Source organism: Dyella sp. C9 (assembly GCF_003332825.1).
In the GTDB taxonomy this organism is placed as follows: Bacteria; Pseudomonadota; Gammaproteobacteria; order Xanthomonadales; family Rhodanobacteraceae; genus Dyella.
On record NZ_QIRF01000018.1, the window covers coordinates 1 to 56805 of the forward strand.

At 66.5% G+C, this 56805-nt stretch carries 49 protein-coding genes (1 of these 49 only partly in view); 19 read left to right on the forward strand and 30 right to left on the reverse strand.

All coding sequences use genetic code 11. The annotated features are described in order from the left end of the window. Positions 1-175 precede the first annotated feature (175 nt). Entirely contained in the window at positions 176-1972 is a 1797-nt protein-coding gene (locus DVU99_RS16730) for a sodium:proton antiporter (RefSeq protein WP_114241372.1), read from the forward strand. A gap of 96 nt (positions 1973-2068) precedes the next feature. On the opposite strand, the gene aceA is transcribed toward DVU99_RS16730, so the two are convergent. After that, entirely contained in the window at positions 2069-3373 is a 1305-nt protein-coding gene (gene aceA, locus DVU99_RS16735) for an isocitrate lyase (protein ID WP_114241373.1), read from the reverse strand. Between the two features lie 127 nt (positions 3374-3500). Beyond that, positions 3501-5099 (reverse strand): malate synthase A, encoded by a 1599-nt coding sequence (aceB, locus tag DVU99_RS16740; protein ID WP_114241374.1) that lies wholly within the window; start codon positions 5097-5099, stop codon positions 3501-3503. 124 nt (positions 5100-5223) lie between these two features. Between aceB and DVU99_RS16745 the strand changes: the two genes are divergently transcribed. After that, positions 5224-6264 (forward strand): LysR family transcriptional regulator, encoded by a 1041-nt coding sequence (locus tag DVU99_RS16745; protein ID WP_114241375.1) that lies wholly within the window; start codon positions 5224-5226, stop codon positions 6262-6264. A 137-nt stretch (positions 6265-6401) separates the two neighbouring features. On the opposite strand, the gene DVU99_RS16750 is transcribed toward DVU99_RS16745, so the two are convergent. From DVU99_RS16750 to DVU99_RS16785, 8 genes are all read right to left on the reverse strand, one after another. After that, the gene (locus DVU99_RS16750) at positions 6402-7037 is read right to left on the reverse strand and encodes a LysE family translocator (RefSeq protein WP_198670364.1); all 636 of its coding nucleotides are present in this window, start codon (positions 7035-7037) and stop codon (positions 6402-6404) included. A gap of 91 nt (positions 7038-7128) precedes the next feature. Next, positions 7129-7719: a 1-acyl-sn-glycerol-3-phosphate acyltransferase gene (locus DVU99_RS16755; RefSeq protein WP_114241376.1), complete on the reverse strand. Its 591-nt coding sequence runs from the start codon at positions 7717-7719 to the stop codon at positions 7129-7131. Next, a complete protein-coding gene (gene arfB, locus DVU99_RS16760) occupies positions 7716-8138 on the reverse strand; it encodes an alternative ribosome rescue aminoacyl-tRNA hydrolase ArfB (RefSeq protein ID WP_114241377.1) in 423 nt (140 codons plus the stop codon). The genes DVU99_RS16755 and arfB overlap by 4 nt, the downstream gene beginning before the upstream one ends. A 49-nt stretch (positions 8139-8187) precedes the next feature. Further along, on the reverse strand, positions 8188-8889 hold the full coding sequence (locus tag DVU99_RS16765; RefSeq protein ID WP_114241378.1) for a pseudouridine synthase: 702 nt from the start codon (positions 8887-8889) through the stop codon (positions 8188-8190). A 146-nt stretch (positions 8890-9035) separates the two neighbouring features. Beyond that, the gene (ubiB, locus tag DVU99_RS16770) at positions 9036-10655 is read right to left on the reverse strand and encodes a ubiquinone biosynthesis regulatory protein kinase UbiB (protein ID WP_114241441.1); all 1620 of its coding nucleotides are present in this window, start codon (positions 10653-10655) and stop codon (positions 9036-9038) included. Between the two features lie 29 nt (positions 10656-10684). Further along, positions 10685-11335 (reverse strand): SCP2 domain-containing protein, encoded by a 651-nt coding sequence (locus DVU99_RS16775; RefSeq protein WP_114241379.1) that lies wholly within the window; start codon positions 11333-11335, stop codon positions 10685-10687. A gap of 70 nt (positions 11336-11405) precedes the next feature. Further along, on the reverse strand, positions 11406-11873 hold the full coding sequence (gene trmL, locus DVU99_RS16780; protein ID WP_114241380.1) for a tRNA (uridine(34)/cytosine(34)/5-carboxymethylaminomethyluridine(34)-2'-O)-methyltransferase TrmL: 468 nt from the start codon (positions 11871-11873) through the stop codon (positions 11406-11408). Between the two features lie 52 nt (positions 11874-11925). Beyond that, complete coding sequence (locus tag DVU99_RS16785; protein ID WP_114241442.1) at positions 11926-12126, reverse strand: hypothetical protein; 201 nt, start codon at positions 12124-12126, stop codon at positions 11926-11928. Positions 12127-12402: 276 nt separating this feature from the next. Between DVU99_RS16785 and DVU99_RS16790 the strand changes: the two genes are divergently transcribed. From DVU99_RS16790 to pssA, 7 genes are all read left to right on the forward strand, one after another. After that, complete coding sequence (locus tag DVU99_RS16790) at positions 12403-15273, forward strand: pitrilysin family protein (RefSeq protein WP_114241381.1); 2871 nt, start codon at positions 12403-12405, stop codon at positions 15271-15273. Between the two features lie 94 nt (positions 15274-15367). Then, positions 15368-15793, forward strand: coding sequence for a DUF4156 domain-containing protein (locus DVU99_RS16795; RefSeq protein WP_114241382.1), 426 nt, complete (start codon positions 15368-15370; stop codon positions 15791-15793). A 165-nt stretch (positions 15794-15958) separates the two neighbouring features. Next, positions 15959-16453, forward strand: coding sequence for a MarR family transcriptional regulator (locus tag DVU99_RS16800; protein ID WP_114241383.1), 495 nt, complete (start codon positions 15959-15961; stop codon positions 16451-16453). A gap of 3 nt (positions 16454-16456) precedes the next feature. Next, entirely contained in the window at positions 16457-18598 is a 2142-nt protein-coding gene (locus tag DVU99_RS16805; protein WP_114241384.1) for an FUSC family protein, read from the forward strand. After that, positions 18588-18788: a DUF1656 domain-containing protein gene (locus tag DVU99_RS16810; protein WP_114241385.1), complete on the forward strand. Its 201-nt coding sequence runs from the start codon at positions 18588-18590 to the stop codon at positions 18786-18788. The genes DVU99_RS16805 and DVU99_RS16810 overlap by 11 nt, the downstream gene beginning before the upstream one ends. Positions 18789-18794: 6 nt before the next feature. Continuing rightward, a complete protein-coding gene (locus DVU99_RS16815; RefSeq protein ID WP_114241386.1) occupies positions 18795-19832 on the forward strand; it encodes an HlyD family secretion protein in 1038 nt (345 codons plus the stop codon). A 117-nt stretch (positions 19833-19949) separates the two neighbouring features. Beyond that, on the forward strand, positions 19950-21344 hold the full coding sequence (gene pssA, locus DVU99_RS16820) for a CDP-diacylglycerol--serine O-phosphatidyltransferase (protein WP_114241387.1): 1395 nt from the start codon (positions 19950-19952) through the stop codon (positions 21342-21344). A 75-nt stretch (positions 21345-21419) separates the two neighbouring features. Here the strand turns inward: pssA and DVU99_RS16825 are convergent, their stop codons facing one another. Then, complete coding sequence (locus tag DVU99_RS16825) at positions 21420-22016, reverse strand: GNAT family N-acetyltransferase (RefSeq protein WP_114241388.1); 597 nt, start codon at positions 22014-22016, stop codon at positions 21420-21422. A 300-nt stretch (positions 22017-22316) separates the two neighbouring features. Next, positions 22317-22523 (reverse strand): YdcH family protein, encoded by a 207-nt coding sequence (locus tag DVU99_RS16830; protein ID WP_114241389.1) that lies wholly within the window; start codon positions 22521-22523, stop codon positions 22317-22319. Positions 22524-22635: 112 nt separating this feature from the next. Between DVU99_RS16830 and ttcA the strand changes: the two genes are divergently transcribed. From ttcA to DVU99_RS16850, 4 genes are all read left to right on the forward strand, one after another. Then, positions 22636-23511, forward strand: coding sequence for a tRNA 2-thiocytidine(32) synthetase TtcA (gene ttcA / locus DVU99_RS16835; protein ID WP_114241390.1), 876 nt, complete (start codon positions 22636-22638; stop codon positions 23509-23511). 15 nt (positions 23512-23526) lie between these two features. Next, the gene (locus DVU99_RS16840; protein ID WP_114241391.1) at positions 23527-24726 is read left to right on the forward strand and encodes an amino acid aminotransferase; all 1200 of its coding nucleotides are present in this window, start codon (positions 23527-23529) and stop codon (positions 24724-24726) included. 126 nt (positions 24727-24852) lie between these two features. Beyond that, entirely contained in the window at positions 24853-25770 is a 918-nt protein-coding gene (locus DVU99_RS16845) for a recombination-associated protein RdgC (RefSeq protein ID WP_114241392.1), read from the forward strand. A 157-nt stretch (positions 25771-25927) separates the two neighbouring features. Next, positions 25928-26698 (forward strand): M48 family metallopeptidase, encoded by a 771-nt coding sequence (locus tag DVU99_RS16850; protein WP_114241393.1) that lies wholly within the window; start codon positions 25928-25930, stop codon positions 26696-26698. 101 nt (positions 26699-26799) lie between these two features. Here the strand turns inward: DVU99_RS16850 and DVU99_RS16855 are convergent, their stop codons facing one another. The 6 genes from DVU99_RS16855 to DVU99_RS16880 form a co-directional block, all read right to left on the reverse strand. After that, positions 26800-27804 carry an alpha/beta fold hydrolase gene (locus DVU99_RS16855; RefSeq protein WP_114241443.1) on the reverse strand — a complete coding sequence of 335 codons (1005 nt, stop codon included), beginning with the start codon at positions 27802-27804 and terminating at the stop codon, positions 26800-26802. Positions 27805-27879: 75 nt separating this feature from the next. After that, positions 27880-29733, reverse strand: coding sequence for a M1 family metallopeptidase (locus DVU99_RS16860; RefSeq protein WP_114241444.1), 1854 nt, complete (start codon positions 29731-29733; stop codon positions 27880-27882). A gap of 127 nt (positions 29734-29860) precedes the next feature. Further along, positions 29861-30172, reverse strand: a complete 312-nt coding sequence (locus DVU99_RS16865) for an EF-hand domain-containing protein (protein WP_114241394.1) — start codon at positions 30170-30172, stop codon at positions 29861-29863. A 107-nt stretch (positions 30173-30279) separates the two neighbouring features. Beyond that, on the reverse strand, positions 30280-31986 hold the full coding sequence (acpA, locus tag DVU99_RS16870) for an acid phosphatase (RefSeq protein ID WP_114241395.1): 1707 nt from the start codon (positions 31984-31986) through the stop codon (positions 30280-30282). After that, positions 31983-33551: a S10 family peptidase gene (locus tag DVU99_RS16875; RefSeq protein WP_114241396.1), complete on the reverse strand. Its 1569-nt coding sequence runs from the start codon at positions 33549-33551 to the stop codon at positions 31983-31985. The genes acpA and DVU99_RS16875 overlap by 4 nt, the downstream gene beginning before the upstream one ends. A 20-nt stretch (positions 33552-33571) precedes the next feature. Next, positions 33572-35113 carry a S10 family peptidase gene (locus DVU99_RS16880; RefSeq protein ID WP_114241397.1) on the reverse strand — a complete coding sequence of 514 codons (1542 nt, stop codon included), beginning with the start codon at positions 35111-35113 and terminating at the stop codon, positions 33572-33574. A 227-nt stretch (positions 35114-35340) separates the two neighbouring features. Between DVU99_RS16880 and DVU99_RS16885 the strand changes: the two genes are divergently transcribed. Then, on the forward strand, positions 35341-35823 hold the full coding sequence (locus tag DVU99_RS16885; protein WP_232823637.1) for a hypothetical protein: 483 nt from the start codon (positions 35341-35343) through the stop codon (positions 35821-35823). Positions 35824-35850: 27 nt separating this feature from the next. Here DVU99_RS16885 and DVU99_RS16890 read toward each other — a convergent pair whose 3' ends face one another. Together DVU99_RS16890 and DVU99_RS16895 are read right to left on the reverse strand one after the other, a co-directional pair. Continuing rightward, a complete protein-coding gene (locus DVU99_RS16890) occupies positions 35851-37458 on the reverse strand; it encodes an MASE1 domain-containing protein (RefSeq protein ID WP_114241398.1) in 1608 nt (535 codons plus the stop codon). A 312-nt stretch (positions 37459-37770) separates the two neighbouring features. After that, positions 37771-38280, reverse strand: coding sequence for an Lrp/AsnC family transcriptional regulator (locus tag DVU99_RS16895; RefSeq protein WP_114241399.1), 510 nt, complete (start codon positions 38278-38280; stop codon positions 37771-37773). 107 nt (positions 38281-38387) lie between these two features. On the opposite strand from DVU99_RS16895, the gene DVU99_RS16900 reads away from it, so the two are divergent. The 3 genes from DVU99_RS16900 to DVU99_RS16910 are packed head-to-tail and all read left to right on the forward strand — an operon-like array spanning position 38388 to position 40319. Then, the gene (locus tag DVU99_RS16900; protein WP_114241400.1) at positions 38388-39311 is read left to right on the forward strand and encodes a DMT family transporter; all 924 of its coding nucleotides are present in this window, start codon (positions 38388-38390) and stop codon (positions 39309-39311) included. A 4-nt stretch (positions 39312-39315) separates the two neighbouring features. Then, positions 39316-39612 carry a cupin domain-containing protein gene (locus DVU99_RS16905; RefSeq protein ID WP_114241401.1) on the forward strand — a complete coding sequence of 99 codons (297 nt, stop codon included), beginning with the start codon at positions 39316-39318 and terminating at the stop codon, positions 39610-39612. A gap of 23 nt (positions 39613-39635) precedes the next feature. Beyond that, entirely contained in the window at positions 39636-40319 is a 684-nt protein-coding gene (locus DVU99_RS16910) for a glutathione S-transferase family protein (protein WP_114241402.1), read from the forward strand. Positions 40320-40324: 5 nt separating this feature from the next. Here DVU99_RS16910 and DVU99_RS16915 read toward each other — a convergent pair whose 3' ends face one another. From DVU99_RS16915 to DVU99_RS16955, 9 genes are all read right to left on the reverse strand, one after another. Further along, on the reverse strand, positions 40325-41026 hold the full coding sequence (locus DVU99_RS16915) for a Pr6Pr family membrane protein (protein ID WP_232823638.1): 702 nt from the start codon (positions 41024-41026) through the stop codon (positions 40325-40327). Positions 41027-41057: 31 nt separating this feature from the next. Further along, positions 41058-41534: a DUF2269 domain-containing protein gene (locus tag DVU99_RS16920; protein WP_114241404.1), complete on the reverse strand. Its 477-nt coding sequence runs from the start codon at positions 41532-41534 to the stop codon at positions 41058-41060. Beyond that, positions 41531-42826: an NAD-dependent epimerase/dehydratase family protein gene (locus DVU99_RS16925; RefSeq protein ID WP_114241405.1), complete on the reverse strand. Its 1296-nt coding sequence runs from the start codon at positions 42824-42826 to the stop codon at positions 41531-41533. The genes DVU99_RS16920 and DVU99_RS16925 overlap by 4 nt, the downstream gene beginning before the upstream one ends. Before the next feature lie 129 nt (positions 42827-42955). Next, complete coding sequence (locus DVU99_RS16930; protein ID WP_114241406.1) at positions 42956-43591, reverse strand: TMEM175 family protein; 636 nt, start codon at positions 43589-43591, stop codon at positions 42956-42958. Positions 43592-43676: 85 nt separating this feature from the next. Beyond that, a complete protein-coding gene (gene ubiE / locus DVU99_RS16935; RefSeq protein ID WP_114241407.1) occupies positions 43677-44435 on the reverse strand; it encodes a bifunctional demethylmenaquinone methyltransferase/2-methoxy-6-polyprenyl-1,4-benzoquinol methylase UbiE in 759 nt (252 codons plus the stop codon). Positions 44436-44696: 261 nt separating this feature from the next. Beyond that, a complete protein-coding gene (locus DVU99_RS16940; protein WP_114241408.1) occupies positions 44697-46052 on the reverse strand; it encodes an amidohydrolase family protein in 1356 nt (451 codons plus the stop codon). An 85-nt stretch (positions 46053-46137) separates the two neighbouring features. Further along, a complete protein-coding gene (gene plsB, locus DVU99_RS16945; RefSeq protein ID WP_114241409.1) occupies positions 46138-48771 on the reverse strand; it encodes a glycerol-3-phosphate 1-O-acyltransferase PlsB in 2634 nt (877 codons plus the stop codon). A gap of 162 nt (positions 48772-48933) precedes the next feature. Continuing rightward, complete coding sequence (locus DVU99_RS16950; protein ID WP_114241410.1) at positions 48934-49968, reverse strand: hypothetical protein; 1035 nt, start codon at positions 49966-49968, stop codon at positions 48934-48936. Between the two features lie 321 nt (positions 49969-50289). Further along, a complete protein-coding gene (locus DVU99_RS16955) occupies positions 50290-51201 on the reverse strand; it encodes a 5'-nucleotidase, lipoprotein e(P4) family (RefSeq protein WP_114241411.1) in 912 nt (303 codons plus the stop codon). A gap of 189 nt (positions 51202-51390) precedes the next feature. Here DVU99_RS16955 and DVU99_RS16960 point away from each other — a divergent pair, with 189 nt between their 5' ends. After that, entirely contained in the window at positions 51391-52419 is a 1029-nt protein-coding gene (locus DVU99_RS16960; RefSeq protein WP_114241412.1) for an AI-2E family transporter, read from the forward strand. Positions 52420-52917: 498 nt separating this feature from the next. Next, positions 52918-55776 carry a TonB-dependent receptor gene (locus DVU99_RS16965; protein ID WP_114241413.1) on the forward strand — a complete coding sequence of 953 codons (2859 nt, stop codon included), beginning with the start codon at positions 52918-52920 and terminating at the stop codon, positions 55774-55776. Positions 55777-55865: 89 nt separating this feature from the next. Here the strand turns inward: DVU99_RS16965 and DVU99_RS16970 are convergent, their stop codons facing one another. After that, positions 55866-56805, reverse strand: the final stretch of a protein-coding gene (locus DVU99_RS16970; RefSeq protein ID WP_114241414.1) for a UvrD-helicase domain-containing protein. 1043 nt of this gene lie beyond the right edge of the window; the window shows 940 of its 1983 coding nt (coding positions 1044-1983); its start codon lies off the right edge, out of view; its stop codon occupies positions 55866-55868.

The following is a 56805-nucleotide window of genomic DNA, read 5'->3' on the forward strand; positions in this document are numbered from 1 at the left end:
CCCCCCCCCCCCCCCCCCCACCCCCCCCCCCACCCCCCCCCCTTTTTTTTATAATGATAGGGCGCCCCCCGATAACTCGCCGCGTAAGGTCGTCGGCAGCGTCTGTTTTGTATAAGAGAGAGCTCTGTGCGTGCATGCTCCGATAGCGTCACCAAGGACGCTCGAAGGATCGTGCATGGCTGACCTGGGAATGCTGCTGGCATGCATGCTGGGCATCGGCTTTCTGGCGCAGTGGATGGCCTGGCGGGTGCGCCTGCCGGCGATCCTGTTCCTGTTGCTGGCGGGCATCCTGTTGGGCCCCATTGGCGGTGTGCTCGATCCCGATCGCCTGCTGGGGCCGTTGCTGTTCCCGGTGGTGTCGCTGGCGGTGGCGCTGATCCTGTTCGAGGGCAGCCTGACCCTGCGTTTCCACGAGCTGCCGGACATCGGGCGCGCGGTGCGTGGCCTGGTGACCTATGGCGCGGTGATCGCCGTGCTGCTGCTCGGCGTGGCGGCGCATTACCTGGCGGGCCTGAGCTGGGAGGTGTCGCTGCTGTTCGGCGCGCTGACCTGCGTGACCGGGCCGACGGTGATTGCGCCGATGCTGCGCACGGTGCGTCCCAATGCGCGCGTGGCCAATACGCTGCGCTGGGAAGGCATCGTGATCGATCCGCTCGGCGCCTTGTTCGCCGTGCTGGTGTACGAGGCCATCGTTTCGCACCAGCAAGGTCACGCCGTCAGCGTGTTCCTCGCCGTGGTGGTCTGCGGCACGCTGATCGGCCTGTTCACCGCCTGGCTGCTCGCGTTCTTCCTGCGTCGGCAGATGATTCCGGAATACCTGCAGAACTACGCCACGCTGGTGGCCGTGCTGTTGGCGTTCTCGCTGTCCAATGCGGCCACCCATGAATCGGGCCTGCTGGCGGTAACGGTGATGGGCATCGCGCTGGGCAACATGCGCGGCGTGCACATCGACGACATCCTTGATTTCAAGGAAAACCTCACCACCCTGCTGGTTTCCAGCCTTTTCATCCTGCTGGCGGCGCGGCTCAGCTGGCCGCTGCCCGATGGCGTGCTGTGGTCGGGCCTGGCCATCTTCGTCGTGGCGCAACTGGTGGTGCGTCCGCTCACCGCGGCGATCGCCACGCTGGGCAGCGCACTCAGCTGGCGCGAGCGCACGCTGATCGCCTGGGTGGCGCCACGCGGCATCGTGGCGGCGGCGGTGTCGGCACTGTTCGCGCTCAAGCTGGAGACGCTGGGTTTGCCGGGTGCGCATCACCTGGTGCCGCTGGTGTTCATCCTGATCATCGGCACGGTGGTATTGCAAAGCGCCACGGCGCGGCCGCTGGCGCGCTGGCTGAAGGTAGCCGAGCCCGATCCCACCGGCGTGCTCGTGTATGGCGCGGACAACGCGGCACGACAGGTGGCGCGCGCGCTGATCGATGCCGGCTTCCGGGTGGTGCTTGCCGACGAGCAGTGGCAGGACATCGGCGTCGCGCGCATGGAAGGACTGCCCACGTTCTACGGTCACCCCGCCACCGCCTATGCGGAGCGTCACCTGGACCTCACCGGTATGGGTCGTCTGCTGGCGATGTCGGCCAACCGCGAGCGCAATGCGCTGGCCTGCGTGTACTACCGCCAGGAATTCGGGCGCGGACGCGTGTATCGCCTGCTCAATGAGGATACCCATGACGCGCATGCGCGCACCCAGTGGGGTGGCCATCTGCTGGCGCCGGCGCTGTTTGCCGAGGACATGACCCATGAGCGTTTGTCCGAGCGCCTGGCGGACGGCTGGACGATCAAGTCCACCCGACTGACCGCGACCTTCGACTGGCCGCACTTCATCGAGCAGTACGGCTCGACCACCGTGCTGCTGTTCGGCGTGGAGGAGAAAGGCAGCCTGCGCGTGGCGTCGGAAAAGCGCGAGCTGGAACCGCGGCCGGGTTGGCTGGTGATCGCGCTGGTGCCGCCGGAACAGCTGCGTCCCCCGGCCTAGCTCTCCCTGCGTAGCGCGCGTGGGGAGCGCTGGACAGGGCCGCGCTCCCCACGCACGCGCCGGCGTCCCTGCCGGCTCACGCTACGGGATTCACTGTCAGGCCGCGCTGGCCTGGCGCGAGGCGTGGAACTGCGCCTCTTCGGTGGAACCCTTGAGCGCGGTGGTGGACGACTGCCCCTGCTGGATCGCCTGGGTCACGGCATCGAAGTAACCCGTGCCCACTTCGCGCTGGTGCTTCACCGCGGTGAAGCCACGCTCGGCGGCGGCGAATTCCTTCTCCTGCAGCTCCACGAATGCGCTCATCTGTCGACGGGCATAACCATAAGCCAGATCGAACATGCCGTAGTTAAGGCTGTGGAAGCCGGCCAGCGTGATGAACTGGAACTTGTAGCCCATGGCGCCCAGCTCCTTCTGGAACTTGGCGATGGTGGCGTCGTCGAGGTTCTTCTTCCAGTTGAAGCTGGGCGAGCAGTTGTAGGCCAGCAGCTTGCCCGGGTACCTGGCGTGGATCGCCTCGGCGAACTTGCGCGCTTCCTCGAGGTTGGGCTTGCTGGTCTCGCACCACACCAGATCGGCGTATGGCGCGTAGGCAAGGCCGCGACTGATCGCCTGGTCCAGGCCGGGACGCACGCGGAAGAAGCCTTCGACGGTGCGCTCGCCGGTGACGAACGGCTTGTCGTTGTCGTCGATGTCGGAGGTGAGCAGGTCGGCGGCGTCGGCATCGGTGCGCGCCACGATCAGCGTGGGCACGCCGAGCACGTCGGCGGCCAGGCGCGCGGCGTTGAGCTTGTCCACCGCTTCGCGCGTCGGCACCAGCACCTTGCCGCCCATGTGGCCGCACTTCTTCACCGAGGCCAGCTGGTCCTCGAAGTGCACGCCGGCGGCGCCCGCCTCGATCATTGCCTTCATCAGCTCGAACGCGTTGAGCACGCCGCCGAATCCGGCTTCGGCATCAGCCACGATCGGCACCATCCAGTCGAGCTGGTCGTCGCCCTCGGCGTGGTGCAGCTGGTCGGCGCGCAGCAGCGTGTTGTTGATGCGCTTGACCACCTGCGGCACCGAATTGGCCGGATACAGCGACTGGTCCGGATACATCTCGCCGGCCAGGTTCGCGTCGGCGGCCACCTGCCAGCCACTGAGATAGATCGCCTGCAGACCGGCCTTCACCTGCTGCATGGCCTGGTTGCCGGTGAGCGCGCCCAGCGCATTGACAAAATCTTCCTGGTGCAGCGACTTCCACAGGCGCTCGGCACCGCGACGGGCCAGCGAATGCTCGACCGGCACCGTGCCGCGCAGGCGCGCGACGTCCTCGGCGCTGTAGTTGCGCTGGATACCGTTCCAGCGGGGGTTGTTCTTCCAGTCGAGCGCAATCTGTTCGGCAGTGGGCAGCGTGTTCTTCATGACAGGACTCCGTGACGAGCGTGCTTTGGTGTAGGAGCGCACCCGGTGCGCGACCGGCGCATCGGGGCGGTGCCATTCCTTCCGTGGGTCGCGCACCGGGTGCGCTCCTACAGGGAAACGGTGCTTTTCAGTCGATCTGGCTATACGCCGCCAGGGTGAGGAAATCGCCGAGTTCATCGGCGTGCGTGAGTTGCTTGAGCAGCGCGGCGGCCTGCGCCGCGCGATGCGCGTAAGGCCCCTTGCCTTCGATCAGCCGGTGCGTGTGCTTGCTCAGGGCGTGGTCGAACAGGGCGAAGTCGATCGGCGCGTGGTCGGTGAATTCCAGCGGGCCCAGGTGCAGCCACTGCCAGATCTGCGAGCGCGCGATTTCCGCGGTGGCGGCGTCTTCCATCAGGTGATGGATCGGCACGCAGCCCTGGCCGTCCAGCCACGAGGCGGTGTAGCGCAGCGCCACTTCCACGTTGTTGTCGAAGCCGGCGCGGGTGATGGTGCCGCTGCACGGGGTGATCAGCTGGTCGCGGCTGACCTGCACATCGGCGCGCACCACGCTGAGCTGGTTGGGCGAAGGCATGTACTTGTCGAACACTTCCTGCGCCACCGGCACCAGCGCCGGGTGCGCCACCCAGGTACCGTCGTGGCCGGCCTGCACTTCGCGCAGCTTGTCGGCGCGCACCTTGGCCAGCGCGGCCTCGTTGGCGGCCTCGTCGCCCTTGATCGGGATCTGCGCGGCCATGCCGCCCATGGCGAAGGCGCCGCGGCGATGGCAGGTCTGGATCAGCAGTTCCGAGTAGGCCTTCAGGAACGGCACGGTCATCTGCACCTGGCCGCGATCGGGCAGCAGGCGGTCGCGATGGGCGCGGAAGGTCTTCAGGTAGGAAAAGATGTAATCCCAGCGGCCGCAGTTGAGGCCGACCACGCGGCCACGCAGTGCATGCAGGATTTCGTGCATCTGGAACACCGCCGGCAGCGTCTCGATCAGCACGGTGGCCTTCATGCAGTCCGGCGGCAGGACGAGCGCGGCCTCGGCGGCGGCCATCACCTCGTCCCACAGCGCCGCCTCTTCCATCGACTGCAGCTTGGGCAGGTAGAAGTACGGGCCGCGGTCACGCGCCTGCAGCTTGCGCGCGTTGTGGAAGGCGAACAGGCCGAAATCCACCAGCGCGCCGGCCATGGGCTCGTCGTCGACCGTGATGTGGCGTTCGGGCAGGTGCCAGCCACGCGGACGCACGATCAGCACGGCCGGGTTGTCGTTGACGCGGTAGTGCTTGCCCTCGGGCGAGGTGTACGCGATCGAGCCGTTCACCGCGTCGCGCAGGTTGATCTGGCCGTCGACCTGGTTGGCGAAGGTGGGCGCCGAGGAGTCCTCGAAGTCGGCCATGAACACTTTCGCGCCGGAATTGAGCGCGTTGATGATCATCTTGCGCTCGACCGGCCCGGTGATCTCCACGCGGCGGTCGCGCAGGGCGGCCGGGATCGGCGCCACGGTCCAGCTCCCTTCGCGGATCGCGGCGGTGTCAGCGCGGAAGTCCGGCAGCTCGCCGGCGTCGTAACCGGCCTGGCGGGTCTCCCGGGCGGCCAGCAGCGCGAGGCGGCGGCCGTCGAACTGGCGATGCAGGCCGGCCAGGAACACCAGCGCGTCGGGGGTGAGGATGGCGTCGTGCTCGGGCCGGGTGCCGACGAGCACCTGGGCCGCGGTGGGAGCGACGCGTTCCTTGGGAACAGCCATGACCGATCTCCGTGATGACGATGGGATGACACTAGGTCACGGAGAAATGCTTTGACAAAGCAAATGTTTCAATTTTTCATATTAGCAATCTCAATGAATTAGATAACTCACTGAGTCTATTGCCATGGCTGAGCCCAAAAAAATGCTGCGGGCGCGGAAAAAATCGCGCACAGGCACCCAGAAACGGCGCAAGGGCGGTGATGGCGACAGCGCCGATGCCGGCCGCTTCTACTACAAGGGCAACCGCCAGAAGCAGATGCGGGCGTTCGTCTACACGGTGAAGCTGGGCACGCTGACCCGTGCCGCCGAGGCCTTGTTCCTGTCTCAGCCCACTGTGAGTCTCCAGCTGCAGGCACTGGAGCGGGAGCTGGGAGTGAACCTGCTGGAACGCCGGCGCCGCCGCATCAATCTGACCGACGCCGGCGAGGCCCTGTACGAGCTGGCCCGTCCGCTGGTGGAGGGTTGGGAGAACCTCGACCGGGAATTCCAGGCCAAGGTGAAGGGGCTGCAGGGCGGCCGCCTGACCATCGCGGCGGGCAGCTCCACCATCCAGTACCTGCTGCCGGACCTGGTACGCCGCTATCGCGAGCGTTTCCCCGAGGTGCAGCTGCAGCTGGCCAATGTCACCGGCAAGGACGGGCTGGCGCTGTTGCGCGCCGACGAGGCGGACTTCGCGGTGGGTTCGATGCTCGACGTGCCCAATGACATCGCCTGGGCGCCGGTCTACCACTACGATCCGATGCTGATCATGCCGCTGGACCACCCGCTGGCGAATAACCCCACGGTGACCCTGCAGGACCTCTCGCCCTATGGCCTGATCCTGCCGCCACAGCGCTTGTCCACCTATCGACTCGTGGACCTGGTGTTCCAGCAGCGCCAGGTGCCGTACCGGGTGGCGATCGAAGTCGGCGGTTGGGAAGTGATCAAGGAATACGTGGCGATGGGGTTGGGCATTTCCATCGTCACCGGCATCTGCATCACCGAGGCGGACCGTTCGCGTTTGGCCGTCCGAAACATGAAGCAGTATTTCCCGCAGCGCAGCTATGGCGTGGTGATCCGCAAGGGCAAGTTCCTCAGCGCGGAAGCGAGGGCCTTCGTGGACCTGGTGCGGCCGGGGCTGCTGACCCATCGCGATTACGACGAGTCGGGCCACTCCGAACGCTAGCGTGCCCCGTCCCCTGTAGGAGCGCACCCTATGCGCGACCGCAGCGTTGCGGGATCAGCGAGGTGCAGGGTTGTCGAGGTGCGGAGCCCTCGTGCGCTGGTCGCGCACAGGGTGCGCTCCTACAAGGGGAGTTGCCCTCAGCCCTGTCGCTGCAGCGCCAGTTTCACGCCGAAGCCGAGCAGCACCGTGCCGCACACGCGATCCATCCACTGCCCGAAGCGGGGCCGGGTGGTGAGCAGGTGGTGGATATGTCCGCCCAGCAGGGCCAGCACCATCGACCAGGTGGTGCCGGTGCCGATGAAGCTCAGGCCCAGCACCAGCAGGCCCAGCTGCGGATGCGCCGCCTGCATCGAGACGAACTGCGGCAGGAAGGCCAGGAAGAACAGCGCCACCTTCGGGTTCAAGACATTCGTCAGCATGCCCTGGCGAAACGCCGCCGCCAGCCCCTTGCCGCGCGTCACCGTGGGCTGGCGCGCACCGCCGCGGGCCAGCAGCATGCGCAGGCCGATCCACACCAGGTACGCCGCGCCCAGGTACTTCAACACGCTGAAGGCGACCGCCGAGGTCGTCAGGATCGCCGAGATGCCGAGCACGGCGGCGAGCGTGTGCACGATGCAGCCGGCGTTGATGCCCAGCGCCGCCGCCACGCCGACGGCGCGTCCTTCGCGGCCGCTGCGGGTGAGGATGTAGAACGTGTCCAGGCCGGGCGTCAGGTTCAACGCGATACAGGCGAGCAGGAACGCTTCGAAATGCTGGATGCCGAGCGAAGTCACCGGGATTACCTGATGAGTGACTGCACTCCTTGAGAAGTGCAGCCATGGATGGCTGCTTCTTGATCTTCGCGGTCATGGATGACCGCACAAATCAAGCGTTGCGGTGCTTGCCGCGGTAGGGCGTGAACAGCGCGCGGATCTTCACCATGTCGGCGTCGGGGTCATCGCTGGCGTGCACCACCGGCCCGAACGAGAAGGTCTTGGACGGATAATCCAGGAACAGCGTCTGGATCGGCACCTTGGCATCGTGGGCGATGCGCAGGAAGCCGGACTTCCACGCCTTGACCTTCTTGCGCGTGCCTTCGGGCGTGATGCCGAGCCACATGCGGTCCTTTTCCTCGAAGCGCTTGACCATCTGGTCCACCACGTTGAGCGCGGCGCTGCGATTGATGGGGATCATGCCGATCGGGCGCAGGATGAGGCCGAGCGGCCCGTCCAGCACTTCGCGCTTGATCATGATGTTGATGTCCACGCCCAGGCCGATCTTCATCAGCAGGCCGTAGTAGCCATCCCAGTACGACGAATGCGGCGCGCCGATGATGATCAGCTTGGGCGCGTTCGGCAGCTGGCCGATGAGCTTCCAGCCGGACAGGCGCAGCAGGCAGCGTGCGAGCCAGGGCCAGAAACGGCTGTTGAGCTTGGGCGCCTCGGGCGGGGCAGGGGGGAGCATCGGGGTGCTCATTCACGACTCCAGTCACGCGAACGCGTCTGCTTGATCTTGCCGCGTTGCTGTTTGCCGGCGAGCCGGCGCTCCTGCGAGCCGCGGGTGGGTTTGGTGGCGATGCGCGCCTTGGGAACGACCAGCGCGCTGCGGATGATTTCGACCAGCCGCTCGCGCGCGTCCTCGCGGTTGCGGCCCTGGTCGCGGAAGCGGCGCGCCTGGATCACCAGCACGCCGTCATCGGTGAGGCGACGGTCGCGCCGCGCCAGCAGCCGGGCACGCAAGGGTTCGGGCAGGGAAGGCGACCGCGCCACGTCGAAGCGCAGTTCCACCGCGCTTTCGGTGCGATTGACGTGCTGGCCACCGGGACCGTCGGCACGCAGGAAGCGCTCGGTCAGCTCGGTCTCGGGCAGGACGATGGATCGGCTGATCGTGAGCATGAAGCCAAGTTTAACGGGGCCGCATGACGGCCCGCCATGCGGCACCGCATCAGGACGCGGGCAGCGACCAGCCGAAGCGCGCCAGCAGGGCCTGGTAGGCCGCGTCGAGCGGCGCCTCGATGCGCATCGGCGCGCCGCTGAGCGGATGGGCAAAACGGAGGCGCCACGCGTGCAACAGCATGCGGTGGCACGAGAAGTACTGCTTGTACAGGCGGTTGTGGTCGCCGCGGCCGTGCTGGCAGTCGCCGATGATCGGATGGTGGATGTGCGCCATGTGCTTGCGGATCTGGCGGAAGCGGCCGGTATGCGGCTCGGCCAGGACCAGGGCGTAGCGTTGCTGCGGATAACGGCCGAGCGCGATCGGTACCTCGACCGTGGCCAGCCGCTGGTAGCTGGTGCTGGCCTCGCGGCGCGGACCGGTCTCGCGCGAGCCGGGCAGGGGATAGTCGACCATGCCTTCGTCGGGCTCGGGCCAGCCGCGCACCACCGCGAGGTACTGCTTGTGCACGTCGCGTCCCATGAACTGCTCACCCAGCGCCGCAGCGATCTCGCTGGAGCGCGCCACCAGCAGCACGCCACTGGTGGCGCGGTCGAGGCGATGGGCCAGGTAGGTGGTGCCACCCACCTGCTCGCGCAGCAGGTCGATCAGGAACTCCTCCGCGTTGCCCACCATCTTGGAGCGGTGCACGGCGAGGCCCGCGGGTTTGTTCACCGCGATGAGGGCGTCGTCTTGGTAGAGGATGTCGAGCATGTCGGGCCAACGGCAAAGTGCGAGTGCTTCGCACGTTTCAGGAGCACCGTCATTCCGGCGAAGGCCGGAATCCAGCGTCTTTCAATCCTGGCGAATCGTGGAAAAGTCACTGGATCCCGGCCTTCGCCGGGATGACGGTGAGGTGATCAGGGGCGGCGCGGCCAGCCTGCTGCGAAGACCAGCAGGCCAAGGCTTGCGGCAATGGCGGCCGGCCATACGCCGTGCTCGGCAGACTGTGTCCAGAGCGCGGCGCTGCTCAACAATAAACTGCCGCCCAGCAGTCCAAACGCCAGCGTGCGCCGGCTGCGCTGCGCTTCGTCGCGCTGCTGTGCCAGCTCGCGCGGATCGGCGCTGAGCTGCCGTTCGCCCTTGGCCACCTGCCGCAGCGCGTCGCGCACCAGCTCGGGGAACTGCGGGGCGGCATGGAACCACTCGGGCAGTCGCTTGCGCACCTCGCGCAGCGTGCGGCGCGGGCTGTAGCGTTCGCGCAGGATGCGCTTGAGCACCGGATGCGCCACCGCCCAGATGTCGATCTGCGGATCGAGCATGCGGCCCACACCCTCGATGTTGAGCAGGGTCTTCTGCAGCAGGATCAGCTGCGGCTGCAGGGTCAGCTCGTAACGGCGCGCGGTCTGGAACAGCTTGACCACCAGCTCGGCCAGCGAGATCTGCGACAGCGGGCGGGTGAAGTAGGGCTCGCACACGGTGCGTACCGCGGCGGTGAGCTCGTCGATGCGCACGGTGGATGGCATCCAGCCGGCGTCGACGTGCAGCTGCGCGATGCGCTCGTAGTCGCGCTCGAACAGCGCGATGAAGTTCTGCGCCAGCCAGTACTGGTCCTGTTCCGGCAGCGATCCCATGATGCCGAAGTCCAGCGCGATGAAGCGCGGCTCGCCCGGGCGCGCGGTGTCCACCCAGATGTTGCCGGGGTGGGCGTCGGCGTGGAAGAAGTTGTCGCGGAACACCTGTTCGTAGAACAGCCGCACGCCCTTCACCGCGAGCGCCTTGCGGTCCACGCCGGCCGCGTCGAGCGCGGCGATATCGTCGCAGCTTACGCCGTACACGCGCTCGAGCGTCAGCACGCGCTCGGCGGTGTGGTCCCAGTACACCGCGGGCACGTACATGTCCACGCCGCTTTCGAAGTTGCGGCGCAGCAGGCTGGCGCTGGCGCCTTCGCGCTGCAGGTCCAGCTCGTTCTCCAGCATCTTCTCGACTTCCGCCACCACGTCGAGCGGGCGGATCTTGTCGGCGTTGGGATGCCAGCGCTGGGCCAGCTCGCCCAGCGAGTGCAGCAGCTTGATGTCGCGCGCGATGCGCTGCTCGATGCCAGGGCGCAGCACCTTCACCACCACCGCACTGCCGTCGTGCAGCGTGGCCGCGTGCACCTGGGCAATGGATGCCGATGCCAGCGACGTCTCGTCGAAGCTGGCGTAGAGCGTGCCGATCGGTGCCTTGAGCTGTTGCTCGACGATGGCGCGGGCCTCCGCACCGGGGAATGGCGGCACCTGGTCCTGCAGCTGGGCCAGTTCGTCCGCGATGTCGGCCGGCACCAGGTCGCGGCGGGTCGACAGCACCTGGCCTGCCTTCACGAAGATCGGGCCAAGGTCGGTGAGCGCCAGGCGCAGGCGCGCCCCGCGCGAAAGGCTGGCCACGTCAACGCGCGGCTTGGCCACGAACGGGCGCACCAGCTTGAGCGGGCGGAACAGGTGGGCGGCGTCGACCAGCTCGTCCAGTCGGTAGGCGAGCAGTACGGAGGCGACGCGCATCACGCGCGGTACGACCTTCAGCGGTGTCCTCACGCGGTGGGTCCCTTCTTCAGGCGCTGCTCCAGGCGCGCAAGGCGCGCTTCCAGCCGTTCGCTGCGTTCGCGCAATTCATCCACGCCATCGAGAAAGCCCTCGACTTCGCCCGGGGCGGCGGCCACGCGCGCTTCGTCGCGCAGCCAGTCGGCCGTATCGGTGGTGAGGTGGCTGGCGGTCTCCTTGGCGTGCGCCAGGCCCGCGCGCACGGCCTTGGCCAGAGGCACGCCGAGCACGTCGCCGAAGGTGCGCGCGAAGGCTTCCTCGAAGTCGGGTGCGAACTTGCTGGCGAGCTTTTCCAGGCGGCGCGCCAGGTCGGCGTCGCCGGCGATCTCGACCTTGCCCGGGGACACGCCTTCATCGTCGCGCTTCACCAGCATGGCCAGCAGGCTGCCTGGCGTGGCGGCCACGCGTAGGTGGTTGTCGTCCTGCGCCGGGCCGACCTTCAGGCGGTCGCCCTGCACCGTCACCGAAAGCGCCAGTTCGGGGCCACGCAGATGCAGCTGCACGCTGCGGCCGTCCAGCGCGGACAGGCGCGCGACTGTTTCCGGATCCAGCGACAGCGTGTGGTTGAGGGCGGTTTCCAGCGCGCGGCCGGCGAGGGCACGCAGCGGGCGGGGCAGCAGGGAGCGGGGTGAGGCAGTCATGCCGCGATTGTAGCGGGTGAGACTGGGCGTGCCTTTCCTTTGCGGGACCGGTCGCGCACAGGGTGCGCTCCTACAGGGCCGCGCCGTCGAAATCGAACTGCCGCCATGCTTCGTACACCGCGATGGCCACGGTGTTGGACAGGTTGAGGCTGCGGCTGTTGGGCCGCATCGGCAGGCGCAGGCGTTGCGCCTCGGGGATGGCGTCGAGCACCTCACCGGGCAGCCCGGCGGTCTCGCAGCCGAACAGCAGGGCGTCGCCGTGGGCGAAGCGGGCATCCACATGGGCCACGCGGCCCCGGGTGGAGAACGCAAACACGCGTGGCTGGCCGATGCCCTGCAGGCAGCTGGCGAGGTCATCGTGCACGGCCAGCTGCGCATATTCGTGGTAGTCCAGACCTGCACGGCGCAGGCGGGCATCGTCCAGCTCGAACCCCAGGGGACGGATCAGGTGCAACGTGGCGCCGGTGTTGGCGCACAACCTGATCACGTTGCCGGTGTTCGGCGGTATCTCGGGGCGGTAAAGGATGACATGCAGCATCCGTGCATTATCGGGCCTATCCCTCGACCCGCAACACGGTGAGCGTCCTTGCTCAACCGTTGGTGCGCGGGCAGACCACGCCGTCAGGCGGGAGGGCGCACGCGACCGGGGTGGCGATCAGCTGGCCGGCGCTACCGGCGGCAGCGAGGCGAATGGCATCCGGCTTGGCGTTCACCATGGCACCCAGCACGAGTCCGCAGACCAGCAGGCAGGCGACGAACAGGCCGCGCAGCATCAAGGCTTCGAATTTCATGATCATGTCTCCGATGAGTTTGGGTTAGGTCCTGCACCCTAGGTATGGCAAGCCCCGTGCCAAGTCCTTGATCACATCCAAGTGACTGTCATTGTTGGAAATTTGGATTTGCGTTCAGCGGCGGCAGGTTGTCCGCGGACAGCGACCGGCCGCAGCCGGACAGCCGGACGGACACTCGTCCGGGCACCAATTGCTGTGCCATTGGTCATTTGCCAAGGTAGGGAGGCGTCGATAGCCTCCGATCGTTCACCCGTTGAAACAAACAGGAGTGTCGTGATGGCAAGAAAGCCCCTCGCCCTGCTCGTCGCAGGCCTGCTCAGCATGTCGGCAGGCTTGCCGGCAGTTGCCGCCCCCAGTGCGGCGATGGAATCGACCGCCGCCACGGCGGTGCCGGATATCGCCTTTACCCGCTTCACCCTGCCCAACGGCCTGACCGTGGTGGTGCATGAAGACCACAAGGCGCCGGTGGTGGCGGTGAGCATCTGGTATCACGTGGGTTCGGCCGACGAACCCAAGGGCAAGACGGGCTTCGCGCACCTGTTCGAGCACCTGATGTTCTCGGGTTCGGAGAACCACAAGGGCACCTACTTCCAGCCGTTCGAGCTGGCTGGTGCCACCGACATGAACGGCACCACCTGGTTCGACCGCACCAACTATTTCGAGACGGTGCCGACCACTGCGCTGGACATGGCGCTGTGGATGGAGTCGGACCGCATGGGCCACCTGCTGGGCGCGATCGGCCAGAAGGAGCTCGATACCCAGCGTGGCGTCGTGCAGAACGAGAAGCGCCAGGGTGAGAACCGCCCCTACGGCCGCGTGGACCAGAACATCCTGTCCAACACCTACCCGGGCAACCATCCGTACCAGCACGACACCATCGGCTCGATGGCCGACCTCAACGCGGCCTCGCTGGCCGACGTGAAGCAGTGGTTCCACGACTACTACGGCGCGGCCAACACCACCCTGGTGCTGGCCGGCGACATTACCGTGGCCGAGGCCAAGGCCAAGGCCGAGAAGTACTTCGGCGACATTCCGGCGGGTCCGCCGGTGCCGCGCCAGCAGGCGTGGATCACGCCGCTGACCAAGTCCACCCGTGGCGTGCAGCATGACCACGTGGCACAGCCGCGCATCTACCGCACCTGGGTGGTGCCGCAGCTGGGCACCGACGATGCGATCCAGCTCGACCTCGCCTCCACCGTGCTCGGCGGCGGCAAGACCTCGCGCCTGTACCAGCGTCTGGTCTACCAGGACAAGCTGGTGGACGACGTCTCGGCCAGCATTTCCCCGTTCGCGCTGGCCAGCCAGTTCCAGATCCAGGCCGACGTGAAGGATGGCGTGGATCCGGCCAAGGTGGAGGCGGTGATCCAGGAGGAACTGAAGAAATTCCTCGCCGAAGGCCCCACGGCCGACGAACTCGACCGCGCCAAGATCGGCAACCGCGCCGGTTTCGTGCGTGGCCTGGAGAAGGTGGGCGGCTTTGGCGGCAAGGCGGTGATCCTCGCCGAGGGCCAGGTCTACCGGAACGATCCGGGCGCTTACAAGAAGGACCTGCAGCGCGCCGACGCGGCCACCTCGGCCAGCGTCAAGGCGGCGGCGGACAAGTGGCTGAGCAAGGGTGACTACCTGCTCACCGTGCTGCCCGCCGGCAACGACTTCAACCCGGACACCGAGGACGCCAAGGTGGCTGCGCTGCCGCCGGCGGCCGACCGCCCGCAGGCCAAGCTGCCGCCCAAGGCGGACTACAGCGTGGGCCCCAAGCAGGTGGACCGCAGCAAGGGCGTGCCCGACGTGGCGCAGTTCCCCGACCTGAGCTTCCCGACGCTGGAGCGCGGCAAGCTCAAGAACGGCATCGAGGTGATTCTCGCCCAGCGCCACACCGTTCCGGTGACGCATGTGCAGCTGATGTTCGATGCCGGCTATGCCGCCGACCAGGGCCGCAAGCTGGGTACCGCCAGCTTCACCACCACGCTGATGAACGAGAGCACCAAGGATCTCGATTCGCTGGAGGTGGCCAAGCGCAAGCAGCGCCTGGGTGCTATCACCCGCATCGGCTGCGGGCTGGATTCGTGCTCGGCCGCGCTCAACGCGCTCAACGACCAGCTGCAGCCCTCGCTGGCGCTGTTCGCCGACATCGTGCGCAACCCGGCCTTCAAGGCGGACGACATCGAGCGCATCCGCGGCCAGTGGCTGGCCGGCATCGCCCAGGAAAAGACCCAGCCCACCGCGCTGGCGCTGCGTACGCTGCCGCCGCTGCTGTACGGCGCCAAGCATGCCTACGGCATCCCGTTCACCGGCTCGGGCACGGAGTCGGAGATCAAGGCCATGCAGGCCAGCGATCTCACCGCCTTCCAGCGTGACTGGCTGCGCCCGGACAACGTGAAGATCCTGGTCGCGGGCGACACCACGCTGCAGCAGATCATCCCGCAGCTCGATGCCGCGTTCGGCGACTGGAAGGCACCGTCCTCGCCGGTGCCGAAGAAGAACATCGCCACGGTGGCGCCGCAGTCCAAGCCGCGCGTGTTCCTCATCGACAAGCCGGATGCGCCGCAGTCGCTGATCCTCGCCGGCCTGCTGGCGCCCTCCAGCAAGGCGCCGAACGAGCTGGCCATCGACGTGGCCAACGGCGCGTTTGGCGGCACCTTCACCTCGCGCCTCAACATGAACCTGCGTGAGGACAAGCGCTGGGCCTATGGCGCCTTCAGTTTCATGCGCGATGCGATCGGCCAGCGCCCGTTCCTGATGTACGCGCCGGTGCAGACCGACAAGACCGCCGAGTCGGCGCATGAGGTGTTGAAGGAGGCCACCGAGGTGATCGGTGCGCGTCCGCTCACCACGCAGGAGGTCAACAAGATCAAGGACTCCAACGTGCGCGCATTGCCCGGCAGCTTCGAGACCAGTGCCGAAGTGCTGGGCGCGATGAGCGAGATCGTGCAGTACGACCGACCGGACAACTACGTGCAGACCTTGAAGGCACGCACCGAGGCCGTCGGCCAGCCCGATGCCGAGGGCGCCCTGAAGGAGATCATCAAGCCTGCGGCGCTGACCTGGGTGATCGTGGGTGATCTCAAGAAGATCGAGCAGCCGGTCAAGGCGCTCAACCTGGGCGAAGTGCAGGTCATCGACGGTGACGGCAAGCCGGCCAAGTGACGCGGCGGTGGGGACTGTTCACGTCCCCGGGTTAGGATGGAGGCCGGGCGGGGGATCGCCCGGCCTTTTCATTGTCCATGTCCCGGAGCTACCCATGCGCAAGACCCTGTTGCTCGTTCCCATTGTGTTGCTCAGCGCCTGCACCTACGGCATCACGCTGGACGATGCCGGCAAGAACGTCCGCACGGCCTGGAGTGGGGACATGTCGTCCTGCCGCGAGCTGGGCAAGGTGACCGTATCGGTGATGGACCACGTGGGCCCCGTCAACCGCAACGACATCAAGGTGCGTGACGAACTGGAAGTGATGGCGCGCAACGAGGCGGCCAAGATGCACGCCGACACCGTCAAGCCGCTCGCGGACCCCACCGATGGTTCGCAGCCCTGGGGCGCCTACCAGTGTGGCAACGCCCAGCTGGCGCCGGCCGGACGCCCGGGCAACCCGGCGGCGCCGACCACCGCGCCGAACGCGCCGCCGGCGGCCCCGGGTGCGTTCGAGACCTATCCGGTCAAGGGCAATTGAGCGGAGGCCGGCCCAGGCCGGGCCGGCCGCCAGGCAAGGCATCTCCCAAGGCGCCCCCGTGGCGCCTTTTTCACGTGTGCAGGGCGACGCTCTTGCGAACATCGCTCGGCAGGCATAAAATTCACATGTATATATTTCATATATGTACTATCTAAGCCGGCCGCGATGAGCAGCTTCCTCCCTACCGAACAGCGACTGGCGGTCACGCGCCAACGTTATCCCGCGTTTCCGCGGGACGCGGCCGTGCTGATCCGGCTGATCAAGCACATCTACAAGCGGGTGCAGGACGACGCCAATGCCATGCTGCGGCCCTACGGCATCAATCATCCCGAGTACAACCTGCTGATGATGCTGTACGGCACCGAGGGCTATACCCTGCATCCGACCGAGCTGGCGGATGCAGCGGGCGAGAAGTCGGCCAACATCACCCGACTCACCAATGAGCTGGCGGACAAGGGCCTGATCGCGCGCAACGCCAGCGACGAGGACCGCCGCAAGGTGACCTTGACCCTCACCGACCAGGGCGTGGCGCTGATCGAGAGCTTCCTGCCGGACGTGTGCGCCCTGCTGGAGCACCAGGTAGGCGACCTGCAGTCGCGGGACGTGGTGCAGCTGGAGCGCCTGCTGAAGAAATTCCTGGACCAGCTGGAGCGGGAGTAAGCCATGTCCGCCATACCCAGCGAGCTGCCCGCCAACCGCCGACATCCCTGGCTGGCCGAATTCCTGTTTGGCGAGCGCCAGGCATGGATCTTCGTGGTCAAGTGCCTGCTGGCGTTCTACATCGCCGCATGGCTGTCGATGCTGTTCCAGCTCGAGCAGCCCTCGACCACCATGATCACCGTATCGATCGTGATGCATCCGCACAGCGGCATGGTGCTGGCCAAGAGCTTCTATCGCGCCATCGGCACCTGCGCGGGCAGCCTGTGCGGCGTATTGCTGATGGCGGCGTTCCCGCAGCAACGCGAGCTGTTCCTGCTGAGCCTGTCGCTGTGGGTCGGACTTTGCGCCGGCGGCGCCGTGCTGTACCGCAACTTCATGTCCTACGGCTTCGTGCTGGCCGGCTACACCGCCGCCATCGTGGCGCTGCCGGCGATCAACAACCCGTACAACGTGTTCGACTCGGCGATGATGCGCGTGAGCGAGGTGTTGCTCGGCATCGTCGTGGCGGGCCTGATCAGCGACGTGGTGCTGCCCGAGCGCCTGCGCCAGGTGCTGCGACGCAGTGCGCGCGAGCATTACGGGCACTTCATCGAATTCGCGCGTGGCAGCCTGGGCGGCGCCATCCCGCGTGCGCAGATGGAACAGGCGCACCTGAGCTTCGTGCGCGCGGCGGTGCAACTGGAAGACCTGCGCGCCTCGGTGATCTTCGAGGATCCGGAAGCCCGTGCCCGCAGCAGCCGCATGCAGTTGCTCAACGTGCGCTACATGGCGGCGGCCACCACCTTCCAGTCGCTGCACCACCTGATCAACCGCCTGCAGCGCAACAACCATCCGCGCACCGCGGGCGCGCTGATCCGCCTGTATGCACCGGTGGGCGAGGCGTTGTCGCCAGCGCCCAGCGAGAAGCCGGTACCGCGACTGCTGGCCACGCGGCTGGAAGCCTGCCAGGCGAAGCTGCCAGCGCTGGCCGCGCAGCTGCGCGAGGAGCTGCGGCAGGATCCGGAGCTGCTGTTGGAATTCGACAGCGGCGCCGCGCTGCTCAATCGCTTCGTCAGCGAATTGCGCGACTTCACCGCGCTGGAAGCAACCCTGCGCGAAACCCAGGGCACCCTGGGCGGCACGGTGGAGCGCGTGGACTTCAAGCGCGCCAACGACTACGCGGCACCGGTGATCGCGGTGATCCGCACTTTCCTGACCATGCTTACCCTGAGCGTGTTCTGGATCGAGACCGGTTGGTCGTTCGGGCCCAATGCCATGCTGCTGGCCACTATCTTCAGCGGCCTGCTGGCGACCTCGCCGACGCCGTTGTCGGCCACCGCCAATACCTGGATCGGCTATGCGGTGGGCATGACGGCCGCGTACCTTGTGGTGTTCTGGCTGATGCCAGGCAGCGATGGCTTCGTCATGCTGTTCCTGGTCACCGCGCCGCTGCTGGCGATCGGTCCCTACCTCACCACGCGCAACGCCACCTTGCCGGGCATCGGCGCCGGCTACACGCTGGGCTTCGTGTACATCCTCGCGTTGAAGAACCCGATGGTGTACAGCCCCGAGCACTTCCTCAACGACGCCATCGCCTCGCTGTTCGGCCTGATGATGAGCGGCGCCGCCTTCATGGTCATTCCCACCGTGATCGGCACCGAGTGGCTGCGCCGACGCCAGCTGGTGCAGCTGCGCCGGCAGGTGACGCTGGCCACCACGGCGCCGCTGCAGGGGCTGGTGTACCGTTTCGAAAGCGTCAACCGTGACCTGTTCCACCAGGTCGTGCAGTTCACCCAGGCGGGCAGCGCCGAATCCAAGTCGCTGTTGTCGTGGGCGCTGGCGGTGCACGACAGCGGTCGCGCGGTGATCGAGCTGCGCCACGACATGCAGCATACTGACCTGCCGCCGCCGCTGGTGGAGTCCATGCAGCGTGCCGTGCATGCGTTGGCCGAGCTCTATGACGAACCCTCCAAGGCACGCTGGCAGGAGGCCGATCGTTCCGTTGACCATGCCATCACACTGACCATGCAGACACTTCCGCAGGCCCGTGCCAGCTGCCAGCCGGCACTCGCTCATCTGCTGCAGTTGCGCACCGCGCTGCGCGATGACGAGTCAGCGCTCGCCCCGTACATCGTGAAGGCACCGGAGACCACCCATGCCCCGTGAAATCGCCCTTGCCGATGCGCTGGTTCCCAGCATCCTGCTGGTCTACCTTGGTTGCCTGCTGGTGCTGTGGGTCATCGACACCATCGTGGGCCGCTTTGGCCTTTACCGTTATGTCTGGCATCCGTCCCTGTTCCGCGTTGCCGTGTTTTTCGTGCTGTTCGGCGCGGTCGGCCTGCTGTTGTATCCCTGAGCCCCTATGAAGATCGAACCTCAAGCCCTGTTGCGTTTTGCCATTACCGCGGTGGTCGTCATCGTGGCGCTCGTGCTTTGCCGCGCGCTGTGGGACCACTACATGTACTCGCCCTGGACGCGCGACGGCCGCGTACGCGCCGAGGTGGTGCGCATCGCCCCCGACGTCGCCGGCCTGGTGACGCGCGTGCCGGTGGTGGACAACCAGGAAGTGAAGAAGGGCGACGTGCTGTTCGAGATCGACCCCGAGCGCTATCACATCGCCCTGGCGCAGGCCGAGGCCAACCTCTCCGCCGCCAAGGCAAGCGCCCGTGCCGCCGGCGCCAACATCGACGCCGTGCTGGCCAGCGCCGCCGCGCGCAAGGCCGAGTACGACATGCGCCAGGAGCAGGCCAAGCGCCGCCAGGACCTCGCCGACGTGGTGCCGAAGGAAGAACGCACCGACGCCAAGTCGGCGGCCGACACCGCGCTGGCGGTCTGGCAGCAGGCACAGGCCAGCGGCCACCAGGCCAACGCCGCGCAGGAGCAGGCCGAGGCCGCTGTGGTGCAGGCACAGGTTGCAGTGGACCGCGCCAAGCTGGACGTGGAGCGCACCGAAGTGCGCGCGCCGGTCGACGGCTATGTGACCAACCTCGACGTGCGCGTGGGCGACTACGCCTCCACCGGCAGTCCGCGCCTGGCGCTGATCGATCGCCACAGCTATTACATCTACGGCTACTTCGAGGAAACCAAGCTGCCGCACCTGCGCGTGGGCGATCCGGTGGATATCCGCCTGATGAGCGGCGGCGTGCACCTGAAGGGCCACATCACCGGCCTGGCACGCGGCATCACCGATCGCGACAACCCGACCGGCCGCGACCTGCTGGCCGACGTCAATCCCACCTTCAACTGGGTGCGCCTGGCCCAGCGCGTGCCGGTGCGCATCGCCATCGACGAGGCCAGCGTGCCCAAGGACGTGGTGCTGGCGGCGGGCATGACGGCGAGCATCGACGTGCAGCCGCGCCGCGTGCTGGACAAGGCTGACGGGCAACAACCCTCGCCCTGAAGCCTCCCGTAGGAGCGCACCCCATGCGCGAAAAGCCAACGAGGCGATGACACCGGGGAGCCATGGTGCACGGGCTGCGCTCCACCAAAGGGGCGCGCTTGTTTACCATGTCGCCCCATGAACCGACCGTTGCCCTCGCCGCGTAGCCTGGCTCGCCGACTGCTGTCCCTGCGCCGTCGGCGCAAGCTGGACCTGTCCGGGTTTCCCCATGTCGCGGTGCCGGCCACGGCCATCACCACGCTGGCCGGCCCGCAGGCATTCCGCGAGACCCTGTTGTCGCTGATCGCCGGCGCGCAACATCGCATCGTGCTGGTGGCCCTGTACCTGCAGGATGACGACGCCGGCCGCGAGGTGCTCGATGCCCTGTATGCGGCGCGTGCCGCACGTCCTGGCCTGAGCGTGGAGGTGTACGTCGACTGGCATCGCGCGCGGCGCGGGCTGATCGGCAAGGCGCACAGCGAGGGCAACGCGGCGATGTATCGCGCGTATGCCGAGCGCCTGGGCGAGGGCGTGGCGATCCGCGGCGTGCCGGTACAGAACCGCGAACTGTTCGGCGTGCTGCACCTGAAGGGCTTCGTCATCGACGATGCCGTGCTGTACAGCGGCGCCAGCCTCAACGATGTGTACCTGAACCGGCACGGCCGCTATCGGCTCGACCGCTATCACCTGATCCGCGATCGCGCGTTGGCCGACAGCATGGCCGACTTCGTGGCACGCGAATTCCGCGACAACAGCGCGGTGCCACGCCTCGACCAGCAGCCACTGCCGCGCACCCGCGAGCTGCAGGAACCGATCCGCCAGCTGCGCCATTCGTTGCAGCAGGCACGTTACCAGGGGCCCAGCGATACGCCGGGCGAGGGCGAGGTCACGGTGATTCCGCTGGTCGGCTTCGGCCGCAGCGACAACGCACTCAACGAAACCCTGCTCGGCCTGCTGCGCGAGGCGCGCCAGCGGGTGATCCTGCTGACGCCGTACTTCAACCTGCCGCGCCCGGTGCGCGCGGTGATCGGCCAGCTGCTGCGCCGCGGCTGCCAGCTGGACATCATGGTCGGCGACAAGGTCGCCAACGATTTCTACATTCCGCCGGACCAGCCGTTCAGCCGCATCGGCCTGCTGCCCTACCTGTACGAGGCCAACCTGCGCCGTTTTGCGCGCCTGCACCAGGGCGCCATCGACAGCGGCCAGCTCAACCTGTGGCTATGGCGCGACGGCGACAACAGTTACCACCTCAAGGGACTGTTCGTGGACCAGGATGTGGCGGTGATCACCGGCAACAACCTGAACCCCCGCGCCTGGGCGCTGGACCTGGAGAATGGCCTGCTGCTGCGTGATCCGTCCGGTTTGCTGGTGGCGCAGCATGCGGCGGAGTGGGCGTCGCTGCGCAAGCACGCCACGCGACTGGGCCATTACCGGGAGCTGCAGGGCACGCGCAGCTATCCGCCGGAAGTGCGGCGCCTGTTCAAGCGCTTGCGGCGCGTACGGCTCGATCGCCTGATCGGCCAGTTGCTGTAACCATCCACCACACTTCTGTAGGAGCGCATCCTGAATCGAGTTCAGGGGTGCGCTCCTACAGGGGGCGCCTGGTGTTTATGCGGCCAGCCGGGCGAGGCGCAGCGCCAGCCAGCGCGAGACGTCGGGCCATTCGCTGTCGATCACGCTGTAGCACACGGTGTGGCGCAGGCTGCCGTCGGGTCGTCGCTTGTGGTTGCGCAGCACGCCTTCGCGCTGCGCGCCGAGGCGTTCGATGGCGCGCTGCGAGTCGAGGTTGCGGTGGTCGGTGTGCAGTTCCACCGCCACGCAGCCCAGCACCTCGAAGGCGTGCTGGAACAACAGGCGCTTGCAGGCGGTGTTGAGATGACTCTTCTGCCAGCGCCTGGCGTACCAGGTGTAGCCGATGGCCACGCGTCGCGGATCGTCCACGAAATCGTAGAAGCGCGTGGTGCCGGCGATTTCGCCGGTGCGCTTCTCGCGCACGGCGAAGGGCAACATCAGGCCCGCCTGCTGTCCTGCCAGGGCCTTGGCGATGTAGGCCGCCATCTCGCCCGGGGCGGGCGCGCTGGTGAACCACAGCTTCCACAGTTCGCCGTCGGCAGCGGCGGCCTCCAGTGACGGTGCGTGCTCGGGGGGGAGCGGTTCCAGGCAGACGTGGTCGTCTTCCAGGCGAACGGGATAGAGCGGGGACATGGTGTCGCGGCATCCGTCAGTGGGTGGAGAGCTGGCATTTAAGCAGTCCCCCGACGCAGCGCCAATGGCTGCGAGAGGCATCGCCTGGGCGAAATCGGGCGGGCATGCAGGCAAATACCTACTTTCAGAATCGTCTGGTAGGAGAAGCCCGGGCGCTTTCCTAAGCTTTCCTGGTGTCGCGGCTACGGAAGGATCCGCCGGGCAGCCTGCATGGAGGGCAACGACCCCAGGCATCGGCAAGCCGCGCCATCTCCACCCCTGGCACGGGCGCGCAAGTGTGCGTCCGTGCACGGCGTGTGTCTAGGCGTCCAGGTCGGGAATCAGCTTGCTCTCGAGGCGCGCGATATGGTCCTTGAGCAGCAGCTTGCGCTTCTTGAGCCGGGTGAGCTGCAGCTCGTCGCGGCCCACCGAATCGGCCAGGTGCTCGATCGCCACGTCGAGATCGCGATGTTCCACCCGCAGTTCGGCGAGCAGATGGGCGATTTCGGCTTGATCCTGGACCTGCATGGCGGCGGGCGGCGGCTGAAAGGAATACCCGAAGTGTACCGCCGCCGGAGCCGGGGCGTACCCCCGCCGGTCAGATCGTTACAATGGGGGGCCGTTCCGTCCGATCCCGCCGATGTCCGCCCAGCCCGAGACCACCCGCAAGCACCAGTACGAGGCCGCCAAGCTGGCCAAGCGCCTGCGTCACCAGGTGGGCCAGGCGATTGCCGACTTCAACATGATCGAGGACGGCGACAAGGTGATGGTGTGCCTGTCCGGCGGTAAGGATTCCTACACGCTGCTGGACATCCTGCTGTCGCTGCAGGCCAAGGCGCCGGTGAGCTTCGAGCTGATCGCGGTGAACCTGGACCAGAAACAGCCGGGTTTTCCCGAGCACGTGCTGCCGGAGTACCTCGCCGCGCGCGGTGTGCCGTTCCACATCATCGAGCAGGACACCTATAGCACGGTGACCCGGGTCATTCCCGAGGGCAAGACCATGTGCAGCCTGTGTTCGCGCCTGCGGCGCGGTGCGCTGTACCACTGGGCGGCCGCCAATGGCATCACCAAGATCGCACTGGGCCACCATCGCGACGATATCCTGGGCACCTTCTTCCTCAACCTGTTCTACCAGGCACAGCTCAAGGCGATGCCGCCCAAGCTGCGTTCGGACGACGGCCGCCACGTGGTGATCCGCCCATTGGCCTACTGCAAGGAGGGCGATATCGCTGCCTACGCGGAGGAGCGCCAGTTCCCGATCATCCCGTGCAACCTGTGCGGCTCGCAGGAAAACCTGCAGCGCAAGGCGGTAAAGCGCATGATGGAGGATTGGGAAAAGACCCAGCCTGGCCGCGCCGAGAACATCTTCCGCGCACTGGGCCACGTGTCGCCGTCCCAGCTGGCCGATCGCAACCTGTTCGACTTCGCCGCGCTGGGTGCGCGCGAAGGTGTCGTACGCGCCGATGCGCATCAGTGGCTCACCGGCTTGCCGGAAGAGCGTGAATCCACCCCCTGACAGTCGAGTAACGCCGTGTCTCTCTTTTCATCCGTTGAAATGGTCCCGGGCGATCCGATCCTGGGTCTCTCCGAGGCCTACGTGGCCGACAGCCGGCCGGGCAAGGTCAACCTGGGCGTGGGCATCTACTACGACGAACAGGGCCGCATCCCGCTGCTGCGTGCCGTGCGCGAAGTGGAGCAGGCGCTGGCGCTGGAAGCGAAGCCGCGCGGTTATCTGCCGATCGACGGCTTGGCCACCTACAACGTGGCCACCCAGAAGCTGGTGTTCGGCGAAGACTCGCCGCTGCTGGCAGCCGGGCGCGTGGCCACCTCGCAGACCATTGGCGGCAGCGGCGCGCTGCGCATCGGCGCCGACCTGCTCAAGCAGGTGCTGCCGATCGCCAAGATCGCCATCAGCAACCCGAGCTGGGAAAACCACCGCGTGGTGTTCGGCTCGGCGGGCTTCGAGGTGCTGACCTACGCCTACTACGACGCCCAAACCCATGGCCTGGATTTCGCCGGCATGCTGGCCGACCTCGGCAAGCTGGAACCGGGCACGGTGGTGCTGCTGCATGCGTGCTGCCACAACCCGACCGGCGTGGACCTCAACGCCGCGCAGTGGCAGCAGGTGGTGGACCTGGTGAAGGAGCGCAAGCTGATGCCCTTCATCGATATGGCCTACCAGGGCTTCGACGAAGGCATCGACGCCGACGCCACGGCGGTGCGCCTGTTCGCCGCCTCGGGCATCGAATCGTTCGTGGTGGCCAACTCGTACTCCAAGTCGTTCTCGCTGTACGGCGAGCGCGTGGGCGGGCTGTCCATCGTGGGCAAGGACCGCGACGAGGCGCTGCGCGTGCAGTCGCTGGTCAAGCGCACCATCCGCTCCAACTACTCCAGCCCGGCCACGCACGGCGGCGCACTGGTGTCGGCGGTGCTCAACAGCGCCGAGCTGAAGGCGATGTGGGAACACGAGCTGGGCGAGATGCGCGAACGCATCCACGCGATGCGCGCCGGCATGGTGGAGAAGCTGGCCGCGGCGGGTGCGCCGCAGTTCGGCTTCATCCAGGAGCAGGCCGGCATGTTCTCCTACTCGGGCCTCAGCAAGGCCCAGGTGGACCGGCTGCGCGAGGAGTACGCCATCTACGCGGTCGGCACCGGCCGTATCTGCGTGGCGGCGTTGAATCGCGCGAATCTGGATACGGTGGTCAACGCCATCGCTGCCGTTAGCTGCTGAGCCCCCAGCCTTACCTCCCCGTCATCCCGGCGAAAGCCGGGATCCAGTGCCTCTGCGCACCGACTAAAGACGCTGGATCCCGGCTTTCGCTGGGATGACGGCATAGAAAACGAGTCCGGACACCGAATGTTTTTTCGCAATCTCACCCTGTTCCGCTTTTCCCCTGCCGTTGCCGAAGACCTGAACCGCCTGGACGAGGCCCTGGGCGAGCATCGCCTGCGCCCCTGTGGCCCGATGGAAATGGGCACCAAGGGCTTCGTGCCGCCGGTGGGCCGGGGCGAGGAAGCGCCGCTGACCCACGCCGTCCACGCCTGCACCATGGTCACCGTGGGCAGCGAGGACAAGCTGCTCCCCGGTTCGGTGGTGAACGATGAACTTGCACGCCGAGTGCAGAAGATCGCCGAAGAAGAAGGCCGCAAGGTCGGTGGTCGCGAGCGCAAGCGCCTGAAGGAGGACGTGCTCAACGAGCTGGTGCCGCGCGCCTTCATCCGCAGTTCGCGCATGCGTGCCTACGTGGACAAGAAGCACGGCTGGCTGGTGCTGGACACCTCCAGTCGCAAGTCGGCTGAGAATGCACTGACCCAGATCCGCGAAGCCCTGGGCAGCTTCCCCGCGGTGCCGCTGGCGCCGGAGGAAGGCCCCCGCGTGCTGATGACCGACTGGCTGGCCAACGGCAACCTGCCGGGCGGCCTGAGCCTGGGTGACGAGGTGGAGCTGCGCGATCCGGCTTCGGCCACTGGCGCCATCGCCAAGTGCCGTCGCCAGGACCTGGATGGCGAAGAGGTGAAGGAGCACCTGCGCAATGGCAAGCAGGTATTCCAGCTCGGTCTCATCTTCGATGAGCGCATGAGCTTCGTGCTTGGCGAAGACCTCATCGTGCGCAAGCTGAAGTTCCTCGACGTGGTCACCGATGAGCTGGGCGACAGCCACCCGGACGCCGCCGCCGAGGCCGATGCCACCTTCGCCCTGCTCACGCTGGAGCTGGAGCGCCTGCTCGGCAAGCTGGAGGAGTGGTTCGGCCTGCCCAGGCCCGCCGAGGCCTGAGCGACGCAGCCGGGCTGAGACGCACCCCCTAGGCCAAAGGTCGGGGGGCTGAGGTCATGGGCTCGTCTTGCGAAGCCTGCATGCTCCCCCCACATTGGCTGAGGGACACTGATGGGCCTGGACGCCGTGCAGTAGCCGTAGGCAGTAGGGCGGGGACATGACGCAGCATCTCGAAGGCGATTGGCTGGAACTGGCCACCGCGAGTGGTAGCACCATCCGCGTGCTCAAGGCCGCGCATCCGCGCGCACGCCGCTTGCGCCTCACCGTCACGCCCAAGGGCGCGCGAGTGTCGTATCCGCACGGCACGCATCCCGCGCAGGTGAGTGCGTTCCTGCGTCATCACGCCGACTGGCTGGAACGCAAGCTCGACGAGCTGCACCTGATCGTGAAGCCCGCGCCGCCGTTGCGGGTGGGCACGCCCACCGAATTTCCGCTGCGCGGCGAGACCGTGCAGCTGGACTGGGCCGATGGCCCGTATCCACGCGTGGATGCCGGCGAAGGCACGGTCACGCTGACCATTCCGCGCCCGCATACGCGCGCGCTGCCGGTGGCACGTGGCCTGCTCGCCTCGTTCTTCGAATCACAGATCCGCCGCGACGTGGCGCGCTGGCTGGCCGGCTACGTGCCGATGCTCGGCCTCGCGCCCACCGCATTGCGCGTGCGCCCGATGAAGAGCCTGTGGGGCAGCCTGGATACGCGCGACCGCATCAACCTCGATCTCGCGCTGGCGCTGGCGCCGCCCAATGCCCTGCGCTACGTGCTCGCCCATGAGCTATGCCATCTGAAGGTGCGCAGCCATGCGCCGCGCTTCTGGGCGCAGGTGGAGGGGCTGTTTCCCGAATGGCGCGAGCAGCGCGACTGGCTGCGCATGAATGGTGCGTGGCTGAAGACCGAACTGGACCGGCTGATCGCCGACGTGGCCGATTGATTCGGCGCCGGGGTGGATCCCGCGGAGCGTGATCGCACAGGGTGCGCTCCTACAGCAGCAGCTTGCCGCAGAAGCGCGCCCTGTGCGCGATCACGATGCGCTTAGTGCGACAGCGCGAACGAGGTGAGGATGCGCGCGGTTTCGTCCGGCTTCTCGAGGATCGGCATGTGGTTGCAGCCGATCAGGATGCTGGTGCTGATCGCGCTGGCGTTCTTGAGGCCGTTGCGCAGGCTGTCCAGTGCCGAGATGTCGGTGATCTTGTCCTCATGGCACCACAGGCCCAGCACCGGCATGGTCAGCTGGTCGAGGCGGTTCTGCACGGACAGGTACTGCGAGGGATCGCGCAGCTCGTTGAAGGTACGCTCGATGAAGGCACGGTTGTCCTGGTTGCGCTTGATCAGCACGTCCTGGAAGCGGCCCGGGATGTCCAGCGGCTTGGCGAAGGCCAACGCCGTGGCCTTGGCGAATTCCTCGCGGTTGTCGTACTGGAACGGGTTCTTGCCGGACATCGCGTTGCGGGAGAATTCGTTCTGGTCGGTCTTGAGGCCGAACGAGTCGAGCAGGGCGAGTTCGGCCACGTGCTCGGGATGCTCGGCGGCGTAGACGCCGGCGATGGCGCCGCCCATGGAATGCCCCACCAGCACGAAGCGCTGCAGGCCCAGGGTTTCCACGAAGGCCTGCAGGCGCGAAGCCTGCGCGTCGATGTTGTAGCTGGCGCCATCTACGCGGGTGGATTCACCCCAGCCCGGCAGGTCGGGCGCGATCACGTGGAAGTGCGGGGTCAGCAGTTCCATCTGCTTGAGCCACACTTCCTTGCTGGCGTCGAAGCCGTGCAGCAGCAGCAGGGTCGGGCCCTTGCCGCCTTCGAAGTACACCCACTTGGTGTCGCCCGCCTGCACCGAGTGCTGCTCGACGTGGGCCGCCATGGCCTGGCGCTTGATGTCCGCGCGCATCAGCCACTGCGGGGCGAACAGGTAGGAACCGCCCAGCACCACGGCGATGAACACCGCGACGAAGGCGAGGAACTTGAGCCGGCGCAGGGCCAGCCGCTGCCACAGCGGGCGCGAGGACGACGGTGGCACGGGATGCTTGGTCTTGTTGGTCATGGCCATGGGAGTAGTCCGGAACGCGTCCTTCGATGGCGGCGCGCGCCCCCTTTTGCAAGGAGGCGCGCGTGCGGCTTACTTGGCCGTCTTCTGGGCCTTGGCGAACAGCGCTTCCACCGCCTGCTGGGTCAGCGGGTGGTAGCCCGGCTTGGCCTTGGCGTAGACCTGCTGGGCATAGGCGAGGCCTTCGGGCGTTTTCACGAAGGCCTTGTACAGCGGCATGGTCAGGTACAGGCGGCCGATGCGGGTCATGTGCTCGGCGGCGGCGCTCCACACGTCCTTGTCGCCGGCGGCGATGGCATGGCTGTACCAGCGCATGCCGATCTCGGCATTGGGCGTGCCGGTGAGATGCCAGGCGGCATCGAGCTGCTTGATCTTGTCCAGCGGCGTCACGTCCGGCAGGCCGTCGAGGAAGTACATCCATTCCTGCGTGTTCCAGCCCTTGGCGTCGAGCTTGCCGGCGGCCAGCGAGCCGGCGAGGAACGAGGCGCGCTCCTTGTCGATCGCATCGAAGCGCGGCGAGTCGGGCAGCGGCGCATCCTTCGGGATGCCCGGGTCGTAGACCCACTGCTTCACTTCATCCCAGCTCATCTTGCCGGGGTTCTTGTCGAACAGGTTGGCCTTCAGGTAGTCGAGCATCTGCTCGGTGGTGATGCTCTGGAAGGCGAAGTGCGCGAAGTAGCCCTTCAGGTAGGCATCGAAGGTCTCGCGGCCGAAGCGCTGCTCCAGCGTGCGCAGGAACCACGAGCCCTTGTCATAGGGCACTTCGGAGATCGAATCGTCGGCGCCGATGCCGGGCTTGGGGGCCAGGCGCTGGGCATTTTCCGGGATGTCCTTGAGCGACTTCTGCAGGCCGCGCGCGGAGATCAGCGCCTCCTCGTCGGCCAGCGTCTTGCCGTAGACCGCCTCGGTGATGCGGCCCTGCACGTAGGTGGTGAAGCCCTCGTTGAGCCAGATGTCGCGCCAGGCGGCGCTGGTCACCAGGTTGCCGGACCACGAGTGCGCCAGCTCATGCGAGATCACCGAGACCAGGCTCTTGTCGCCCACCAGCAGGGTCGGCGTGGCGAAGGTCATGTTCGGGTTTTCCATGCCGCCGAACGGGAACGACGGCGGCAGCACCAGCAGGTCGTAGCGCCCCCAGGCATACGGGCCGTACAGCGACTCGGCCGTCTTGATCAGTTTCTCGGTGTCCTCGAACTCGTGCGCGGCCTTGCCCACGATGCTGGGCTCGGCATAGACGGCCGAACGCGGGCCGGTTTCCTTCGCCGCGATGTCGCCCGCGGCGATCGCCAGCAGGTACGAGGGGATCGGATGCGGCTGGTTGAACGAGAAGTCGCCGTCGAGCGGGTGGTTGGCGTCGTTGATGGCGCTCATCACCACGCGCACGTCCTTCGGTGCGGTGACGTGGGCGCTATAGGTGAAGCGGATCGCCGGCGAATCCTGCAGCGGCACCCACGAGCGCGCGTGGATCGATTCGGACTGCGAGAACATGAAGGGCAGCTTCTTGTCGGCGGTCTGCTCCGGCGTCAGCCACTGCAGGCCCGACGCGGTCGGCACCGTGGTGTAGACGATGCGCACCTGGGCCGGATGCTGCGGCGTGGTGATGGTGAGCTTGGAGCCCAGCTCCTTGTCGCTCGGCGCCAGGGCGTACTTCAGCGCGCTGGCCTTGCCGGCCGCATCGATGCCTTCCACGCTGGCGATCTTCAGGTCGCGCGTATCGAGCACCAGCGACTGCGCCTTGGGATCCTTCCAATCCAGCTTCAGCGTGGCCTGGCCGTCGAGCTGCTTGTGCGGGAAATCGACCTTGAGGTCCAGGTCCAGGTGGGTGACGCGCACCTGGTCGGGCTGGGCATAGGAGTGCGGGTCGGCGGCAAGGGCGCTCAGCGGCAGCGCGAGCGCGCCGAAGGCGAGGGCGTGGAAGGGACGCATCGGGGGAAACTCCATCAGCAGGAACGCCGAGTATGCCATCGACCGGCGCCGGGCCGCCGGTCCCGGTGGTCATGCACGCGGGCTGGTGGCGGGACGCGCGTGGCGTCCCGGCCACCGCCGCAAGAAATCAGTGGGTCGAGCCGGCTGTCGCCGGAGCGGGGTTCTGCATGGAGCGGACGTAGTCGGCCACGTCCTGCTTGGACACCACGCCGCGGTGGTTCTTGTCGATCTCGTCGAAGTGCGCACGGATGAACGGCACCGGCCCGTTCTCGGCCTCTTCCTTGGTCAACAGGCCGTCGTGGTTCTTGTCGGCGATGTCGAAGTTCTTCATCGAGTTCTGCGCCTGGTTCGCGATCAGGCCCAGTCCGGACTGGGCCTGGACGGCACCGGCAGCGCAGGCCAGCAGCAGGCAGGCAACGAGGATGGTGGGGCGGCGCATGGGAGTCCTCCGGTGACAGTGGGCCGGAGTATCACACCGCGTTCGTTAGCAGATCGTGGGCTTGCGGCACGCCACCCGGCCGTGGGCGCGGGTGGCGTGGCGGTGGTTCAGGCAACGCCGAATTCGAGGGCGTTGGTGAGATCGCCCGGCGGCGGCCCACCCGCCGCGATCATCGCCTGCTCGCGCATGCTGAGACCGGGCAATTTCTCCAGCCCGAAGCGACGCGTGAGGAAGCGGGCGATCGAGCCGGTGTCGTAGATGGTGTGGTCCACGTGGCCCTTCTTCGCGAACGGCGAAACCACCAGCGCCGGAATGCGCGAACCCGGGCCCCAGCGGTCGCCCTTGGGCGGTGCGACGTGGTCCCACCAGCCACCGTTCTCGTCGAAGGTAATCACCACCAGCGTGTGCTGCCACGACGGCGACTTCTGCAGTGCGTTGACGACGGCCATGACATGGCGATCGCCGGTGTCCACGTCCGAGTAGCCGGCGTGCATGTTCAGGTCGCCCTGCGGCTTGTAGAAGCTCACCGTGGGCAGGCGATCGGCTTCGATGTCGGCAAGGAAGTGGTTGGTGGCCGAGGTCTCGCCGATGCCGGCGTCGCGCAGGTGCCTTGCGCGAGCCTCGGTGCCAGGCGCGAAACTCTTGAAGTAGTTCAGCGGCTGGTGATGGATCTGGAAATTGGGGCGCTGCGGGAACTGGTGCTCGTCGCCGTCGCCCTTGCCATCCAGCGCCAGCTGCCAGGCGCCGGCGTACCAGGCCCAGTCCACGCCCGCGCCGGAGAGCACGTCGCCGATGGACTTGTGTACCTGCGGCGGCAGCGTGTTGGGGCTGTCCGCGCTGGCCAGCAGCGGATTCTTGTCCGATTGCGTGCTGGTGGGCTGGTAGGGCGGCATCATGGTGTTCACCGCCCAGAAATCGGGCGTGAGCTGGCTGCGCGAGGCGAACTTCGCCCGGCCCTGCATGGCACTGGCCGGCGACTCCTCGGAGAGCTTCAGGCGCGTGTCGTCGGCGCGGCCGCTTTCGGTCACGGCGATGTTGAACTGCGCGGGGCTTTTGTCCGCGTCCGGATAGAACGGCGGCTGCGCGGCTACCAGGTACTGGTGGTTGAGGAACGAGCCACCGAACGCACCCATGAACCAGTTGTCGCACAGCGTGTACTGGCGTGCGAGCTGCCACAGGCGCAGGTTGGCGGCGCTGTCCTCGTAATGGCCCATCACCATCGCGCCGGTGTCGCCCCAGGCGACGAAACCGTCGTTGCGGCCACCGTTGATCTGGCGCTGGTTCTCGTAGAACGCATGCACCAGGTCGCGCGTGACCACGCCGTGCGGAAGCGGCTCGCCCTTGCCGGTGCGCAGCGCCCACGGCGCATTGGGCAGGCCGGTGAGATCGTCCTGCATCACCTGGTATTCGCGATGGTTCACCGTCTGCTTGTGCGGCGCCAGGCCGTGCCAGATCGGCGGCAGGGTCTTGAGCACCGAACCGTCACGGTCGCGCTGCGCGTACTGCTCGGGCTTGAGCGCGCTGAGCGGCTTCTCCACGCCCGGGAAGTTGGCGAACAGGTTGTTGAAGCTGCGGTTCTCGCAGTAGATCACCACCACCCGCTGGATGTGCTTGCGCAGCGCTTCATCCAGCGCGGTCGGCGCGGCCGTGCCGGTGGCCGCGCCCGCGGCGCGATCGCCGGCCAGCGCCTCGGTAGTGCCCAGCGCCAGCGCGGCACCGGTCAGCGCCAGGCCGCCGCGCAGGCGGCGGCGCGACGGGTCCTGCAGCGAGGCTTCGTTGTCGTCGGGGGTATGCGGGGGAGGGAGTTTGCTCACGGTGCTGCGTCGTCGTAGAAGCGGGACAGGTCGGCCTTGGCCTGCTCCAGCGACGGCTGGTCCAGGTAGATCATGTGGCCCGAGGGGGAGAAGCCGAAGGTGATGTTCTTGCGCTGCGCCGGTTCCAGGCCCATGTGGCCCAGGTCGAACTCGGTGGCGTAGAACGGGGTGGCCAGATCATAGTAGCCATTGGCCGAAAATACCTTCAGGTGCGGGTTGCGGCGCATGGCGTCGCCGAGGTCGTCGGCCACGTAGGTCGCCTGCAGCCAGCCGCCGTTCTTCTTGCGCTTCCAGTCCCAGCTCTTGCCGATGGCGGCATAGTTGTTGGGCAGGTAGGGCGTGTCCTCGGTGAACTTGAGTTCGTTCGCGGCGTACTGGTTGAACGTTGCCACGTAGGCACCGGTGATGGCATCGCTGGCGGTGTCGCCGTCGGGCACCTCGCCGGCGGCATCCGGGTCGATGCCCTGGAAGCGGCCGTCCAGACGTCCAACTGTGAGACGCTGGTCGCGCAGCAGCTCCTTGCGGAAGCGGCTGGGGCCAACGCGCAGGTTGGCGTCCTTGATGTACTGCGGCGACAGGCCGAGGTAGCGGCTCATCTGGTTGGCGATGCGGTCGGCTTCGGCCGGCTCGATGGCGTCGCCCTTGGCCAGCGCCAGCGTGTAGTCGGTGGAGGCGAAGCGGCGCACTTCGGCGAGGAAGCTGCCGATGTCGGCCGGCTTGTTCGGCACCTTGTTGTGGTACCAGGCAATCGCCGCCTCGGTGGGCAGGTTCATGATGTAGCCGTGGTCGATGCCGGGCGCCGCCACCGAGAAGTCGAGGATGGAGGACATCAGCACTACGCCGTTGAACTCCATGCCGGCCTCCTGCAGCGACTTCACCAGCACCGCCGAGCGGGTGGTGCCGTAGCTTTCGCCGAACAGGAACTTGGGCGAATTCCAGCGGTTGTTGACACTGACATAGCGGGTGATGAGGCGGGTGAACGCATCGGCGTCCTGGTCCACGCCCCACACGTCCTTGCCCTCGGTCTTGCCCACCAGCTGCGAATAGCCGGTGCCCGGCGCATCGATGAAGACCAGGTCGCTCTTGTCGAGCAGGCTGTATTCGTTGGGCACCCAGTGATAAGGCGCGGGGGGCACCGGCTTGTCGCCGTCGTTGGCCACGCGCACCGGGCCGAACGAGCCCATGTGCAGCCACATCGACGAGGAGCCCGGGCCGCCGTTGTAGAAGAACGTCACCGGCCGCTTGCTGTTCTTGCCGCCGTCGACGGTGTAGGCGACGTAGAAGAAGCTCACCGTGGGCTTGCCCTTGTCGTCGCGGATCAGCATGCGGCCGGCGGTGGCGGTATAGCTGATGGTGCGGCCGCCGACGCGCACGCTGTGCCTGGTCACCACCGTGCGGTCGGCAGGAACCGGCCGTTCGTCGGCGGCCTTGTCCTTGTCTTTGTCAGCCTGGTCGGACTGCGCCTTGGGCGCGTCCTTCGGCGGGGTGTCGGCGGCGTGCAAGGGCATGGTACCCAGCGCGAGCGTGATGGCGAGGGCGAGCGAGGCAATGGAAGGCTGGCGCATGCGGGAGTCTCGGGCAGTCATCAGGAGTGCGTGGTGTCGTCGTAGTAGCGAGCCAGGTCACCCTTGAGCTGCTTCAGCGCCTCGGTGTTCAGGTAGATCATGTGGCCCGACGGGTAGTACAGGAAATGGAGATTTCCGCGCAGCGAGGGCTCCAGATTCATGTGCGACAGGTCGTATTCGGTGATGAAGAACGGCGTGGCGAAGTCGTAGTAACCGTTCACCGACAGCACCTGCAGGTGCGGGTTGGTGCGCATCGCGTGCGCCAGGTCGCCAGCCACATAGGCGGTCGGCAACGGACGCTTGATGTCGGCGGCCTGGTGCTTCCAGTCCCAGTCCTTGTTGATGTCGCCAAAGGTGGGGCGGTAGTCCAGGTCGCTGTGGTAGTTGAGCTGGCCGGTCACGTAGTCGTGGAAGGCGGTGACGAAGGCGCCGCTGATGCCGGTATCGGAGGCGTCGTAGCCGGGCACTTCGCCCGCCGCATCCTCGTCCACGCCTTCGAAGCGCGCGTCATAGCGGCCGATGGTGCGGCGCTCGCCACGCAACAGCTCCTTGCGGAAGCGCGAAGGATCCACGCGCAGGTTCGCCTGCTTGATGTAGTCCACCGGCAGGCCGGTATAGGCGGCGAGCTGGCGCGCGACGGCATCGGCCTCGGCAGACGGCACGTCCTGTCCCTTGGCCAGTGCGCTCGCATACGGCCCGTTGGCGAACGCGCGCACCTGGTCGAGATACGTCTTGAGGTCGGCCGGCTTGTTGGCCAGCTTGTTGTGATACCACGCGGCGGCCGCGTAGCTGGGCACGTAGCCGACGTACATCTCGTCGTAGCCAGGCATGCGCACGCCGTAGTTGAGGATCGAGGACATCAGCACGACGCCGTTGAAGTACATGCCCTTGTCCTGCAACGCGTCGACCAGCGCGGCGGAGCGGGTGGTGCCGTAGCTTTCACCGTAGAGGAACTTGGGCGAGTTCCAGCGGTTGTTGAGGGTGACGTAGCGCTGGATCGCGCGGCTGAAGGCGGAGATGTCCTGGTCCACGCCCCAGAAATCCTTGCCCTCGGCCTTGCCGAGCGGACGAGAGTAGCCGGTGCCCACGGCATCGATGAAGACCAGGTCGGTCTTGTCCAGCAGGCTGTCATTGTTGGCGACCAGCTTGTACGGCGCCGGCGCGGTCGCGTCGGGACTGGCCGTCTCGATGCGTACGGGCGCGAACGAGCCCATGTGCAGCCACATGCTGGAGGAACCGGGGCCACCGTTGTAGAGGAAGGTGACCGGCCGCTTTTCCGGCTTGCCGTTGTCCACCGTATAGGCCACGTAGAACACGCTGGCCTGGGGCTGGCCCTTGTCGTCGCGAATCACCAGCGCACCGGCGGTGGCCGTATAGCTCACCGAACGACCTGCGATGCTGACGCTGTGCCGGGTGCGCACGGCCGTCTCGGTGCTGGGGGCCTGGACGTCCTCGTCCTTGCTGGCGGCGGATTTATCGGCGGGCGCATCCTTGGCCAGCAGTGAGGGACAGGGTGACAGGATCAGGCCAGTACCCAACAACAGAACCCACAGACGACGCATGCAACTCCCCTGGACGGCGATTGGATCGATGTAACGAAACCCGAGTATGCGCATCGCTGCCCCGGGGCGACCGTGACAAAAGTACTAGGCAGGTTTTTCGATGGGCCGGCCGGAGCAGGGGGGCGCAGGGTCAAAAGTCGTGATGCAGCAGGCAGTTTGCCTGTGTCCTGGTGCTACATTCGCCGAACGCCTCGGGGCGTCAACACCAAACCGAAAGGGGAATGACCATGACAAGGATCCATCTGCGCCGTGCCGCGCTCGCAGTGCTTCTGTTCGCAGGGATGTCGGGTGCTGCACTGGCGGCTCAGCCGGCGGCCACGGGCCTGGGCCAGGCCTGGCCGAATACCACGGATGTCAGCGCCAGCCCGAACTGGCACGCCTATGTGTTCACGCTCGGTGGCGTGAAGTACATCCAGGTCAATGACCTCAATGGCAATGTGATCGGCGCCGTCGGCACGTCCAACGGCCAGTTCATCACGCTGCCGATCGGTGCGTTCTCGCAATTGGTCACCACGCCGCAGCAGCCTGCCGCCGTGACCACCACCGCGCAGCCCGCCACTGCACCGACCACGGTGTACCAGGACAACGCAGTGCAGGTGACCGCCACCACGCAGACGGATGGCACGGTGAAGCTGTCGGCCGTGTCCGCTGTGTCAGCCGCGGCCACGTCGTCTTGTGATCCGGTGCAGTGCAATAACCACGTCCAGTAATGACGTGTCCGGATCAGCCTGGCTGCGTTAGGCGCTGCCAGGCTGATCGGGATCGTACAGAATCACGCTGATGCAGCGGCCGGCTGAAATGAGATGCTCGCGGGCCCTGCCTTCGAATGTCGCGGCGCGGTCCTCAATGGCCGGCCAGCCCAGGCCAGTGGCTGTGCGCAGCACGCGCGGCAGCAGGTCATCCCAGCGCACCGACGACAGCTGCTCCGGCCGGGAGCGCAGATTGATGCGCACGACGCACCAGCGGCGTTCGCCGCGCAGGCCGCAGCGTACCTGCACACGCACGTCGCTGACGTCGCGACGTGCACAACCGTCAGCCACGGCTTCACAGACCAGCCGGTAGATGGTCAGGTTGATCGTGGCGGAAAGCGTGCTCACCGGACCGCGCAGGTCGCACCAGTAGGACACGCCGCTCTCGTCCAGTACGCGGGCGATCGGCCCCTCGCGCAGGACGCCCGGCAAGCCACGTTCACGCCAGGTCACCGGACACAGGCTGTCTGCCAGTCGATACAGCTGATCCTGTGCAACCAGCGCCTGGCGCCGGTAACTACGATCATCGAATACCGGCGCCGAGTGGCGCAACCGTCCGAGCATCACGTTGTAAACCGCATGCACGGTCTCTCGCACCTGCTCCAGCGCCTGAGAGGTCATGCGCAGCTGCACTTCGCCCTGGTGCATGTTGCGTTGGGCCAGTGCCAGTGCCAGGCGCATGTCGGTACGCTCTTGTTGCGCCTGGATATTGAGCGCTCCAATGCGCTCGCCCATGATCAGCATGGTGGTGATGGTGAACGCGATGAATATCTGCGCATTGAGCGTGTTCGGATCGAACATCTTGGGCATCAGCGCGATCACTGCCAGGTTGGCGAGCATGCTGCCGATGGCCGCGCCCTGCCAGCCGTAGCGCAAGGTGAGCCACACGACCGGCAGGAACATCGCTACCTGCGCAAGCTGCCGCGTGTTCGTCGCCGGGGACGAGTTCAACCCCAGTGCAACGAGGAAGGCCAGCGTGGGCACCAGCAGCAGCACGCATTCGATCGCCATGCGACTTGCGATGAAGCGTTTCGCCAGCCCTCTCCACGGCGAATTGCGCAGCGTCTGGTGCAGCACCAGCACGAACGGCACGATGGTCAGCGCCCCCATGTAATTGCCAAGCATCCACTGGCTGGCGAGGAAGCCATAGTTGACCGGCGGGTAGTCGCTCGGCAGGTGGGTGATGGACATCAGGCCGATGCTGATGGCGGTGCGGACGGCCGACACCAGCAGCGCGCAGCAGAGCAGGGCGCTTGCGTTGATGGCGCCGCTGCGCTTGAGAATGGGCCAGCGCTCTCGGTAGAGATAAACCACCGGCATGGTGCCAAACATGGAGGGCACGAGGTTGCAGATCGCCCAGAGCGTGCCGAAATCAGCAGCGCAACTCACGCTCAGGTAAGCCAGCGACAATATCTCGCCTGCGCAAAGCGCCGCCCAGTAGCGATAGGGCGCGAGCAACAGCACTGACATGTGCAGGCCGCACAGTATGAGCCAGTGGGAGATGGACAGCTCGCGGAAGAGCGACACACCCAAGGCGTAGATGGTGGCAATCGCGATCTGGCAGAGCCAGAAAGTGCCCCCCGTTCCCTTTCGCATATCCAACCCCTTGCTGGACAGGGCATCCTTCGCCGGTGCGGCTCCTGTCGCGTGAATGGTTCAGGGGGCTCCACCATGTCGCGTACGGCCCCGCCCCTGGCGCATGCTAACCCAATCGGATTGCGCCGACCCCTTTAACCGATCTTGCCTCACGTGGAGTGAGGTAAATCCTTGTTGTTCTCTCTATTTCACCTGTGCGCACGCGTAAGCGGAAGTGAAGCCAGGCACTCGGACGGGCCTGCAGGGTGGCATCTGGCATGTGTATGTTTCGACATGTGATACGCATCACACTTTGCAGGGGCTTCGGATGGGTCAGTCCTGCACGGTGGCCCGCCCGGACTGCCACATAGCCCGGGTCAGCGGCCGGTTCTCGTGCGGGGTCTGCAGGACCACCAGGGTCGTGGTGCTGATGCTGGGGTGGATCTTCAGCAGGCGGTCGAGCACGGCCTCCAGGTGGGCGATGGACATGGCCACCACGCGCAGCAGGGCCGAGTCCTCGCCGGCCAGGCGGCGGCAGTCCAGCACCTCCGGGATGTCGGCCACCAGCGAGCCCACCCGGGCGCAGATGCCGCCGTCGCAGCGCAGGCGGATCATGGCGTCGATGTCGTAGCCGAGCCGGCGGTGGTTCACCACGGCGCGGTAGCCGGTGATCACCCCGGCTTCCTCCAGCCGCTTCACCCGCTCGGCCACGGCAGGCGCTGATAGCCGCACCTTGCGGCCCAGTTCGGCGTAACCCAGGCGGGCGTCCTGCTGGAGGGCCTCCAGCAGCAACCAATCGGTGGCATCCCAGATCGGTTTCGATTCAAAGGCGATAGCGCTCATCTCACATTTCGATCCGCGGCGAAATATCCGGATCCTACGCTGATTCATCATTCAAGCGCGTCAACATCAGCCTTACGATGCCCACGTTCCCCACCCGGACCCTCCCCATGCAAACCCCGGAACGCCTGGACGGGCGTGCCCTCAGCTATATCGGCATCGCCCTGCTCACCTGGTCGTCGGCCTATGCTGCAATCGCCTATGCGCTGGCCTCGTTCACGCCAGGCGAAGTGGCGCTGGCGCGCCTGGCCATCGGCTCCCTGTGCTTCGCCGTGTTGCTGGTCGTACGCCGCGTGCCATTGCCGGCGCGACGGGACTGGCCGGCGCTGGCTGCGCTCGGCGTGGTCGGCCTGACCGTCTATCACCTGTGCCTCAACACTGCCGAAACCCGGGTCGCCAGCGGTACCGCGGCGATCCTGATCTCGCTGGTACCGGCTACCACCGCGGCGCTGTCGGCCATCTGGCTGCGCGAGCGCCTTTCGCGGCGCACGCTGGCTGGCCTTGGCGTGGCCCTGGTCGGTGTGGTGACAGTGGTGCTGACCAGCGGCAAGCAGGTCAAGGTCGAGCCGATGGCGGCCCTGGTGCTGGTGAGCGTGCTGGCCTCGGCGGTGTTCTTCGTGGGGCAGAAACCGTTCTTCGTGCGCAACGGCATGCTGGGCGTGACCGGTTTCACCTTCTTCGCCGCCACGCTGGGCGCGCTGCCGTTCGGCCTGGGACTGCCGCATGCGCTGGCCGCGGCGCCGGCCTCCCATATCTACGCGCTGGTATGGCTGGGCATCGCGCCCACCTTCATCGGCTACATCGCGTGGAACGCCGCGCTGCACCGCGCCTCGGCCTCGCAGGTGAGCAGCTTCATCTACTTCTCGCCGCCGATTGCCGTGCTGATCGGCTGGGTCTGGCTGGGCGAGCGCCCGACGCTGCTGACCCTGCTGGGTGGTGCGATCACCGTGGGCGGCGTGGTGCTGGCCAACGCACGCCGGCGGCCGCCGAGCCCCGCGGCTCCGATCGTCGCCACGCCGGCCAAACAAGGATGAGTTGATGGAGCCGATACGCTTGACCGACTTGGCGCGGGCCTTGCCGCGTGCATGGAACTCCCAGGTACTGGCTCGCTTCGGCGATGCCAACCTGAAGCTGCTGCGCATGGATGCTGCTGCCTACCCGGAGGAGTGCCATGACTATGCCGAAGGGCTGCTGGTGCTCGACGGCGAGATGCTGCTGGCTGTGGACGGCCAGCAGCAGCGCGTCGGCACCGGCGAACTGTGCGTGGTGCCTGCCGGCGTGCGGCACGCCGTGCTGCCCGGCAGTCGCGGTACGCTGCTGATTCTCGATACCTGACATCCACCGGCTGGAGACCGTCGATGCCATTGCTTTACGTCGCCAACAAGAACTATTCCTCGTGGTCGTTGCGTCCCTGGGTGCTGATGAGCGAGCTGGGCATTCCGTTCGTCGAAGAGCAGGTGGTATTCGCAGAAGGCTCCAACTGGCAGGCATTTCGCCGCTTCTCACCGAACGGTCGCGTGCCGTGCCTGAGCGATGGCGACACCGTGGTGTGGGATTCCCTGGCCATCGTGGAGTACCTGGCCGAGGAACATCCGGCCGTATGGCCGTCCGATCGCATCGCGCGCGCCTGGGCCCGCAGTGCCGCGGCGGAAATGCATTCCGGCTTCGCCACGCTGCGTGAGCAATGCGGCATGAGCTGCGGCCTGCGCGTGCGCCTGCGGGACGTGGGGCCGGCCTTGCAGGCCGACATCACGCGCATCAACGAGCTGTGGAACGAAGGGCTGGCGCGCTTCGGCGGCCCGTTCCTGGCTGGTGCGCACTTCACCGCGGTGGACGCGTTCTACGCCCCAGTGGTGTTTCGCGTGCAGACCTATGGCCTGCCGCTGGAGGGGCCCGCCAAGGACTATGCGGCGCGCATGCTGGCATTGCCGTCGATGCGCCGCTGGTACGACGCGGCGCTCGCCGAAACCTGGCGCGACCGCGCCCACGAGTACGAAGTACTCCGTTACGGCGAGCTGCTCGAGGACCTGCGCGCCGCCTGAGCCCGTCAGGCCGGCGTGCCCGGCGCTTCCACGCGTCGTCGCGCCTGCCAGCGGCCCAGCGCCACCAGCGCCAGGCCAACCACGATGAAGGCGACCAGCACGACCACGGCATCCAGCAACACCTGCGCGTAGCCGAGAGCCTTCACGTCGAGGAACGGGTAGGGATACCAGCCGTCGACCGCACCGCGCAGCATCACGTAGAAGAAATAGCCGGCCGGATAGCTCTGCCACGCCAGCACCTGCGACCAGCGCAGGCTGCCCTTGGGCGTGGCCAGCCACCAGTACAACAGGTACAGCGGTGGCATCAGGTCGTGCACGATCACGTCCGACAGCAACAACCAGCCGGAGGGATGCCACAGCTGGCGCAGCATGACGTTGTAGATCAGGCTGACGATCGCGATGCTCATCGCCGCCGCGGTCTGCACGCCCGGCCTCAGGTAGAAACGCAGGATGGCGTTGCGCGGACCGATGGCCGCCGCCGACAGCACCTTGGCGACCAGGATGTTGGTGAGGATGGTGTAGAAGCCCAGGAACAGCCACACGCCTCCAAGCGCCGTGCCACCGTTGCCCACCACCTGCCGGATCGAAAACCACAGCTGCAAGGCCAGCCCGAAGCAGCCGAGCAGGGCGGCGAACACGGCCAATGGACGGTAGCGGTAGGGCATGGGCGAAAGCGCAGGTAACGGGGTCGCCACTATGCCACTCATCGACGGGAGGCGCTCCAGCGCAAGAAATCGCTCAAAGCCAGAGCGGTGGCTTGGCTACCATCAACCAGAAGATACCCATCATGGCGAGAAAGGCCGGCCAGCCCAGGGCGAACCACCAGCGCATCATCCGCCCGCAGGACGATGGAAGCGGCTGGCCCGCAGTGGCCGCGAGTTGGGCCGCGTGACACACGCGCGTCTGCAGCACCACGACGGGCAACCAGCACGCACCGGTCACCAGATACAGCGCGACGGCGGCCAGCAGCCATGGGCTATTCCATGGAAACCCCATCAGGTGCACCAGCGCGATGCCAGTGAGTGGCTGCACGACAACGGCCGGCGTGGTGAAACACCAGTCCGCGCGCACCGTCAGCCGCGACGCGGTGGCGATCGCCTGCACATTGCCGGTGCGCCAGGTGAACCACATGAAGAAAGCAGTGCCCAGGCCCGTGCCGAACAGCAAGGTCGAGGACACGATATGCACGAGCTTCAGCCATACATAGGCGGTCATCGCTTCTCCTCGGTTGCAAGCAGGACCAGGATCGCGGCCATCAGCGGCACATTCTTCAGCAAGCCGCCCAATGGATCGAGCCAGTGCGCCGGCCACAGCGTGCCGATGCCAAGCGTATAGCCGGCCAGCATCAGCAACATGCCACCCAGAACCCACCGCGGTCGCCATCGGAGCAGGCATAGCACGCCGAGCAGCAGATCCAGTGTCGCGGTGCCGCGGGCCAGCCACAGCGTGGCGTGGGCAGGCAGCGGGCCGCCCTGCGCGGAGGCCAGCACGGCGTCGGCGGAAAGGCTCCAGCCGACTACGCCGGAGGCCAGCCACAACCCTGCGAGTGCGAGACGCAGCCCCGGTAGCGTGAGATAGAGGCGTGCGTGCCAGCGATCCTGGACGTGGCTGGGGGCTTCGGCCAGCGCACGCTCAAGCGTGCGCGGCCGAAACGCAAGGCGTTCGTGCATGCGTTGCAGCGAGCCGGGAGCGCCAAGGTTGCCGCGCTCCAGCATCCGCTGCATGGTCGCGCCGAGGGGGCCTTGGCCAAGGCGTTCGCCCACCCAGCAAGCCGCGCGTGCGAGGGGCGTCGGTACCACCCACAGCCGCGCGGGACGCAAGCCAAGCCAACCACGCCAGCGTCGCAGATAGTCGGCCAGGCCCATGGCCTGTGGGCCCACCAACTCGAGGATCTCGGCACCACCGGCTGGACGCGCAAGTGCTGCAACCACGGCCAGGCCGACATCCTCGGCGGCAATCGGTTGCACGCAGGGCGAGAGGGCCTCGCGGGGTACGACGATCACGCCGGGCAGGGCAGCCATGGCCCGCAGCAACGAGGTGCCGCCATACGAGCCGTGCGCGCTGTAGACCAGCGAAGGGCGAAGGATGCATGCGTCGATCGGCAGTGCCGCCAGCTGATCGTCGCCGCGATGTTTGCTGGCGATGAATTCGCCATCATCCGCGTGACCCAGCGTGGATATCTGCACGGCGCGCCTCACGCCTGCCTGCACGCAGGCCTTGTACAGCGCCAATGGCGCGCGTACGTGAACCGTTTCGAAGCTGTCGGCGTCCTTCTCGCGAAGTATGCCGGCGCAGTTCACCACGGCGTCGATGCCGGCCAGGCGTGGCAGCCAGTCCTCGACCGTGATGTCACGCGACATGTCGCAGGCGACCGCACGCAGGCCCGGAAACCGCGAGTCGAGGCGCGCACCGCGTACGGCGCACACCACCTCATGATCGGCGGCAACGAGTGCCGCCACGATGTGCGCGCCGATGAACCCATAGGCCCCCGTCACCAGCACACGCATAGCCTAGGGGCTCTTCTGATGAGGAGTAACGGGATGCATGCAACGAACCGCCTCGGCTTGGGTGTGGATGCGCCTGGTTTCCCACGTCAACGCCGATCATGGTTCGGCATCAGTGCGATGGTTAGATGCTCAGTTTTCCGCCGCCAGTTGCAACCGCTGTGTGCGGCGCAGGCCGATGGCGTAGAACAGGCGCACGAACAGCGGGATGGTGAGCAGCAGCAGGTTGTTCCAGCCCGGCGCGAACCAGGCGCCGATCAGGCTGAGCAGGGCGGCGGTGGGCAGGCCCAGCGAGCGCCAGCGCGTGGCGACCACGTGTTCCGGCGCGATGTCGGTGCGTACGAGCGGCGGGCGTAGCGCCGCGGCGAACACCATGCGCTGCAGCGATCCGGCGACCAGCAGGGTGCCGGCGTAGACCAGCTCGGGAACGCGGGCCATCGGGTTGGAACTCATCAATGCCGTGGCGAACGGCATGAAGGCCACCGTCATCAGCAGCAACATATTGGGCCACATCACGGCGGCGCTGTAATCGACCAGCATGCCGAACACGCGGTGGTGCGCGACCCACAGCGCGCCGATCACCAGGAAGCTGAGCGCAAAACCCATGAAGCTGGGCTGCAGGCCCTGCAGCGCCTGCCAGTAGGCCTGGTCGTCCCGGGTCTCCAGGTGCGGTACATGCACCTCGATGATCAACAGGGTGATCGCGATGGCGAACACCGCATCGGAGAAAAACGTCAGTCGTTCTAACTGCGAGGCATTGGCGCTCATGGGTTCCCTGTCGGTACGGTGACCCGGCCATGCTTGGACAAAACCTCCGGCCCTGTCCAGTGGCCCGGCACCGCCCGGCGGGAGCTCAGAACTTGTAGCCGCGATGGATCGCCACGATGCCGTTGGTGAGGTTGCGCACGTCGACGCGATCGAAGCCGGCGCGTTCCATCATGCCCTTGAGCGTCTGCTGATCGGGATGCTTGCGAATCGACTCCGCGAGGTACTGGTAGCTGTCGGCGTCGCCGGCAAACAGCTGGCCGAGCTTGGGCAGCACCTTGAACGAGTGGAAGTCGTAGAGCTTGCTGAAGAGTTCGCTCTGCACGCGCGAGAACTCCAGCACCAGCGCGCGGCCACCTGGCTTGAGTACGCGGCAGATGTCCGCCAGCGCCTTGTCCTTGTCGGTGACGTTGCGCAGGCCGAAGGCCATGGTCACCGCGTCGAAGCTGTTGTCCGGGAACGGCAGGCATTCGGCATTGAGCTGGGTCCAGCGCAGGCCCGACACCAGGCCGCGGTCGGTGAGGCGATCGCGGCCCACGCTCAACATGGCGGCGTTGATATCGCCCACCACCACCTCGCCCTCGGCGCCCACCACCGGCTTCAGCAGCGCGGCGATGTCGCCGGTGCCGCCCGCCAGGTCCAGCACGCGGTCGCCACGGCGCACGCCGCTGACGGACACGAAATGACGTTTCCACAGCCGGTGGATGCCGAACGACATCAGGTCGTTCATCAGGTCATAGCTGCTCGCCACCGAGGTGAAGACCTGGCCGACGAGCTTCTGCTTGTCCCCGACGGGGACGTCGCGGAAGCCGAAATGGGTGGTTTGGGAGGGGGACTGGTCGCTCATTCGCCCATGGTAGCGGATCGGAGGATAGGCTTCTTCCCTGGAGGGCCGACGGCCCTCTGCACCCTCTCCCCTTCGGGGAGAGGGTTGGGGTGAGGGGGGTGCTTGCCTCACCGTAAAGTGGCCCCCCGTCAGGGCGCCCCCTGTAGGAGCGCGCCCTGTGCGCGACCGCCGCGTGGCGTGGTGATCGCTTCGTTGGCTTGTCGCGCACAGGGTGCGCTCCTACAGAAAAGCGGCAGGTGGCGCCGTCGCAGCGCGACGGTATTACAGCACCGGCTTGCCGTCCTGCTTGTACACCACGCCATCCTTCATCACGAAGCTGACCTTCTGCATCACCGTGATGTCGTCCAGCGGGTTGCCCGGCACGGCGATCACGTCGGCGACGCGGCCTACCGCGATCTGGCCCAGTTCGTTCTGCTTGTGCAGCAGTTCGGCGGCGTGGGTGGTGGCAGCTTGCAGCACGAACATCGGCGGCATGCCGGCCTGCACCATGTACTCGAACTCCTTGGCGTTCTGGCCGTGTGGATAGACGGCCGCGTCGGTGCCGAAGGCGATCTTCACGCCAGCCTTGTACGCCTTGCCGGCGGTGGCCTGGATGATCGGGCCCACCTGCAGCGCCTTGGCGGCGACCTGCGGAGGGTAGTAGCCCGGCTTGGCGGCCATCTCCTGCACGTACTTGCCGGCGATGATGGTGGGCACGTACCAGGTGCCGTGTTCCTTCATCAGCTTCATGTCCTCGTCGTTCATGAAGGTGCCGTGCTCGATGGAATCCACTCCGCCAAGCACGGCGCGGCGGATCGCTTCCGCGCCATGCGCGTGGGCGGCCACGGTGAAGCCGTAGTCGTGCGCGGCGCTGACCACGGCCTTGATCTCATCGATGGTCATCTGGGCGTTGTCGGCGCTGGCGCTTTCGTCAAGCACGCCGCCCGAGGGCATGATCTTGATGACGTCGACACCGTCCTTGTAGTGCTGGCGCACGGCCTTGTAGGCGTCCTCGGGGCTGTTGATGATGCCGTCCTTCGCGTTGGGGTCGCCCTGCAGGTCCATGCGGTAGCCGTCGGTGGGATCGGCGTGGCCGCCGGTGGTGCCGATCGGCTTGCCCGCGGTGAACATGCGCGGGCCCGGCACGATGCCGGCATTGATGGCGTTGCGCAGGGCAATCGATTCGTTGTCGCCGTCGCCGACGTTGCGCACGGTGGTGAAGCCGGCCAACAGGGTGCGGCGCGCGTAGACGGTGGAGCGGATCGCGTAGTCGGCGGTGTTCCAGCGGAACTGGTCGGAGTACCCGGTGGGGCTGGTTTCGGAGGTGAGGTGGGTGTGCGAGTCGATCAGGCCCGGCAGGCAGGTGGCATCGGCCAGGTTCACCGAGGCGAAGTGCGCGCCGCTGGCGCTGGCGGCGTCGCGGTAGGGTTTGTCATCGACGTGACCGCCCTTGATCTCCTTGACCTTGTGGCCCTCGACCACCAGCGTGGTTTCGCCCAGCAGCCGGCCGACCGCCGGGTCGACCAGGCGCGCGCAGTGCAGCACGGTGACGTCGTGGTTGGCCGCAGGTGCCTCCGCGGCCAGGGCTGCAGGCAAGGCGAGCGTGGCGGCGATGGCAAAGGCAAGGCGTGTGGACATGGTGGACTCCCCCGGGTGGAGAGGCCATCTTAGGCGAGCCCCCAAACGGCGTGAGGGGTGACTTTCGTCACCCCTCACCGATCGATCAGCCTTGCCTGTCTGCCGGGTCGGCGGTGGCGTCCTCGGCCACCGGGGTGACCTCGGCGTGGGCGTGCATATGGTGCTCGGTGGCCACGTGCCGCTCGTGCAGTGCCTCGCTGGAGGCGTCGGCCGGCACCGGCTTGTCGGCCTCCTTCTCGCCCTCGCCACCACCGGTGATCTTGAGGATGGAGTGGCGCACCTCACGCGAGAGGATCACGCGGGCGTCGCGCACCATGTCGTCCAGCGCATGGTCGTAGTCGAGCTTGCCGGCATCGTCGGTCCACACGATGCGGCTTTCGCGCAGCTTCTGGATGAAACCGCGGAACAGCGCCTTGTCGAAGAATTCCGGCGCCGACAGTTCGTTGAGCAGGCTCAGGCGCTGCGCAGTGAGCGTGCAGGCATTCTCGAGTTCGCCGGCACTGATGGTGTGCGGGCCGTTCTTCACCAGCGCGGCGATAGTGATGTAGTAGCGCTCGAAGGCCTGGATCAGGCTGCGCGCGATGATCTTCAGCTGGAACGCCGCATCGTCCTGGCCAGGTCCGCGTTCGAGCACACGACCGTCGCCGGTCGCCTCGAGCAGGCCGCGCCGCACGAAGAAGTCGATGGTGGCCTGCAGCTGGACACAGAAGCCATCCTTGTCCCACGGCAGGAACAGCTCGCCCTGGATGAACGGGTAGATGATGCGGCCCAGGCGCAGCACCGAGGCACGCGTCATGCGGCGGTTGTTGAGGAAGCAGCAGGCTACCCACGCGGCCGTCGCGGTGAGGTGCAGTACGTTGTTGCGGAAGTAGCTGAGCAGCACCGCCTGCTCGTCCTCGGTCACCAGCACGTCGCCCAGCGGGTGGCGCACGCGTCGGATCCAGCCCATCTGCTCGCCATAGGCGATGATGCCGGCCGGGTCCATCGAGGTGAGCGTCATGCGATCCGAATAAGGCAGCTCTTCCAGCAGTGCCTTGGTCAGCTCCAGCTGCGACAGCAGGTCGTTCTCCGCCATCGCATGCTTGGGGGTGGCCAGCAGTGCCAGCGCCAGCAGGTTGATCGGATTCACGTCCGCGGCGCGATTGATGTTGATCTGGATGCGATCGGCCAGGTCGTCGACCACGCGGCCCAGCCACTCGGGCTTGGCTTCCGGATCGTCGATGGCGGCGCGCCAGTCGGGACTGGCCGCATCGAGCAGCGGGTTGAGCTCGATCGGCTCGCCGAAGTTCAGCGCCACATGGCCGTAGCGCTGGCGCAGCACCTTGAGTCCGCGCAGCAGGCCGATCAGCGACTCCTTTTCCTTGGGCTTGCCGGAGAGTTCGCCGATGTAGCTCTTGCCCTCCATCAGCTTTTCGTAGCCGATGTACACCGGCTGGAACAGCACCGGGCGGCGCGGCGCGCGCAGGAAGGCGCGCACGGTCATCACCAGCATGCCGGCGCGCGGCGCCAGCAGGCGCCCGGTGCGCGAGCGGCCGCCTTCGATGAAGTATTCCATCGGCACGCCGCGGTCGATCAGCTGCGCCACGTATTCGTTGAACACCACCGAATACAGTGCGTTGCCCTTGAAGCTGCGGCGCAGGAAGAACGCACCGCCACGGCGCAGGATCGAGCCGATCACCGGCAGGTTAAGGTTCACGCCGGCGGCAATGTGCGGCACCACCACGCCGGACATGTGCAGCTGGTAGGACAACAGCAGGTAGTCGGTATGGCTGCGGTGGCAAGGCACGTACACCACTTCGTGGCCGGGCGCGGCAGCGCGGGCCTTCTCGAAGTGATGCATGGCGATGCCGTCGTACAGCTTGTTCCAGAAATTGGACAGCAGGAACGACGCCGAGCGCACCACCGGGTGCGAGTAGTCGGCGGCGATCTCCATCACCATGTCGTGCGCGCGGCGCCACGCCTTGGCCTGGCTGATGTTCTCCTTCGCCGCGGTGGCGGCGATGGCGGAGCGCACGGGCTCGGCGTTGAGCACGGCATCGACCACCGTGCGGCGGTGCGACAGGTCGGGGCCGATCACCGCGGCGCGGATGCGGCGGAAGTGCGTGCGCAGCACGCGGGCGATCTTGCGGGTGAGGCGTTCGGGGCGGATCTCGCCGGCCTCGTTCACCACCGTGCGCAGCGACACTGGCGTGGAGAAATGCACCACCGTGTCGCGGCCGTTGAGCAACAGCGCCAGCATGCGGCGGAAGCGGCCGACCACCACCCAGTTTTCCGAGAACAGCACGCTGAACCAGCCCGACTCGCGGGTAGGCGCGCGGCCGACGTAGATGGAGACCGGCACGATCTGGATGTCGCGCTCGGGGTCACCTTCCAGCGAGCGCACCAGCTGGCCCAGCGGCTCGTTCGGCGAGCGCTTGCGGTTGCGCCCGAACAGCCAGCCATCACGGCGGGCCAGGGCGAACACCGAGCGCTTGCGGCGGGTGCCGGACAGCGGCTGCATCGGCGAGGGCAGGCCGGCCTCGCGGCAGGCGCGCTCGAGGATCAGGCCATCGGAAAAGCCATCGCGCTCGATGACATAGCACACCGGCACGCCTGCCTGGAGCAGGGTGGCGGGTTCGGCAGGATCGCGGCGGATGCGCACCCAGGGTTCGAGCAGTTGCCCGGCCAGGTTGAACCACCAGGGCGCGCGGCTACGGGCGGGAGTGTCCGTGGTCGACATGTTTAGCATTCCCTGATTGTAACGGGTGACCCAGGCTGGCTGGGTCCTGGGTTGATCGAAGGTGCCCGTGGGCGCCGCCCCGGCCTTTTACCGGAGCACAGGTAAATAAGGTGTTCTGCTTCGGGGCGGGTGCGCGACGGTGCGCGTCGCGCGAAGCCAGGCTCAGTGCCTGGCTGGGGTCGCCGACGAGGCGGCGGGTGCCGGTGCGGGCTTGGCGGTGGCCGGCTCCGCCAAGCCGCCCTTGGCCGGGGCCGCCGCCATCGGCTGTGCGGGTTCCGCGCTGCTGGTGGCTGCCGGCGGCGCCAGCAGGTGGTCATGCGCGTCGCGCACATTCTGCAGTACATCGGCGCTGTACCAGCGGCCGTCCTGCTCGACCAGGTCCGACTCCATCGACAGCGGCTTGCCTAGCAGCAGATAGTCGATGCGCACGTGGGCATGGCCGTTGCGGTTCTCCAGCAGGGTGACCCTCACCGAATCGAGCGTCTGGTCCACCGACAGTCCGTACAGGGCGAGCGCCTGCTTGATGCCGAGAAAACCGATGTTGTACTTCTGCATGGCCGTGTCGAAATCCAGCGCGCGCAGCTGTTCGGGCGTCTTGATGTCGAGCTTGCGCGCGGTGTCCACGGCGATGGCAATGGCCTGCTTGGCTCGCGTCTGGTCGAACCATGGCGCCTGCTGCGCCCACGGGGCCAGTACGTTGATCACCGCCGTGGCCTGCGCCTTCTGCAGCGTGGTCATGTCCTTGCTCTGGGCCACGCCGGTGGCGGCGATGGCCTGCGCGATGCCCACCATCACCGGCAACTGGTCGTGATACTGCGCCTGCAGCTGCAGCAGCTTGGGGCGCGCCAGTGCGTAAAGCTTGCTCTCGGCATCCGGCTCGGTGAGCTGCTGCACGTTCTTGATGAAGTCCGCGCGGTCTTCGGGCGAGATCGGTTGCTGGTCCGGACGCGGGCGGGTCCAGTCCGCGCGCAGCGTGTCGTAGTCGGCCGGGGGCAGGGCGTGTTTCCAGAAGCCGGCGAAGTCGCCAGCCTTGATCAGGGCCACCGACTGCTGCACCGACGCCTCGGGCGTTTCGCCGCCGGCGACGACGGGCGGCGGGGTGCTCTTGTGCGTGGTCATCACCAGTGCGAGCACCGAGGCCAGCACGAGCAGGGCGACGAACGCGCCAACGGCGTAGTAGACGGATGAGCGACGCATGGAATCTCTGATGGTGGCGCCCGTCGAACCTGCAGGTGCGGGCGGTCGGCGGAGCGTAAGCGTGTCGACTCCGCGTGAACAAGAGGCGGAAGCCGCGGCCGTGATGCCTGTTCAGGAGGTGGCGGAGTGGGGCCGCAAAAAGAAAACCCCGCGGGCGTTGGGCCTCACGGGGTAATCCGGCAGAGCCGGAAGGGAAATGGCCTTGCCTGCGGAGTTTTCAAGGTCGGCAGGTGTTGGCGGGGAAGATCTTACTTCCCCGTTAAAGTTAAAGCAATACTTTAAGTAATGCTACGTAAGTTAATGTTTTAATTGATATTGATGTCAGTCAAAACGCAGCGACTGAATTTTTTGGCGGCGGCGTTCGTCGCGCGGCGCGCTCCAGTCATTATTAAACAAAGCCGGTTCCCATGCGCCATAGGTGGGGTTGGGCAGCACGAACCAGCGTGTGCCTACCCATGCCATATAGGGGGTGACGGCCTTCTCGCGGCCTTCGGCGTTGTTGGCCAGAACGGTCACAAAATCGCCGATCTGGTCGCCAAATTGCATCAAGACGCGGTATTTGTGGCTGATCAGCTGGCGGCGGCAGCCCTTCTCGGTGCCAATCTGCTCGCAGTCCTCCACAAAGGTGCCCAAGCCGAGGAAGGCCTCCGGGCCGGAGACCGGCAGGCCTTCCTTGCGCAGGTTGGCCAGGGTGGCCTGGTCCAGGTCCTTGGCACGGTTGGAGATGTAGATCACGGCGATGCCGTGCTTGGCCGCGAACTGGGTGAACTCCACCACACCGGGCAGGGCGCGGGCACGCTGCTCGTTGCACCAGGCAGCCCAATCGGCCTCGTTGTACTCGCCCCCGCTCTTCACCAGACGCGCCTGGTAGGGCGTGTTGTCGAGCACGGTCTCGTCGATGTCGAGCACCACCGCAGGCTTGAGGCCCTTGGCCGGGGCTACGCGGTCGTCCTTGGCCAGGGCGTCCCAGCTCGGATCGGCCATGGCGGCCAGCAGGCGCGCCTCGGCGTCACGGTAGGTCTGCAGGTAGATCAGGTCGTGCTCGATCGCCGTCTGGCTCCAGGCCACCGCATTGAGGTTGTCGTCGGCGCCGGGGCCGGCCGGAGCAGCAGGGGCCGGGGCGGCGGCAGCGGGCGCAGCGACCGGTGCGCTGGACGGTGCCTTGGCAGGGTTGGCGGAGCAACCGGCAAGCAGGATCAGGGCGGCAACTGCCGCCGGCAGACGAGACGTCATGAAGGATTCCCTGGGGAGACTGATCGGACAGGATCGGAGAAGTTTACGACAGCGACGTGTCGATCCTGCGGCTGGAGCATGCCGGGTGGCTCCCTGAAGCCCCGTCGTGCAGCGAGGCGGGGAGGGCTAGCCGTTGCGCGGGTCTGCTGAGAGACTCACGGGGCCTTTCCCCCAGTCGCATGAAATTGCATGGAACCTGAGTCGCCCGTTCGCCCCGCCACTACCGCCATCCGCCTGACCAGCTACGTGCTGGCGGGAGCTGCACTCCTGCTGGTGCCGCTGCTGCATCTGTTGCCGGCGTTGTTTGCGGGACTGCTGGTGTACGAACTGGTGCAGTCCCTGGCACCGCTGCTGGGCAAGCGGGTGCCCAGCGATCGTGCGCGCGTGCTTGCAGTGGCCCTGCTCGGCACCATCGTGGTGGGCCTGTTGGTGCTGTTGATCCTTAGCGCGGTGAGCTTCCTGCGCAACGAGATCGGCAACCCCGAGGTGCTGTGGCAGCAGCAGCTGATGCCACTGGTGGAGAAGGCGCGCGAGCAGTTGCCCTCGTCGGTGGTGGGCTGGTTGCCTGATACGGTCGACGACCTGCGCATGATGGCGATGGAGCTGACCCGCAAGCACTCGGTGAGCCTGCAGACCATCGGCAAGGAAGCGGCGCGCGTGTTCGTGCACATCATCATCGGCATGGTGCTCGGCGCGATCGTGGCGCTGAGCCGGGCACGCCCGGCGCACCAGGTCGGCCCGCTGGCATCGACGCTGGGCCTGCGCGCACAGCGTTTGGCCGAGGCCTTCCACAACATCGTGTTCGCGCAGATCAAGATCTCGCTGCTCAACACCGTATTCACCGCGATCTTCCTGCTCGGTGTGCTTCCGCTGATGGACATCCATGTGCCGCTGGCAAAGACGCTGGTGGTGCTGACCTTCATCGTCGGCCTGTTGCCGGTGATCGGCAACCTGATTTCCAACACCGCCATCACCATTGCCGGATTGTCGATCTCCCTGGGCGTCGGCGTGGCGGCGTTGGGCTTCCTGATCCTGATCCACAAGCTGGAATATTTCCTCAACGCGCGCCTCGTGGGCGGCCAGATCCGCGCGCGCGCATGGGAGCTGCTGGTGGCGATGCTCGCGATGGAGGCGGCGTTCGGCCTGGCTGGCCTGATCGCGGCACCGATTTACTATGCCTACCTGAAGAGCGAGCTCGAGGCCGAACGGCTGATCTGAGGATCCTCGCCCGCCGGCGCACTGGAGCGTCGCTATGGACGGCTATACGTCGATGGCGATCGGTCGGCATTGGCTGCCGCTGCATCGTTCATGGCGGTTCATCCCACCCGGGAGGCGGGCCATGCACCTGCCGCCGATACTTGCGCGAAGCTTGTCTGGTCGTGCGGATTTTGCGCCTTTTCATCGGCGCCGAAAATGCCGTTTTTCCCTTCCCGCATGGGCGCTTACAGAGAAACGGAGTGCTGCCTGGCGTTCCCGGCCTCACGAGCGCGTCGGCACAATTTCTTGTCGATAGAAATAGCGTTAACCAATAAGTTTCTGCGAATCGTGTCACACATGATTAGCTCACGTGTTTTTCATGTTAGAAAAATATTCGCGACGAGATTAAGCGCCTTCATAAGGCCGTAAATCTGCCCATGGGGATGGGCATCTGGAATGTCGCCGGCTGCAACAGCCGTACACGCATAACCACACGGAAAAGGGATTAAGGGGAGAGACATGCTGAAGTCTAGACTCACGGTCGCCGTAATGGCGGCCTTGGCGATCGGCTGCGCGCCAAGCGCATGGGCGAACACCACCGACGCCACCGCGACACCCGCACAGGGCGCGAGCATCCAGCAGGATGCGAGTGCCCAGCAAAGCTCCGGCCCCCAGCAGGACGAGAGCGATGCGGCGAAAAAGGCCAAGCGCCTCGACACGGTGACGGTCAGCGGCACGCTCATCAACAACGCGCAGATCCAGACGGCGGCGCCGATCTATACGATCTCCGCGCAGGAGATCAAGGCACGTGGCTTCAACAGCGTGGCTGAAGTGCTGCAGAGTTCGGTGATGGCCACCGGCTCGGTCCAGGGTGCCTCCTACAGCGGCGGCTTCACCCAGGGTGCACAGACCGTCAGCCTGTACGGCCTCAATCCCGAGTACACGCTGACCCTGATCGACGGCAAGCCGATCACCCAGTTCGGCCAGCTCTACAACGGCCAGAGCAACTTCACCAACATCTCCAACATTCCGCTGGCGATGATCGACCACATCGACGTGCTGCCGGGCGGCGCATCGTCGATCTACGGCTCGCAGGCCATTGCCGGCGTGGTGAACATCGTCACCAAGCAGCACATGGATGGCGCCGAAGTGCTGGTGCGTGCCGGCGGCTATGACGGGGGCGGCGGTTCCAGCCAGCGCATGTCGCTGACCTTTGGCCACCAGTTCGGCAAGCTCGACGTGCTCGGCGGCATCGAGTTCGACAACCAGTCGCCGATCTGGGCCTATCAGCGCTCGCTGACCGCCACCAACCCGACCCCTGTCACCGTGGCGCGCGTGCTCAACTACGGCACGATCGATACCTACAACGGCCTGGTGCAGGGTTACATCAGCCCGCCGGACAACTGCTCGGCGATGAGCGGCCTGTTCAATGGCACCACCTACGATACGCATTCGACCATCGCCACGCGTACCGGTACGTTCTGCGGCTCGAAGAATGTGTATGGATACACCACGCTGCAGAACCAGAGCCGCAGCTACGACGGCATCCTGAAGCTCAAGTACGACCTCAACGACTACGTGCGCTTCTACAGCGACGCGCTGGTCGACGCGCAGCAGCAGAAATGGACGCCGGGTTCGAGTTTCAACTGGTGGGGCCCGATCGACTATCCGCAGGGACTGATCGAGGACACCAACGGCAACATCCTCTACCCCGAGCGCGTGTTCGGTCCGGAGGAAGTGGGCAACAACTACTACAACCAGCTGGGTCGCCAGTATGACCTGATGTACCAGGCCGACGTCGGCGCCAACGGCTCGTTCGGCGATTCGAACTGGCTGTGGGATATCTACTTCCTGCGTTCCGGTGACCGCACCAGTGTCAGCCAGCCCGAGCGCATGGCGGCTGCGGTGGACAGCTACTTCGGCAATATCCTTGGTCCTTCGCTGGGCCAGGATCCGAACACTGGCCTCAATGTCTACAACCCGAACTGGCAGGCGTTCTACACCCCGCTGACGCCCGCGCAGCTGGCGGGCTTCATGCAGAACATCTCCAGCTACAGCAACACCTGGCTCAACAACACGCATGCCCAGGTGACGAATGACAAGCTGTTCTCGCTGCCGGGCGGCGACGCCGCGCTGGCGGTGCTGGTGGAGGGTGGCAGCCAGGCGTGGTACGAGCCGGTCAATCCGCTGATCGCGAACGGCGACGTGTGGGGTCTGACCGGTACCTCGGGTGGCGGTACGCGTAACCACTACGCTTCCGCGTTCGAGCTGAACATGCCGTTCTGGAAGATGCTGACGCTGGACCTGTCGGGTCGTTACGACCACTACAGCACCAGCGGCGGCGACAATGGCAAGTTCACCTACAAGGCTGGCCTGGAGTTCCGTCCGTTCGACACGCTGCTGTTGCGCGGCAACTACTCCACCGCGTTCCTGGCGCCGGACATGTCTGCCCTGTACCTGGGCCCGAGCGGCAGCTACCAGTACATCACCGACTACTACCTGTGCCAGACCCAGTCCGGTGGCAAGAACTGCACGCAGAACTTCTACTACGAAACCGCAGGCACCACGTATGCCAATCCCAAGCTGAAGCCGACCACGGCCAAGAGCTGGTCGGTGGGCTTCGTATGGGCGCCGATCGACAACATGAGCTTCACGGCGGACTACCTGCACATCAACATCAGCAACGAGGTGGCGCCGCAGCCGGCCGACATGCTGATGCGTGAGAACGCGCAGTGCCTGCTGGGCCAGTTGCCGGCCAACTCGCCGGATTGCCAGGCGGCGGTGTCGCAGGTGCAGCGAAACCCCCTGACCGGCGAAGTCGAAAACCTCACCCAGTACTACATCAACGTCTCCAACGAGACGACCGAGTCGGTCACGGCGCAGGCGAAGTACCTGTTCCCGGCCACCTACGTCGGCCAGTTCTCGCTGCAGTTCGACTGGAACGACATGCTCAAGCACGACTACCAGGTCTATGCCGGCAGTCCGACCATCAACCAGCTGACCAACCCGCTCTACAGTCAGGAATTCAAGAGCATCGTCAGCGGTGCGCTGAGCTGGTCGCTGCACGACACCTGGGCCAGCACGCTGTACTGGCATCGCAACGGACCATCGCCGAACTACACCGGCACCATCAACGGTCCGGATTACCCGGGTGCCGCGAAGGTGGCTCCGTGGATCACCTGGAACTGGAGCTTCACCTACTCGCCGACCAAGAACCTGGACCTGTCGCTGCTGACCAACAACATCACCAACAAGATGCCGCCCAAGGACGGCTCGTACGCCACGACGTTCCCGTACTTCAACACGCTCAACTACAACGTGTACGGTCGCGAAGTGATGCTGCAGATGAACCTGCGCTTCGGTGGTCATACGGACTGATCGCGCGGATCCCCGCATCCGCACGTCCGGGGCCCGGTGAATCGGGCCCCGTTTCAAAGCCCCGCCCCATGGCGGGGCTCTTTTTAGGCTTAGTTGCCTGCCAGCATCGCGGCGATCTTGGCCATGTGCGACTGGGCCGTTTCGCGCACCACTTCCTTGTCCGCCTCGGGGTCCTTGCCCTGCCAGTGCAGGTCGTCCTGCGGCAGTTCGTGCAGGAAGCGGCTGGGCTGGTTGGTATGCACCTCGCCGTAGCGCTTGGTCCGGGACGACCACGACAGCGTGAGCATCTCCTTGGCGCGGGTAATGCCCACGTACATCAGGCGGCGTTCCTCGTCGATGCGCCCCTCGTCGATGGCGCCATCGTGCGGCAGCGTGCCTTCCTCGCAGCCCACGATGAACACGAAGCGGAACTCCAGGCCCTTGGCCGCGTGCAGCGTCATCATGCGCACCGCGTTGCCGGGCTCGTCGCGATCGGCGTGGGTAAGCAGGGCCAACTGCGCGGCGAGGTCGCCGGTGGTGTGGTCGTTGCGCTGCATGGCGCGGAACCAGTCGGCCAGTTCGCGCAGGTTGCCCAGGCGACGCTCGCGCAGCGCCGGGTCGCTGGTGCTGGCGGCCACCTGCGCGGCGTAACCGGTGCGCTCGAGCACGGTGTTGACCAGGTCGGCCGCGCTCTGGTGCAGCGAGGCGCTGCGCAACTCGTCCATCAACGCGGTGAACGAGGCCAGCGCGGCGGCGGGGCGCGGCGTGAGCTGGCGCAGCACGGCGTCACTGCGCGCGGCCTCCAGCAGCGGCGCGTGGCGCGTCTGTGCGATCTGGCCCAGCTTCTCCAGCGTGGTGGAGCCGATCTCGCGCTTGGGCACGTTGACCACGCGCAGGAAGGCGGCGTCATCGCTGGGATTGGTCAGCAGGCGCAGGTAGCAGAGCAGGTCCTTCACCTCGGCGCGGTCGAGGAAGCTCAACGCGCCGGACAGGTGGTACGGCACGCGCGCCAGGCGCAGCGCTTTTTCCAGCGGTCGTGCCTGGAAGTTG

What these genes read in the sequence shown, in the direction of transcription:
- DVU99_RS16865 (WP_114241394.1), bottom strand. Translation starts at nt 30,172, where the DNA reads ATGCGCCGCCCCACCATCCTCGTTGCCTGCCTGCTGCTGGCCTGCGCT.
- DVU99_RS16795 (WP_114241382.1), top strand. Translation starts at nt 15,368, where the DNA reads ATGCGCAAGACCCTGTTGCTCGTTCCCATTGTGTTGCTCAGCGCCTGC.
- ubiE (WP_114241407.1), bottom strand. Translation starts at nt 44,435, where the DNA reads ATGAGCGACCAGTCCCCCTCCCAAACCACCCATTTCGGCTTCCGCGAC.
- arfB (WP_114241377.1), bottom strand. Translation starts at nt 8,138, where the DNA reads ATGCTCACGATCAGCCGATCCATCGTCCTGCCCGAGACCGAGCTGACC.
- DVU99_RS16785 (WP_114241442.1), bottom strand. Translation starts at nt 12,126, where the DNA reads ATGAAATTCGAAGCCTTGATGCTGCGCGGCCTGTTCGTCGCCTGCCTG.
- aceB (WP_114241374.1), bottom strand. Translation starts at nt 5,099, where the DNA reads ATGGCTGTTCCCAAGGAACGCGTCGCTCCCACCGCGGCCCAGGTGCTC.
- pssA (WP_114241387.1), top strand. Translation starts at nt 19,950, where the DNA reads ATGAACCGACCGTTGCCCTCGCCGCGTAGCCTGGCTCGCCGACTGCTG.
- DVU99_RS16915 (WP_232823638.1), bottom strand. Translation starts at nt 41,026, where the DNA reads ATGAGTGGCATAGTGGCGACCCCGTTACCTGCGCTTTCGCCCATGCCC.
- DVU99_RS16890 (WP_114241398.1), bottom strand. Translation starts at nt 37,458, where the DNA reads ATGCGAAAGGGAACGGGGGGCACTTTCTGGCTCTGCCAGATCGCGATT.
- DVU99_RS16900 (WP_114241400.1), top strand. Translation starts at nt 38,388, where the DNA reads ATGCAAACCCCGGAACGCCTGGACGGGCGTGCCCTCAGCTATATCGGC.
- DVU99_RS16830 (WP_114241389.1), bottom strand. Translation starts at nt 22,523, where the DNA reads ATGCAGGTCCAGGATCAAGCCGAAATCGCCCATCTGCTCGCCGAACTG.
- DVU99_RS16775 (WP_114241379.1), bottom strand. Translation starts at nt 11,335, where the DNA reads ATGACTGCCTCACCCCGCTCCCTGCTGCCCCGCCCGCTGCGTGCCCTC.
- DVU99_RS16930 (WP_114241406.1), bottom strand. Translation starts at nt 43,591, where the DNA reads ATGAGCGCCAATGCCTCGCAGTTAGAACGACTGACGTTTTTCTCCGAT.
- DVU99_RS16920 (WP_114241404.1), bottom strand. Translation starts at nt 41,534, where the DNA reads ATGACCGCCTATGTATGGCTGAAGCTCGTGCATATCGTGTCCTCGACC.
- DVU99_RS16955 (WP_114241411.1), bottom strand. Translation starts at nt 51,201, where the DNA reads ATGACGTCTCGTCTGCCGGCGGCAGTTGCCGCCCTGATCCTGCTTGCC.
- DVU99_RS16885 (WP_232823637.1), top strand. Translation starts at nt 35,341, where the DNA reads ATGACAAGGATCCATCTGCGCCGTGCCGCGCTCGCAGTGCTTCTGTTC.
- DVU99_RS16925 (WP_114241405.1), bottom strand. Translation starts at nt 42,826, where the DNA reads ATGCGTGTGCTGGTGACGGGGGCCTATGGGTTCATCGGCGCGCACATC.
- DVU99_RS16910 (WP_114241402.1), top strand. Translation starts at nt 39,636, where the DNA reads ATGCCATTGCTTTACGTCGCCAACAAGAACTATTCCTCGTGGTCGTTG.
- aceA (WP_114241373.1), bottom strand. Translation starts at nt 3,373, where the DNA reads ATGAAGAACACGCTGCCCACTGCCGAACAGATTGCGCTCGACTGGAAG.
- DVU99_RS16730 (WP_114241372.1), top strand. Translation starts at nt 176, where the DNA reads ATGGCTGACCTGGGAATGCTGCTGGCATGCATGCTGGGCATCGGCTTT.
- DVU99_RS16860 (WP_114241444.1), bottom strand. Translation starts at nt 29,733, where the DNA reads ATGCGTCCCTTCCACGCCCTCGCCTTCGGCGCGCTCGCGCTGCCGCTG.
- DVU99_RS16810 (WP_114241385.1), top strand. Translation starts at nt 18,588, where the DNA reads ATGCCCCGTGAAATCGCCCTTGCCGATGCGCTGGTTCCCAGCATCCTG.
- DVU99_RS16960 (WP_114241412.1), top strand. Translation starts at nt 51,391, where the DNA reads ATGGAACCTGAGTCGCCCGTTCGCCCCGCCACTACCGCCATCCGCCTG.
- DVU99_RS16755 (WP_114241376.1), bottom strand. Translation starts at nt 7,719, where the DNA reads ATGAGCACCCCGATGCTCCCCCCTGCCCCGCCCGAGGCGCCCAAGCTC.
- DVU99_RS16850 (WP_114241393.1), top strand. Translation starts at nt 25,928, where the DNA reads ATGACGCAGCATCTCGAAGGCGATTGGCTGGAACTGGCCACCGCGAGT.
- ttcA (WP_114241390.1), top strand. Translation starts at nt 22,636, where the DNA reads ATGTCCGCCCAGCCCGAGACCACCCGCAAGCACCAGTACGAGGCCGCC.
- DVU99_RS16905 (WP_114241401.1), top strand. Translation starts at nt 39,316, where the DNA reads ATGGAGCCGATACGCTTGACCGACTTGGCGCGGGCCTTGCCGCGTGCA.
- DVU99_RS16745 (WP_114241375.1), top strand. Translation starts at nt 5,224, where the DNA reads ATGGCTGAGCCCAAAAAAATGCTGCGGGCGCGGAAAAAATCGCGCACA.
- DVU99_RS16940 (WP_114241408.1), bottom strand. Translation starts at nt 46,052, where the DNA reads ATGTCCACACGCCTTGCCTTTGCCATCGCCGCCACGCTCGCCTTGCCT.
- DVU99_RS16875 (WP_114241396.1), bottom strand. Translation starts at nt 33,551, where the DNA reads ATGCGCCAGCCTTCCATTGCCTCGCTCGCCCTCGCCATCACGCTCGCG.
- DVU99_RS16950 (WP_114241410.1), bottom strand. Translation starts at nt 49,968, where the DNA reads ATGCGTCGCTCATCCGTCTACTACGCCGTTGGCGCGTTCGTCGCCCTG.
- DVU99_RS16965 (WP_114241413.1), top strand. Translation starts at nt 52,918, where the DNA reads ATGCTGAAGTCTAGACTCACGGTCGCCGTAATGGCGGCCTTGGCGATC.
- trmL (WP_114241380.1), bottom strand. Translation starts at nt 11,873, where the DNA reads ATGCTGCATGTCATCCTTTACCGCCCCGAGATACCGCCGAACACCGGC.
- DVU99_RS16825 (WP_114241388.1), bottom strand. Translation starts at nt 22,016, where the DNA reads ATGTCCCCGCTCTATCCCGTTCGCCTGGAAGACGACCACGTCTGCCTG.
- plsB (WP_114241409.1), bottom strand. Translation starts at nt 48,771, where the DNA reads ATGTCGACCACGGACACTCCCGCCCGTAGCCGCGCGCCCTGGTGGTTC.
- DVU99_RS16815 (WP_114241386.1), top strand. Translation starts at nt 18,795, where the DNA reads ATGAAGATCGAACCTCAAGCCCTGTTGCGTTTTGCCATTACCGCGGTG.
- DVU99_RS16790 (WP_114241381.1), top strand. Translation starts at nt 12,403, where the DNA reads ATGGCAAGAAAGCCCCTCGCCCTGCTCGTCGCAGGCCTGCTCAGCATG.
- DVU99_RS16800 (WP_114241383.1), top strand. Translation starts at nt 15,959, where the DNA reads ATGAGCAGCTTCCTCCCTACCGAACAGCGACTGGCGGTCACGCGCCAA.
- DVU99_RS16880 (WP_114241397.1), bottom strand. Translation starts at nt 35,113, where the DNA reads ATGCGTCGTCTGTGGGTTCTGTTGTTGGGTACTGGCCTGATCCTGTCA.
- DVU99_RS16855 (WP_114241443.1), bottom strand. Translation starts at nt 27,804, where the DNA reads ATGACCAACAAGACCAAGCATCCCGTGCCACCGTCGTCCTCGCGCCCG.
- ubiB (WP_114241441.1), bottom strand. Translation starts at nt 10,655, where the DNA reads ATGCGCGTCGCCTCCGTACTGCTCGCCTACCGACTGGACGAGCTGGTC.
- DVU99_RS16845 (WP_114241392.1), top strand. Translation starts at nt 24,853, where the DNA reads ATGTTTTTTCGCAATCTCACCCTGTTCCGCTTTTCCCCTGCCGTTGCC.
- DVU99_RS16895 (WP_114241399.1), bottom strand. Translation starts at nt 38,280, where the DNA reads ATGAGCGCTATCGCCTTTGAATCGAAACCGATCTGGGATGCCACCGAT.
- DVU99_RS16765 (WP_114241378.1), bottom strand. Translation starts at nt 8,889, where the DNA reads ATGCTCGACATCCTCTACCAAGACGACGCCCTCATCGCGGTGAACAAA.
- DVU99_RS16805 (WP_114241384.1), top strand. Translation starts at nt 16,457, where the DNA reads ATGTCCGCCATACCCAGCGAGCTGCCCGCCAACCGCCGACATCCCTGG.